This is a genomic window from Komagataeibacter oboediens (assembly GCF_003207815.1).
Classification (GTDB): domain Bacteria; phylum Pseudomonadota; class Alphaproteobacteria; order Acetobacterales; family Acetobacteraceae; genus Komagataeibacter; species Komagataeibacter oboediens.
The window spans coordinates 1-40,383 of the sequence record NZ_NKTX01000024.1 but is presented as its reverse complement, the minus strand read 5'-3'; the positions used below and the strand labels follow the sequence as shown (position 1 = coordinate 40,383).

Annotated in this window: 36 protein-coding genes and 1 pseudogene; 11 read left to right on the top strand and 26 right to left on the bottom strand. The window is 61.1% G+C overall.

All coding sequences use genetic code 11. The features are described 5' to 3' along the window. The 3 genes and pseudogenes from CFR80_RS19840 to CFR80_RS10680 all read left to right on the top strand — a co-directional run. A pseudogene (locus CFR80_RS19840) lies at positions 1-121 on the top strand (IS110 family transposase); the annotation flags it as partial. Positions 122-552: 431 nt separating this feature from the next. Then, positions 553-1,584 (top strand): tetratricopeptide repeat protein, encoded by a 1,032-nt coding sequence (locus tag CFR80_RS10685; RefSeq protein ID WP_110507329.1) that lies wholly within the window; start codon positions 553-555, stop codon positions 1,582-1,584. A gap of 72 nt (positions 1,585-1,656) precedes the next feature. Continuing rightward, positions 1,657-1,848 (top strand): hypothetical protein, encoded by a 192-nt coding sequence (locus tag CFR80_RS10680; RefSeq protein ID WP_010513355.1) that lies wholly within the window; start codon positions 1,657-1,659, stop codon positions 1,846-1,848. A 20-nt stretch (positions 1,849-1,868) separates the two neighbouring features. Here CFR80_RS10680 and CFR80_RS10675 read toward each other — a convergent pair whose 3' ends face one another. After that, positions 1,869-3,209, bottom strand: a complete 1,341-nt coding sequence (locus CFR80_RS10675; RefSeq protein WP_029329284.1) for a hemolysin family protein — start codon at positions 3,207-3,209, stop codon at positions 1,869-1,871. Positions 3,210-3,470: 261 nt separating this feature from the next. Then, positions 3,471-4,517 carry an aldo/keto reductase gene (locus CFR80_RS10670; protein ID WP_029329285.1) on the bottom strand — a complete coding sequence of 349 codons (1,047 nt, stop codon included), beginning with the start codon at positions 4,515-4,517 and terminating at the stop codon, positions 3,471-3,473. Between the two features lie 261 nt (positions 4,518-4,778). On the opposite strand from CFR80_RS10670, the gene CFR80_RS10665 reads away from it, so the two are divergent. From CFR80_RS10665 to CFR80_RS10655, 3 genes are all read left to right on the top strand, one after another. Continuing rightward, positions 4,779-5,930, top strand: coding sequence for an acyl-CoA dehydrogenase family protein (locus tag CFR80_RS10665; protein ID WP_010513359.1), 1,152 nt, complete (start codon positions 4,779-4,781; stop codon positions 5,928-5,930). Positions 5,931-6,467: 537 nt separating this feature from the next. Then, a complete protein-coding gene (locus CFR80_RS10660) occupies positions 6,468-7,850 on the top strand; it encodes an Nramp family divalent metal transporter (RefSeq protein WP_010513360.1) in 1,383 nt (460 codons plus the stop codon). A gap of 267 nt (positions 7,851-8,117) precedes the next feature. Further along, positions 8,118-8,729, top strand: a complete 612-nt coding sequence (locus CFR80_RS10655; protein ID WP_010513361.1) for a hypothetical protein — start codon at positions 8,118-8,120, stop codon at positions 8,727-8,729. A 17-nt stretch (positions 8,730-8,746) separates the two neighbouring features. Here the strand turns inward: CFR80_RS10655 and CFR80_RS10650 are convergent, their stop codons facing one another. The 4 genes from CFR80_RS10650 to CFR80_RS10635 form a co-directional block, all read right to left on the bottom strand. Beyond that, a complete protein-coding gene (locus tag CFR80_RS10650) occupies positions 8,747-11,095 on the bottom strand; it encodes a mechanosensitive ion channel family protein (protein ID WP_110507330.1) in 2,349 nt (782 codons plus the stop codon). Between the two features lie 430 nt (positions 11,096-11,525). Further along, positions 11,526-11,993, bottom strand: a complete 468-nt coding sequence (locus tag CFR80_RS10645; protein WP_010513363.1) for a hypothetical protein — start codon at positions 11,991-11,993, stop codon at positions 11,526-11,528. Positions 11,994-12,087: 94 nt separating this feature from the next. Beyond that, positions 12,088-12,396: a hypothetical protein gene (locus tag CFR80_RS10640; RefSeq protein ID WP_010513364.1), complete on the bottom strand. Its 309-nt coding sequence runs from the start codon at positions 12,394-12,396 to the stop codon at positions 12,088-12,090. Between the two features lie 139 nt (positions 12,397-12,535). Continuing rightward, entirely contained in the window at positions 12,536-13,111 is a 576-nt protein-coding gene (locus CFR80_RS10635; protein ID WP_258367771.1) for a hypothetical protein, read from the bottom strand. Positions 13,112-13,787: 676 nt separating this feature from the next. On the opposite strand from CFR80_RS10635, the gene CFR80_RS10630 reads away from it, so the two are divergent. Then, entirely contained in the window at positions 13,788-14,084 is a 297-nt protein-coding gene (locus tag CFR80_RS10630) for a hypothetical protein (protein WP_010513368.1), read from the top strand. Between the two features lie 88 nt (positions 14,085-14,172). Here the strand turns inward: CFR80_RS10630 and CFR80_RS10625 are convergent, their stop codons facing one another. The 8 genes from CFR80_RS10625 to glgP form a co-directional block, all read right to left on the bottom strand. Next, positions 14,173-14,403, bottom strand: coding sequence for a hypothetical protein (locus CFR80_RS10625; protein WP_232275569.1), 231 nt, complete (start codon positions 14,401-14,403; stop codon positions 14,173-14,175). Positions 14,404-14,599: 196 nt separating this feature from the next. Beyond that, positions 14,600-17,341, bottom strand: coding sequence for a malto-oligosyltrehalose synthase (gene treY / locus CFR80_RS10620; RefSeq protein WP_110507328.1), 2,742 nt, complete (start codon positions 17,339-17,341; stop codon positions 14,600-14,602). Next, on the bottom strand, positions 17,338-19,410 hold the full coding sequence (gene malQ, locus CFR80_RS10615) for a 4-alpha-glucanotransferase (protein ID WP_029329288.1): 2,073 nt from the start codon (positions 19,408-19,410) through the stop codon (positions 17,338-17,340). The genes treY and malQ overlap by 4 nt, the downstream gene beginning before the upstream one ends. Continuing rightward, on the bottom strand, positions 19,403-21,181 hold the full coding sequence (gene treZ / locus CFR80_RS10610) for a malto-oligosyltrehalose trehalohydrolase (protein ID WP_110507327.1): 1,779 nt from the start codon (positions 21,179-21,181) through the stop codon (positions 19,403-19,405). The genes malQ and treZ overlap by 8 nt, the downstream gene beginning before the upstream one ends. Continuing rightward, positions 21,178-23,316, bottom strand: coding sequence for a glycogen debranching protein GlgX (gene glgX, locus CFR80_RS10605; protein ID WP_010513373.1), 2,139 nt, complete (start codon positions 23,314-23,316; stop codon positions 21,178-21,180). Before glgX ends, treZ begins: the two co-directional genes overlap by 4 nt. Further along, complete coding sequence (gene glgB / locus CFR80_RS10600; RefSeq protein ID WP_010513374.1) at positions 23,313-25,532, bottom strand: 1,4-alpha-glucan branching protein GlgB; 2,220 nt, start codon at positions 25,530-25,532, stop codon at positions 23,313-23,315. Before glgB ends, glgX begins: the two co-directional genes overlap by 4 nt. Positions 25,533-25,587: 55 nt before the next feature. Next, positions 25,588-27,213, bottom strand: a complete 1,626-nt coding sequence (gene glgA / locus CFR80_RS10595) for a glycogen synthase GlgA (RefSeq protein WP_010513375.1) — start codon at positions 27,211-27,213, stop codon at positions 25,588-25,590. A 229-nt stretch (positions 27,214-27,442) separates the two neighbouring features. Next, complete coding sequence (gene glgP, locus CFR80_RS10590) at positions 27,443-29,950, bottom strand: alpha-glucan family phosphorylase (protein WP_110507326.1); 2,508 nt, start codon at positions 29,948-29,950, stop codon at positions 27,443-27,445. 221 nt (positions 29,951-30,171) lie between these two features. On the opposite strand from glgP, the gene mgrA reads away from it, so the two are divergent. Further along, positions 30,172-31,197, top strand: coding sequence for an L-glyceraldehyde 3-phosphate reductase (mgrA, locus tag CFR80_RS10585; RefSeq protein ID WP_010513377.1), 1,026 nt, complete (start codon positions 30,172-30,174; stop codon positions 31,195-31,197). A 120-nt stretch (positions 31,198-31,317) separates the two neighbouring features. Here the strand turns inward: mgrA and CFR80_RS19835 are convergent, their stop codons facing one another. The 5 genes from CFR80_RS19835 to CFR80_RS19315 all read right to left on the bottom strand — a co-directional run bounded on the left by CFR80_RS19835 (position 31,318) and on the right by CFR80_RS19315 (position 33,576). After that, positions 31,318-31,803 carry an urease accessory protein UreD gene (locus CFR80_RS19835; protein ID WP_157132895.1) on the bottom strand — a complete coding sequence of 162 codons (486 nt, stop codon included), beginning with the start codon at positions 31,801-31,803 and terminating at the stop codon, positions 31,318-31,320. Continuing rightward, positions 31,784-31,915 (bottom strand): urease accessory protein UreD, encoded by a 132-nt coding sequence (locus tag CFR80_RS19830; RefSeq protein ID WP_157132896.1) that lies wholly within the window; start codon positions 31,913-31,915, stop codon positions 31,784-31,786. Before CFR80_RS19830 ends, CFR80_RS19835 begins: the two co-directional genes overlap by 20 nt. Positions 31,916-32,360: 445 nt before the next feature. Then, positions 32,361-32,549, bottom strand: a complete 189-nt coding sequence (locus tag CFR80_RS19320) for a hypothetical protein (RefSeq protein ID WP_010513379.1) — start codon at positions 32,547-32,549, stop codon at positions 32,361-32,363. Positions 32,550-32,647: 98 nt separating this feature from the next. Next, the gene (locus tag CFR80_RS10570) at positions 32,648-33,181 is read right to left on the bottom strand and encodes a DUF4142 domain-containing protein (protein ID WP_048855968.1); all 534 of its coding nucleotides are present in this window, start codon (positions 33,179-33,181) and stop codon (positions 32,648-32,650) included. Positions 33,182-33,405: 224 nt separating this feature from the next. Next, entirely contained in the window at positions 33,406-33,576 is a 171-nt protein-coding gene (locus tag CFR80_RS19315; protein ID WP_010513381.1) for a hypothetical protein, read from the bottom strand. Between the two features lie 361 nt (positions 33,577-33,937). On the opposite strand from CFR80_RS19315, the gene CFR80_RS10565 reads away from it, so the two are divergent. Next, positions 33,938-34,165, top strand: coding sequence for a hypothetical protein (locus CFR80_RS10565; RefSeq protein WP_010513382.1), 228 nt, complete (start codon positions 33,938-33,940; stop codon positions 34,163-34,165). 449 nt (positions 34,166-34,614) lie between these two features. Here the strand turns inward: CFR80_RS10565 and CFR80_RS10560 are convergent, their stop codons facing one another. Genes CFR80_RS10560 through CFR80_RS18910 form a run of 6 tightly spaced genes read right to left on the bottom strand, consistent with a single transcriptional unit; the run spans position 34,615 to position 37,735 of the window. Further along, entirely contained in the window at positions 34,615-35,238 is a 624-nt protein-coding gene (locus CFR80_RS10560) for a hypothetical protein (protein ID WP_110507324.1), read from the bottom strand. After that, positions 35,235-36,038 carry a hypothetical protein gene (locus tag CFR80_RS10555; protein ID WP_110507323.1) on the bottom strand — a complete coding sequence of 268 codons (804 nt, stop codon included), beginning with the start codon at positions 36,036-36,038 and terminating at the stop codon, positions 35,235-35,237. Before CFR80_RS10555 ends, CFR80_RS10560 begins: the two co-directional genes overlap by 4 nt. Before the next feature lie 44 nt (positions 36,039-36,082). Further along, on the bottom strand, positions 36,083-36,295 hold the full coding sequence (locus CFR80_RS10550) for a hypothetical protein (protein WP_258367770.1): 213 nt from the start codon (positions 36,293-36,295) through the stop codon (positions 36,083-36,085). Between the two features lie 59 nt (positions 36,296-36,354). After that, positions 36,355-37,239 carry an ORF6N domain-containing protein gene (locus tag CFR80_RS10545; protein ID WP_110507322.1) on the bottom strand — a complete coding sequence of 295 codons (885 nt, stop codon included), beginning with the start codon at positions 37,237-37,239 and terminating at the stop codon, positions 36,355-36,357. Further along, entirely contained in the window at positions 37,236-37,535 is a 300-nt protein-coding gene (locus tag CFR80_RS10540) for a hypothetical protein (protein WP_110507321.1), read from the bottom strand. The genes CFR80_RS10545 and CFR80_RS10540 overlap by 4 nt, the downstream gene beginning before the upstream one ends. An 11-nt stretch (positions 37,536-37,546) precedes the next feature. Then, positions 37,547-37,735: a hypothetical protein gene (locus tag CFR80_RS18910; protein ID WP_146221635.1), complete on the bottom strand. Its 189-nt coding sequence runs from the start codon at positions 37,733-37,735 to the stop codon at positions 37,547-37,549. Between the two features lie 85 nt (positions 37,736-37,820). Here CFR80_RS18910 and CFR80_RS10535 point away from each other — a divergent pair, with 85 nt between their 5' ends. After that, positions 37,821-38,120, top strand: coding sequence for an Arc family DNA-binding protein (locus CFR80_RS10535; RefSeq protein WP_181418198.1), 300 nt, complete (start codon positions 37,821-37,823; stop codon positions 38,118-38,120). Between the two features lie 400 nt (positions 38,121-38,520). Further along, positions 38,521-38,970: a hypothetical protein gene (locus CFR80_RS18905; protein ID WP_146221634.1), complete on the top strand. Its 450-nt coding sequence runs from the start codon at positions 38,521-38,523 to the stop codon at positions 38,968-38,970. 177 nt (positions 38,971-39,147) lie between these two features. On the opposite strand, the gene CFR80_RS20145 is transcribed toward CFR80_RS18905, so the two are convergent. Continuing rightward, positions 39,148-39,471 (bottom strand): DNA methyltransferase, encoded by a 324-nt coding sequence (locus CFR80_RS20145; protein ID WP_373636474.1) that lies wholly within the window; start codon positions 39,469-39,471, stop codon positions 39,148-39,150. Between the last annotated feature and the right edge of the window lie 912 nt (positions 39,472-40,383).

The window sequence follows — 40,383 nt, the reverse complement described above, 5'->3', positions numbered from 1 at the left end:
GCGTCGCCCAACACGTCTTGCAACCGTCGCACTTGCCAACAAACTGGCCCGGATCGTCTGGGCTCTCCTGTCGCGCAAAGAGATCTATCGTCCGGCCGGTCGCAATGTCGCTGTAATCTGACATGCGCTGCCAAGACGATGGATGCCGGGGTTCGCCCCGGTAGATCCGGCAGAATGCACTGACCAGCGTGATGGGAAGACTGTAATTCAGGAACAGTTCAGGCGATACCGTTGGATGACATGTGCCATCGAGCACGTTTTCAAGATTGGTGCCTGACACGCAAGCGCACACCCATAATGGCCAGCGAAAAACGTCGCACAAACAGGCCGGACATAAGGGCGCACCTGACCGGATCCCCGCATCCTGCGAGCAGCGATGCATTCCACCGAGAAAACAAGATTTAGAGAAACGCAGAGAGATAACAAATGTGATCCATTGCATCGAACCGGCCGTCCACATAGGTCATCCAGCACGCCATATCCATCCACCACGGCCGTCTGGACCAGCAGATCATTGATGACAGCGCCCGCCACGCCGCACTGGCGCGAAGCATGGACATACTGGCCCATATCTACAGGACCCTTGGCCGGTATGATGACATGCGGCGCATCGTCGAAGCCATGCTCGCCATCCATGAACAGCTGGTTGAAAGGGGGGAGCCGCACTCTGGCTGGGAACTGGCCAGGAAACACAGCATGCTTGCCGTGTGCCAGATGCAGCTGGGGCAGGCCGACAGCGCGCTGGCTTCCACCGATCGTGCCGTGACCCTGCTGCGCGCGCTGATCGAAAACGCTACGCCCGACTTGCTGCCCGGCATGGAGGCGCACGAACCCGCGCTGGCGGCAGACCTGACCCGTGCGGCAGCCCTGCATGAAACACTGGGCCAGCATAAGGCCGCGCTACAGGCGGCCGAGGACGCCATGGCCGTATTTCACAGGATTGCCGGACATGACCCGGATGATGTGGAGCCGTTCGCCCTTGCCCAGTGCCTGCAGGCCCTGCCCCGGCTGCGGCAGCTGGTAACGGGCCGCGATGATTTTCTGACCTGCATGCACGACGCCGTGGCGCTGTACCGCGGGCTGGATGCGGCACGGCCCGAACGGTTCCGGCCCGATCTGGCCCGCTTCCTTGTCCTGCTGTGCACATATCAGTGGCAGGGCCAGCTGGCGGATGCACTGCAATCCGCGCAGGACGCGGCGTCCATCTACGCCGGGCTGTATGATGCCGATCCGGCCCGGTACCGCGCCGGTTACGCGGACAGCCTGTACAAGGTCTTTCTATGCCATAACGGGCTGGAACAGCTGGACCCTGCGCTGGCTGCGCTGAAGCAGACACTTTCCCTGTATCGCACCCTTGCCACGGACCACCCGCAGGAATTCCGCCCGCAGCTTGCGCAGTGCCTGCTTGACCTTGCGCAGTACCTGATGACCTACAAGGAATATGATGGGGCGCTGCATACGGTGCATGAAACCACATCGCTGCTGACCGACCTTGCACAGACAGATCGCGCCACGTTCCAGCCCATTCTGAAGAAAGTCCGCGCCATGCATACCCGGATCGTCCGGAAACGCAGCAGCCGTTAGGCGGAATGGCGGGCCGTTTCGCCCAAACCTTCGCGCCGCCGTGACGTTGTCATGCGATTACAGGAGGCAAACATGACACGTATCACCAAACTGCTCTGCGCCCTGGCCATCGGCCTGTCCGTTGCGGCCTGCCACGATGGCGGTCGCTATCACCACCATCACCGTGGCCCACATGATGACGGCTATGGCCGCGGGGGATATGGCACCGGGTACGGCGGCCCGGGACGGGGCCCCTATATGGGCGGCGGCATGCGCGGGCCGTAATCCTGCGGCCCGTGGCGTGGTTACGCCCCGGTCAGCCGGGTAACCAGAAGCTGGTTGATGCGGAAGCCCTCCACATCAACCACTTCAAACCGGAAGCCAAGCGTATCCACGCGGTCGGCCTTGCGCGCCATACGGCGCAGGCGGTGCATGACAAACCCGCCGATGGTATCAAAGGGGCCGCCTTCATCCAGATCGGCGGCCTCCAGTTCGCGTCGCACGTCACCGATGGAAGCGGCACCGTCAATCAGCCATGAATTGGCGTCCCGGCGCACGATCAGCTGTTCCTCGAACGGGTTGGCCAGCCCGCCCATCAGCGCACCCATGATGTCCTTGAAGGTAATCAGCCCCACGACCAGCCCGTATTCGTTCACCACCAGCGCAAACCCCACGCCATGCGTGTCAAACTGCGCCAGCGTATCCCACAGGTTGATCGTCTCGGGCACGGACAGGACATCCCGGCGCACCCGGAAAATTGCATTGCCGCTGGACAGCGCGCCCTGCGGTCCCGGCGGGGAAACTTCCGCCGGGTCCCGGTCCACCACGGCCGCCAGTACGTCCTCGGCGCGGATGGAACCGACGACATTATCCAGCCCGCCATTGCACAGGGGATAGCGTGAATAGGGCTTGGCCCGGACCTTGGTTTTCTGTTCCTCGATGGTTTCCTGCAGGTCGAGGAAGACGATTTCATCGCGCGGGGTCATGGCGGATGTGATCGAACGGTCCTGCAGGCCCAGCACGTTCTGGATCATCTGGTGTTCCTGTTCCAGCAGGACACCGGACGCCGTGCCTGCGGCAAGGATGGCGCGCAGGTCCTCTGGCGTGACAGGTTCAACAGCCGAGGCCGCCGGGATCTTCAGCGCCCGCAGGATGGCGTCGGACAGCTTGGAAAACACCCAGACAATGGGATAGAGCAGCCTCAGCGCCAGCGCCGGGAACCAGCCGACAGCCAGCGCAATCTTGTCCGGCGCGTTCATGGCCACGCGTTTCGGCAGCAGGTCGGCAAACAGCACGAACAGGCCCGTCACCAGCACAAAACCGAACAGGGTGGCCAGCGTTTCCGCCGTGGAACGGGGCAGCCCCCACCCCATCAGCCCATGGGTAAGGGAGGGCGCGATCATTTCCGAACTGATCATGCCGCCCAGCACACCCACACCGTTAAGGCATATCTGCAGGACGGTCATGACCTGCCCGCTGTTGCGCCGCAGCTTCAGGAACGCGGTGGCGCGTTCATCGCCCGCCTCGGCGCGGGACCGCAGCCGCGCATCGCGCGCCGCCGCAAATGATATTTCGGAAAGTGAAATGAAAATATTCAGCGCGACCAGAAGAACAAGCGCAATCAGGCCAGAAAAAAACAAAATCACCGGAACACCCATGAAATGACCGGCGGACAATATAGCATGTCATTTTATAAGTCTGTACAGATATGTTTAATCAGACAGGATCATCCCTGTCATTTATACTTTGTCCCGGGATGCTGATAAAAAAGGCATGATCCCGCCATGGGACGACACTCACGGCGGCAGATCATTCCCGCCATCGGGATGAAATTTTCTGACGAAGACTTTTTTCAGACGGCATCGGGTGACGCCGCCTTTGGATTAAAAGGCGGTGCCGGAAAAGGATCAGGGCGCAGGGTTGGAATGGACCTGATGGATCGCATTGATCCTGTCTTCAAGTTCGGGGGTAATGGTCACGTTTTCCGCCCCCAGAATGGTCTCAAGCTGCGCCACGCTGGTCGCGCCGATAATGTTGGATGTCACGAACGGTCGCGATGTGACAAAGGCGATGGCAAGCTGGACCGGGTCGATGTCATGTTCGCGCGCCAGTGCGACATAGGCACGGATGGCATCATCCACCCCCGGTTTTTCATATCGCTGCCCGCGATTGAACAGGGTCGTGCGCGCACCGGCGGGCCGGGCACCATCAAGGTATTTTCCGGTCAGATAACCCTGCGCCAGCGGGGAATAGGCCAGCAGGCCCACGCCCTCACGCAGCGACATTTCCGCCAGCCCGATTTCGAACGTGCGGTTCAGCAGGTTATAGGCGTTCTGGATGGACACGACGCGCGGTGCGCCATTGCGGGCTTCGGCCAGATATTGCGACAGGCCCCACGCAGTTTCGTTCGACAGGCCGACATGGCGGATCTTGCCTTCCTTCACCAGATCGGCCAGCGCGCCCAGTGTTTCGGCAATCGGCACCTCATCCGCATCGGACGGCGTGGTGAACGTATTGCCCCCTGCCCCGAACAGGCCAACTTTCCGGTCGGGCCAGTGCAACTGGTAAAGGTCGATATAATCCGTACCCAGTCGCTGCAGCGATCCGTCCAGCGCGTGGCGGATCTGCTGCGGTGTCAGGCGCGTTTCTTCCCCACCGGGACGAAACCATGGCATGGTTCCGCGTCCGACCACCTTGCTGGCGATGATCAGGCGCTCACGTCCCCCACGTGCCCTGAGCCAGCTTCCGACAATCCGCTCCGTCGCGCCATAGGTCTCGGCACGCGGGGGAATGGAATAAAGTTCGGCCGTATCAATGAAATTGATGCCATGCGCCAGGGCCATATCAAGCTGGGCATGCCCCTCGGCTTCCGTGTTCTGCTGGCCAAAGGTCATCGTGCCAAGGCAGATTTCACTGACCCTGATACCGGTACGCCCGAGTTCACGTTGCTTCATGTCAAAAAACCTGCGGTTTGAAAAAAGGAGGCGGCGCGTGCATGGCCCGCACCGCCGCATGACGGGCCGCCATACTTGCAACCCCCTCCGCATGACGCAACCGCACGGACGCGCTTTCCTGTCCGCATGCCAGATAATCGCCGGACTGTCGGGCCGGGGGCCGATCACGATAGACGACATGCCTTGCGCCTGCCGTTTCATGATGATGAAGTCCACATACCCTGATCCGCCACGGATAACCGCTGCAAGGACATCTGAACTATGGGTTCACCACTTCCCCCGTCCCCCGCCGTGACACAGCAGGCGCTGGACGCGCTGGCGGCACGTTTCGCCCCCCGCGCGGGCGCGTATGACCGGTCTGGCGAAATTGCCATGGACAACCTTGATGACTGTCGCGCCGCAGGCCTGACTGGCCTGACCATAGTACGTGCGGACGGTGGACAGGGCGGCGGAATCAGGCAGATCGTGAATGTGACGGGCACACTGGCCACGGGCGATCCATCTACGGCGCTGATACTGGCCATGCATTTCCTGCAGCATGCCCTGATCGCACGCGCCACCAGCTGGCCCGAAACCACGCGGCGGCAGGTCATTGAAACCGCCCTGCGTGATGGTGCACTGATCAATGCATTGCGGGTCGAGCCGGACCTTGGCACCCCGTCGCGCGGCGGCCTGCCTGCGACACGCATTTCGCTGGCATCAGGCAGGCCGGTGCTGAACGGGCGAAAAATCTATTCCACCGGGTCAACCGCGCTCCGCTGGGGAATGGTATGGGTCGCGACAGATGAGGCACAGCCACGGGTCGGGCAGGTACTGGTTGACCTGCATGCGCCGGGCATACGTATTGAACGAAGCTGGCACCAGATGGGCATGCGCGCCACAGGCAGCCATACTTTCGTATTTGAAGATGTCGAACTGCCCGAAACGGCACTGGTTGACCTACGGGCGCCGGATCAGTGGCACAGTAACGATGGCACGCTGGTTATCGGCCACGCGCTGGCCATTGCAGCCCTGTATGATGGCGTTGCCCGCGCCGCCCGCGACTGGCTGATCTCCTTCCTGCATGCCCGCGTGCCGACCGCACTGGGCCGACCGCTGGCCACGTTACCGCGGTTTCATACCCTGCTGGGGCAGATTGACGCGCTGCTAATGACCAACCGCAGCATACTGGCTGGTGCGCTCGACCGAACCGAAAGCGGTGATTATCCCGGCACGGAGGCCAATCTGGCCAAATACGTCATGACGGAAAACGCCATCAGGGCCGTGGAACTGGGGGTTGCGGCGATTGGCAATCCGGCACTCAGTCAGGACAATCCGCTAGAACGTCATTTTCGCAATGTACTGTGCGCACGTATCCATACGCCACAGGCGGACGTGGCGCTGGCAGCGGCTGGCAAGGTGGCCCTAGCGTGAGGAGGGGCAGCGACTGCGTTCCTTTTCGCCAAAAGGGACGCACGCGGTTCCCCTGATCCGCACCATAGATAGTGGCATATCAAGGACATCCGGACAGAATATTCCGGCTATATAGGCATTATGTGCGATATTTACATTGGGCATGACGTGATGCACCGAAGCCTGCAGGATGCAGGATGCCTTCCGCTTTTCGGACAGGATTGACGCCCTTCCTTCGGTCGTCGGTCCTGCATGACAGCATGGATCGGAGCGTTTTGAAAAAAAGCCATACCAGAACCTCTGCCTCATCGTCTCAAGTTCATAAAATACTCTATTTACACGACACAAGTAAAACATAAAATGTTGTTTGGTAATTTATATTATTTAATGGGAAATGCAAAATATTTCCATTGTATTTTTGAAATTAACCATGATTTTTAGAAACTCCCATATCTTTCTTTGACACTCCGCAATCGCCTGACCATGGCACCGGCTGATAAGATTTCCCTGTGCAATGTCATATAGCATATTGCATATTCAGGGCGGATACGATTGAGTATGACCATGACGCCACCAACACCCCCGACCTCCCCTTCCTCTTCATCCACGGGATGGCGTTTTGCCAGGGCGGGGGAACCTGACACCAACAGCCTGCCCGAAGCGTTCGCCAGCGTGCGCGTGCCAGACGCCAGCGCATCATGGCTGCGCCGGTTCATGGCGTTCGTGGGGCCGGGATACATGGTGTCCGTCGGGTATATGGACCCCGGCAACTGGGCCACCGACCTGCAGGGCGGCGCGCAATTCGGTTATACGCTGCTGTCGGTCATCATGCTGTCCAACCTTATGGCGATCGTGCTGCAGTCCCTGTCGGCGCGGCTTGGCATCGCCACCGGCCGCGATCTGGCGCAGGCATGCCGCGATCATTTCCCGCCGGTCGTGAACATTATCCTGTGGCTGGCCTGTGAACTGGCGATCATTGCCTGTGATCTGGCGGAAGTCATTGGCACGGCGGTGGCGCTGCAACTGCTGTTTGGCATTCCCCTACTGGCAGGTGCCCTGATTTCCGTGCTGGACGCTTTTCTTGTCCTGTTCCTGATGAACCGGGGCTTCCGGTACCTTGAGGCATTCATTATCGGGCTGCTCAGCATCATCGCCCTGTGTTTTGCAGTGCAGGTCGTAGCCGCAAGTCCACCCATCGCTGCCCTGCTGAAAGGGTTCGTGCCCTCCACCCGGATCGTGACCAACAGCAAAATGCTGTATATCGCCATTGGCATTATCGGGGCGACGGTCATGCCGCATAACCTGTACCTGCATTCCTCCATCGTGCAGACGCGCGCCTTTCCCCGCACCATACCGGGACGACAGGACGCCATACGCTGGGCCACATGGGACAGCACGCTTGCGCTCATGCTGGCGCTGTTCATCAATGCCGCGATCCTGATCGTGGCGGCCGCTGCCTTCCATACTACCGGCCATCAGGATGTCGCGGAACTGGAAGATGCTTACCGCCTGCTGTCGCCCGTGCTGGGCATGGGCATTGCCTCCACCCTGTTTGCGGTTGCGCTGCTGGCGGCAGGTACCAATTCCACCATTACCGGCACACTTGCGGGCCAGATCATAATGGAAGGGTTCCTTCGGCTGCGCATTCCCCACTGGGCGCGCAGGCTGCTGACACGTGGGCTGGCCATCGTGCCGGTTGTCATTGTCACGGCCGTTTATGGCGACAGGGGCGTGGGTGACCTGCTGCTGGCCAGTCAGGTGATCCTGTCCCTGCAGTTACCTTTTGCGGTGATTCCGCTGGTCATGTTTGTATCCGACCGGCAGAAAATGGGGACATTCGTCATTTCCCGCCCCCTTGCCATGGTATCGTGGCTGATCGCGGCCATTATCGTGGTCCTGAACTCCAAACTGCTGTTCGATACGGTTTTTCCATCGCCCTGATCCTGTGGATACGGCATGTCCATCTGTGTCATGGTATTCGCAGCCGACCGGATATATCCCCACAGACAGCATGTACCGCAGGCAAACTGTCGGAATTCCTAATGACCTGACGATTACACCTCCTCACAGCCGGGATAACAAAGACGGAAACATTTTACTGTCAGCATTATGGTCATTCTGGTTGTTCCCGCCCTGCTGGATCTGTATGGCTGAACAGATACGGGCATCAGGATTCAATCCATGATAAAGCTGTCAGTTCATACAATAATGACCGTCATACTGGCCATTGCAGGCTCGGCCTCTGCCGCTGTTGCTGCCCCCGTTTCCGGGCTACCTGCCGACCTTGCGCCCATCACGCTCCATGACGGTACAAATGTACTGGCCCTTCCGCCGGAGGTACTGCCAAAGGACCAGCCGGACATTCCGGCGGGAACAAAAATATCCATATTTCGGGCATGGCGCGATAATGGCAATGCATGGGGCTACCACGTCTTTCTTGTCACGGCCGTGACACCGGACGGACGACAGAGCGTTATCGGGGCCGATCCGCTGCCCGAAAGCAGGGACAGCAGCCTGCGCGACCATCTGACCGATACACCGCACACAGGTGACGACGCCCTTGCCGCGCTGTCGTTCGCGACCGCCCGGATTGACAATACGCCGACGTTATTGCTGATCGAGGCCGTGCGTTCCCCTGCCGGGGCGGTGCCGACCCCTGCGCCAGCAACGCTCCATATATACCGGCTGGTTGCCTCGGACGGCATACCCGGATGGACCCCGCTTTATTTCAGATCCATTAGCAACATTCCGCTGAAGGGCCTGTTCGTCAATGCCGGCACGGCCCTGTCATCGGCAACGGGGCTGGCCGCGGGCCCGTAACCCCGCCCCCGTAATACTCACGCCTGCGGCGCGTGCGGTCCGGGCGCGGGCGATACGGCGGCTGATACCTTCAGACCATCCGGCCCCGGGCCATTGCCCAACAGGTTCAGGAAACTGGGCACCGGGAATTTGATGCCCTCATTATTCATACGCACGGCCAGACGGCTGTAATATTCCCGATAGACCGTCCATTTGGCGCCCGGCATGGTCCGCACCGAACCAAGGAAGCGGGCGCCATTTCCATCCGCCTGCTCGATCCCCAGAAAGGAGAACCCGGACATGATGAGGTGCCCGTAACGCGGGGTCTTGCGCATCAGTTCCAGTTCTTCATGCAATATGGCGCAAAGCTGTTTCGTGTCCTGACTGAGGTCGATCATGAAATCAACCACCACCAGATTGTAGTCACGCGATGTATTGGCTATGGACGACACTTCCGAAAACGGGATGATATGCAGGTCACCATTTACCGAACGTAGCCGCAGGGTACGGATCGACAGGTGTTCGACCGTGCCGGACACGCCACCCGCCGTAACCCAGTCGCCCACCTGAATGGCATTTTCCACCAGCATGAAGAAGCCTGTGATGAAGTCTTTCACCAGGCTCTGCGCGCCAAAGGCGATGGCAGCACCCATGATCCCTGCACCCGTCAGCAGTGGCGCCACATTGATCCCGATCTGTGATAGCGTGGTAACGGCCACGATGATGATGATCAACGCCAGCAGAACGGTCTTGATAATCGGCAGGACCGTGCGCAGCCGGCTGGCGCGCCCCGTCTGTGATGACTGTTCAAACCGGGTAATCTGTCCCTGCAGGGCCGCATTGGCGGCCTCCCACGTGATGATCGCAACCGTATAGGCGACGAGGACGGACAGCATCGCGCCAATGATCTTCGGCCCCAGCCTGCCATGAAACAGGAAATGGATGGCGGGCAGCCCCAGCGCCTGCAGGAAGAGCGTGCCGGATGCAAAAAACATCAGGAATGACAGGATCTTGCGTGACGTGGGATAATAATAGTTCACCCGCGCCTGCAGGCCGGGATAACGCGCCTCCATCGCGGGGGAGACATGGAACAGCCGGTTCTGCAGGTTATAGATCACGACCGACAGCAGACGTGACACGATCACGACGGTTGTGGTCAGGATGACCGTGCGGATGATCCACGCATATCCGCCCTGAATATGCGTGGCCCAGATCAGCCACAGGGCAAAGTTGAAGAACATGGCCGGCACCCACCACAGATAGACCAGACGCCCAAGGAACATCCAGAAAGGCTGCGCAAGCAACCGCGCCGGTGGCTGTAGCGCCAGTGCGACATGCCTGCGGACACGCCAGGTGAAAATGGCGACCAGTACATGTTCGATCAGCACGACGGAGCGGATGATTGCCTCCGTCCCGCGCGCGGGCATGTCAAACACCCCGCCCAGCGTGGACAGGCACACCACCACCGATGGCGCGGCGACCAGAAAATTGAGCCAGTGCGTGACCATGAAGGCGGTCTGGTCGCTGGCGCTGCACAGGCGGATGGCGGGCGAATGGGGCACGAACAGCGTTTCCATCAACAGATAGACCACGCGCGCGACCACATAGGCATTGGTCAGCGTAAGCGTGACCAGCATCGCCTGATGCGTTGTGGTCAGCAGGTAGGCAAAACTGGTGCCCAGCGCAAAGAACAGCCCCACCGGCAACAGCTTGATCAGCAGATGCATGAGCGAATAGGGCACGCGCGCCAGCAGGCGAAGCGTCGCGTGCTGCGCCTGCATGTCGACCTGCCGGGTCTGTGCCTCGTTGTCCTGCGGCGCGGCAGCGGCCGCCGGGGCTACTGGCGCAGGCAGCTCGGTCCGGGTATCGGGCAGGTTCAGGCGGCGTTCGGTCGCAATCGCCCGTTCGGTCACCTTGAGCAATGGCTTGCGCAACAGCAGGGAAAAGCCATGTTCCGCCGCCAGCGCCAGCAGCAGGATAAGGGTCGCCCGCCCGACAGCGTCAAACAGGATGACCCGCGATTGCGGATCGGCAAAAATGGTATGGGTCCAGTGCACCACGAATACCAGATCACCAAACAGGGCCACGAAATGCTGGGCCTGTACGATCAGCCGAGCGCGCAGGGTTGCCATGTCCTGCACCAGGTCGCTGCCCAGCGTATCGGGTTCAACCGCCAAAGCATCTGCAGAAGCCTTGGGCGCGGGGGCGGCTGCAGGCGCAACCGGGGCAGACGGAAGCTGGGACGCGATGGCCGATAGCGTACTGGCGAATTCAGCGCGTTTTTCCGGATCATTCATGACGGCCAGCACCTGCCGGGCCTGATCACGGGTCATGCCCTGCGCCGCATCGGCATCGGCGGCATGGCCATGCGCTGGCGCGACCACCATGCACAGGGCAAACAGTCCCGCAACGGCAACCTGCCACAGCGCCAGCAACGAATGTCCCTTGCTCCTACGCTGACAGATCCTGGTAAAGTGCCGCATCTTTCCCCTTCCATCCCGGCTGCCTGACCGGCACGGGCAGCCATGTAAACATGGCGCCATCACTGGCCATTTCAGACAGATATCGTGCGTTATCGCAGAGATGACAGTAAAAGCGCAGATACGGGGGAGCCGACCTGATATGCAATAAATAATCTACCCTTTTGCAACTTACATGCGGCAGGGGAGTTTTATTTACTATGTTATGTTTTTATTGAAATAAGACTTATGTATTAAATTTATATGCATTTTTTCTTATATTTAGTTTCAGAATGAATATCACCATACGGGCATGTGAATTCAGTCCCCTGCCCCGGCATGCAGGGGCAGCAGCCTGTCACCGGCTTCCTTTAAGGGCCGTATGTTTTTTCAGTAGCGGTATCGTATCCGCGCCCCGCGCCACCGCGCGTTCCATCAGTTCCTGTCCAAAGGCCTTCAGCGCCAGCGGGTGCATGTCGTCCAGCGACTGCGCCAGGTCGTGCCGTTCCGTATCCGACAGCGTGGGATCCCCCGCGATGCGCTGGTGCAGGGTCTTTACGGTCGCAGGGCCATCCAGCACCATATGCACGTCATTCGGCCGGTCCAGATAGGCCAGGCCCGCATTGGTCAGGGTGCTGTCGCCGGTAATGCGCAACCCCCTGTCGGTAATGGTGACACCGCCCTTGGTCAGCCCCTGCAGTTCCAGATCAAGCAGGTTCCTGGCGTAGCGCTCCGCATCCGCGTCGTCTTCCGGCGCCAGATCGGCCGAACCGCCATTGGCCGCCATGTGATGGAGCATCATCCCCTGCAGAACACGATCAATCACGCCCAGTCCTCTTTTCCATCATGATTACAATGCTAAAATGGGGTCGCCCTCCATAATAGACAATCAGTGACATGGAAAAGATGCTTATGCACGATCAGTCACAATCGGGTATGTCCCGGCACCACAGCGGCACACGCAGGGGTGGCGTACGGTCCGCCGCCTGATCCATTGCCTGCCCCACCACATGCAGGGCATGGTCCTGCGCCGCACGGGTATTGACGCGGCTGGGTGTATTCTTGCCGTGGGCTATCGTCTGGCGCAGGCGGCGCAGCCGGGCCAGCAGCCTACCGCGCTGCACGTCATCCAGGTCAAGCAGTGCGGCACAGAAGGCATTCTGCCAGATCTGCACGCCCAGCTGCGCCTGTTCCGCAGGGGACAGGATATCATCGTGCGATGGGGGCATGGTCGGTCCTTCGTAACATGGCGGGCACCGTCGCTGCATGGGTGCCCTTATGCGAACCGCCATAAAGGGAAATCAGGAAGACGGCCAGTATTGATGCACAGCCGACCATTTCCTGTCACATGATGTACATACGACCATTTTATACCATGATATCGCAATTCAGGAAGTTATGGTCAATCCGGCGCAGTATTTCCGTACTACGGAACAGCTCCTGCCGGTCAGGCTGCAGTGATTTGCGTGCCAGGAACGCGCGGGCTTCGGTCATGGCCTCCCGCACGGAATAATCATTGCCTGCGGGCTTGAGGTGTTCAATGGCCGTATAATCGACAATACCGACGTTATGATTGCGCTTGTGCGCTTCATGACAGAACAGGATATCGGTCGCCCATGCCCAGCGCAGTTCGGGAAACGGAAACAGATAGGCCATGGCATCACGATGGAACGCCGTGACCGGGCCATCTTCCACATATCGCGTTACACGCGCGATACTGTTCCATTTCCTGTAATTGAACGTAAAGGATGTATAGGAGTGGTAGCGGTGCGCGGGCTGCGATATTTTCAGCTTCATGATTTCACATAACGGAATGAACATGTCCAGAAATCGCGGTGGCAGGTCCACATCATCATCCGTTACGATAACCCAGTCATAATCCGGCAGGTTGACCTGTGACAGGGCCGTATTGATATTACTGAACTTTCCTTTCCCCTGCATCATGCGGGCGGTAGCGAAATCAACACTGTGCCGTGTTTTTCGAAACCGGTTGAACACCGTGCGCAGCTTTCTGTCCCGCCGGGGAACCTGAACCGAGGTGACAAGTATTTTTCGGACCGGGTGCCTTGTCGCAACATGACTGACCTGCCTGGCGAATTTCCTGTTATGAAGATCAAATACCATGTCAGACAGTACAGAAACCTTCCGCTTTTGCCAGAAATTCTTATGCTGACAGAACTCCGAATCAAAGAAGTCCTTTTTTTGGGATAGTCTGTTCGGCATGTTCGTCCTCCCATCATTACATGCGTCGTAACCGCACCAATATGGTGAAAGCGTTTCCCCCCCGGATCTGATGCATCATTTCGGCTTTACCTGGAACTGTTGCGTATCCCGCATTCACCACGAATGACGCCGGGCATGAACGTGTCGGTTTTCACAAAAGTTTCAAATTGTATCTTTATAAAAATAATTATAAATTTAAACTGGAATGATGTACCGCCCACTTCATGTACGGCAGTAATTCCCTCCATATTACAATAAAGATATTCATCGGGCCGAAACTGTTCGTAGCGCCGCGCGATATGGACAGGGGGTGCATGAAACGCCGCAACCGAACCGCCGGACGGGCCGACCGTTGCCCCCTGCATCCCATCCAGCCATCTTCAGAGGATACGACGTGATGCGATACTTTCATGCGCCTGTCGTGCTGTGCGTGCTGCTGGTCATATCCCCCGCCGCCATGGCGCAGCATCATCCACATGATGAAAGCGTAAGCCAGCCGGGGTCCAATTCGCCTTCCACCATAGAACGCACCCAGCCGTATTCACGCAAGACGGAACCCCTGCCGGAACAGGCCGCACCTGCACCGCGGCAGTCGGGCCATCCGCTGACACGGCAGCCAGCCGGGAATACGCCCGACAGTCCGGGCATGTCTTCCAATCACCAGACCCTGCGCAGCCCTTCCGCCCTGCACTGAACATACATGATGGGGCGGACACGTGACCGTACCCGCCCCATTCATTCACATGTAAAACCGGGGCAACAGGACCCCCGCCGTCCCCGTGTCACCCGCGGCTTTCACCTTGCGAAAGACCCATGCCATGCGAAGCAAGAAACCGGAACTGCGCCTGTTCTTCAGGAAAGGCCGGAATCCCCTGCAGCGCATGCGTTGTCCTGCGATAACGATGAAGGTTGCTTAACCGCCGCCACGGCCGGTCGGGATGCTGTTTGTTCCACAGGTTTATGGCCCGCAGTTCAAGTTCCTGATTGTTCACGGTGTGATCTGACGTCGTCATGTCCATCTCCCTGCATCTGCATGGTGGGTACTGGAACTGTCACGAGGTTTGTGAAGGGTGCGGTGGCAGCCCGCCACATGCACTCAACGCCAGATGTTAACAGAAGTTCGGGCCGATGGCATTTTTCTCCGCACGATGTGATCCGCAATGAACGAACCAGCCGGAACGAAAACCAGTACGGGCGGTTTCCCTGTCACTATGCCCCGTCATGGTGGACAAGGCAGGTCAGGGGCACCTGCCCGCGTGTGAAGGGATGCGTCACCCACCGGGGCACATCACCCAGCAGGCTGTGCCATTTCCCGGTCATGTCTGGCAGGACAAGCGAAAGATCCACATCCCTCCCCATGGCCAGCGTCCCGGCATGGATCGCCAGTCCCGATGCCAGACGCGGGGCCACAACCAGCAGGCTGATCCCCCCATGCCGCCGCATGAAGGCAATGCCGTGGGACCGGTCATCCCCCCCGATGTCCACGGGTTCATAGGTTCCATCCGCAAACAGGTCCGGATAATTCTGCCGGAATGCAAGGATGCGCCGGATCATGTCCTGCTTGACCCGCCCCGTGCGCCATGTCGCGGCGGCAGCGGCAAAACTGGTGGACTGTTCCAGCAGCATCGCGCGGTAATCGAAATTGACCGGTACCCGGTTATCGGGATCAACAAGGCTAAAATCCCACAATTCACAGCCCTGATACAGGTCCGGCACCCCCGGCGTGGTCAGCCGCAGCAGGGTCTGCGCAAGGCCGTTCACCGCGCCCGCCGGGGCGATACGGTCTACAAATCCGGCCATCTGCCGCAGGAAAGGGGCTGAGACAACGGGATCAAGCAGGCGGTCCACAAACCCGGCGCAGGCGTCCTCATATGCCGTATCGGGGCTGATCCACCCGGTATGGCGCTTGGCTTCACGCAGGGCCTTGGTCTGCCACTGCTGGATGCGCCTGCGGAAATGCAGCCGCTCCGCATCATTTGCAAACGGCTCCAGCGGCCACGCCCCCACCAGCGTCTGGTACAGCATCAGCTCGTCAATACGGTCCGGCCCGCCGCGACCCGCCGCGTGATTGTGGGCAAACCAGTCATGCACCTGCCGTTCCCATTCGGCGGGCATCGTGCTCAGGACCGCAAGGCGGGCACGGGCATCCTCCCCCCGCTTGTGGTCATGGGTTGCGGTCGCCAGCAACGCATGGGGAAAATGTGCCTGCCGCAACACGCAACTGGCATGGAAGGTCGAAACCGGCAGACCCATTACGGCCGGGTCCGACCCCACTTCGTTACGCGACAGCAGGCGGCCATAACGGTAGAAGGTCGTATCCTCCAGCGATTTGGCGGCCAGTGGCGCGGTCAGGTGTTCAAATGCCTGCTGCGCCCGACGCACCAAAGGGGGCGGCGCCCATTCGGGACAGGCGGACAGCAGGCGCGCGATGTCCCCCACCACCATGGCCTGTTCGCCCGTGGCAATCCGGCGGGCCGCCAGTTTCGCCCTGTCCAGCGCCATGGCGTCCCCCCCATGGTCCTGAATCGCCTCATCCCCGAAATAGGCGCGGTACGGACCGAACCACAGCAGCAGGTTTTCCAGCGCGGGCCGTATGTCCTGCGCCGCCCATGACCCGCCTTCATCAGGCAGGCACTGGCGCAGCAGGACTGCCAGATGGCCGAATTCCGCGCAAAAGACCTGATCCAGCAGATAGGCGCGCGCCGCCCGGGCAATCGGGGCCGGCATACCGGCGTCCGGCCCGCACCCGGCCCATAGCCGGTCCAGCACGCCAGCCCCGTCAGAATCGTGCAACGCGGCCGATACCTGATCCATGAAGTCATAGCCCGTGGTGCCGTCAACCGGCCATGCGGCGGGAAGCGTTTCCCCTTCGGCCAGGATCTTTTCGACATACACCGCCCCGCCCGGCAACGCGTCCTCCGGGCGGTCGGGCGTCAGGGCATCCAGCCGGGCGCGCAGGCGCTGGCAATAGACTGCGGGCGCGCTCAATCCATCGATATGGTCCACGCGCAACCCGTCAACCAGTCCACGTCGGTACAGGGACAGGACATAGGCATGCACCGCGTCGAACACCTCTTCACGTTCGACACACAGGCTGACAAGGCCGGTAATATCAAAAAACCGCCGCCAGTTCAGGCGCAACACCCCCTCGCGCCACCACGCCAGATGCCATGCCTGCTCCGCCAGCACATCCGTCAGCCGCGCCCGACCCGACAGGTTGGTGCCGTCATGGATCATCGCGATCCGGGCCATGGCCACCCTGCCCGCGCCGGTCGCTGCCCATTGCCGCAGCATATCCACCGCCGCATCCGCTTCCTGCCCCGGGCGTGCGCGCATTGCCACGGTGGTAAAGGCCGCCAGCAGGTGTCCCGGTGCATCCACCGCGGCCAGCAGACCGGCATACCCCATGGGGCACAGCGGAAAGCGCTGGTCATGGTGATGGATGAAAAACAGCCCGCTTTCCCCATCATGACGCAGCACCAGCAGCCCCGCCGCCAGCACGTCATCAAACGGGCGATCAAGAACGGGCAGCATGACACGCCCATGCAGATCGGGGTCCGGCACATCCCAGTCAATGTCAAACCAGTTGGCGTGGACCGATGCCTGTCCCCATGTCAGCACATCCCTCCACCACGGATTATGCCCGTCCGCCGCCATGTGGTTGGGCACGATATCCATGATCAGCCCCATGCCATGGGCATGCAGCCGCGCGGCCAGGCGCGCTAGCGCCGCTTCATCCCCCAGCACGGGATCGATCCGGTCATAACGGATTGTGTCATAGCCATGCGTGGAACCGGGACACGCGGCCAGCAGCGGCGAGGCATAGAGATGGCTTACACCCAGTCGCGCAAGCTGTGGCACAAGCGCTGTCGCACCGTCCAGCGTCATCCCGCCACGGAACTGCAGACGATACGTCGCCCGCACCGATGGCGCGCCATGGCGGCTGTTCATGACGACCTGCCCGCCCGCAGGCGCCCCAAACGCCGGCGCGCATCCACACCGGACAGCACGGTAGCGGTCATGCCCGGATACCGCCTGCACCAGTTGGGGTGGCCGCTGGTGGTACCAGGCAGGTTGGGCTGTTCATCCAGACCCAGCAGGTCCTCCAGTGGAATGACCGCCAGCGGGCATACCGCACGGGCGACGAAGCCAATGGCTTCATCCACCACCCGCGCCGCCCCCGCGGCGGTAGCGGGCGGTTTTTCAGCACCTGGTTTCCTACGGGCGGCAGGACCGGCCGATGGGGTCGTCATGGCCGCCCAAAGTGCGGTGCGGTCGTTTTCACGCTCGTCCTTCAGGGTGACACCATCCACCCCCGGCGCCATCTGCCCCAGTTTCACGCGCCAGTCGATGTCGGTTCCCTGCCACCATCCCGCCACGGTGGGCAGGTCATGCGTCGTGGTCATGGCGGTGGCGTTGGCCGACCACGTTACCGGTGGCCTGAACGCGCCCTGTGGCGTGCGTTCGAAAAACAGCACGTTCATGCCCATGATCCCGTGTTTGTGCGCCATTGTCCGGAAGGCGGACGTGACCGTGCCCAGATCCTCGCCAATCACGATGGCGTTGGCGCGCGCGGCTTCCAGCGCCACAAGCCGCATGAGGTCACGCACGGGAAAGGACAGGTACGCCCCCTCGGCCGATGTCCCGCCCTGCGGTATGACCCATAATCGCTCCAGCGCCATGACATGGTCGATGCGTATTCCCCCGGCATGCGCCAGCCCCGCGCGCACCGTTTCGATAAAGGCACGGTAGCCGCCCGCCCGCAGGCCCGCAGGGGAAAAGGTGGTCAGCCCCCAGTCCTGCCCCACGGGACTGAGGGCATCGGGCGGCGCGCCGATGGACGCACCGACAAGGAATTCCTGCTGCCGCGACCAGCATTCGCTGCCCGTCGGGTCAACGCCCACCGCCATGTCGGCCACCAGCCCGATCCGCATGCCCACGGCACGCGCCGCGCCACATGCCTGTTCCATGCTTCTGGCGGCCAGCCACTGCACGAACACATGAAAATTCACGTCACTGGCGAATTCATAGGCGAACCGCGCGACTTCCGGGCTGTCGGGGCGACGCATCGCAACCGGCCACTGCCGCCAGTCGCCACCACGCCCGCCACGGGTGGAAAAATAGGCATGCAGGGTTTCGAACACCGCGTGCTGTTCCAGCGCCACGCCACGCATCTTGCGGAATTCCGCCAGTTCGGCAGGAGGGTGCGGCACGATCCGTTCTTCATACAGTCGCCGCAGCAGTTCATAACGCCGGGCCGCCGCCTGCGCCCAGTCGATCAGGGGCGCATCTTCCAGCATCCTGACCGTATCGACATAGGCCCGACCATTGCGCAGGGCCGCCGCCTGCACGGTTGCCGTATCGAACACCGCCAGCGGATCGGCCAGCAGGACATTGAGGAACAGCCGCGAGGACGGTGAATAGGGACTGTACTGGTCCGGCCGCGCGGCAAACATGGCATGGACCGGGCTTATGGCCAGCGCGTCCGCCCCCCGCGCCGCGGCAAGACGCGACAGGGTCGCCACCGCACCCAGATGGCCGATCCCCCCGTCACCGGGCGTACGCAGGCCATAGACCTGTGCCCCCACGCCCCATGGCCGCATGCCCCCTGCCCCATCCATCCGTGCGTCAATGGTGGGACAGGCGGGCGGCGCCACCGCAAGGGTGGTGGCATGCGGCCCGATCGACAGGTGGTGATACCCGCACGACCGGAACGGCGGCAGGGCCGGCCGGCCACGTATGCGGCGCAACGGGCCTTCCACCACCTCCCCCGTTTCCGTCTCCAGCCGGAAATCGGTAGCCTGCGTGCCGTCAGGTAGGCTCAGCGGGGTCAGCTGTCCCATTACTGTCACGATCATGGGCGGCAGCCCGGCGGCAACGGGGGCGCCATGCCCCTCCAGCACGGCCAGCAGGCGGCGCACGCTTTCGTTGGAGACACGGTGGATCTGCCCCGCCGCATCGCGCCAGCGCATGCTCAGCCCGGCATGGCGGGCACGATCGACAAGGTCGCGGTTATTCATCATGCACCTCGGTCAGGCGGACCATGACGCAATGGGGTGGCAGGCTGCCTGCAGTCATGTCGGCAGCCTGCGGCAGCGCGTACAGGCACCGTCCTTCCGGCGCATCGGCCATGGGCACGGGGGCCTCATCCAGGTTGAGCGCAATACCCAGAACCGCCCCATCGCCCATGCGCCACCGTGCCACCACCGCCTTCGGCCCGATCACCTGCGCGCCCATGGCGTGTGCACCGGACAGGCGGGGCATGATCCAGCGATGGCGGATGACCAGAAGGTCATGGATGAAGGCGGTCCACGCCACATGGTCGGGTGCGGTGCGTTCCGCCTCGCACGGACGGGACGCCGTAAAGGTTTCCGGCGCGTTGGGATTGGGGATGGTGTCGCGTGTTTCGGGGGAGGCGAAGTGCGAAAACCCGGCGAATTCCCGACGCCGCCCGTCCCGCACGATGCGGCCCAGTTCGGGCGTATGGCTGGTGAAGAACAGGAAGGGACGACGTGATCCCCAGTCCTCCCCCATGAACAGCAGGGGGATCTGCGGGCACAGCAGCACAAGCCCGTAGGCCGCACGCAACGCCTGTTGCGGGGCCAGCACACCCAGCCGTTCACCCATCGCCCGGTTGCCGATCTGGTCATGGTTCTGCAGGAAGATAATGAACCGGTCGGGCGGCAGGTCCGCGCTGGCGCTGCCGCGTGGCAGGTGTGTAACGGGCGATGTCTCGCCCTGAAAGGCAAACCCTTCCGCCAGCACGCGTGCAAGGGCGGTCGCGGGCGCGTGGGAAAAATTGCCGTAATACCCTTCATCCTCCCCCGTCAGCAGGACATGCAGGGCGTTATGGGCGTCATCGTTCCACTGGGCACGATACCCCGCGCGCAGCAGGCCCGCGTCATTGTTCTCGTTTTCCACGATCAGGTGTACGTGCCGTCCCGGTTCGGTCCGCGCCCGGACGCGCGCGGGCAGTTCACGCAGCCAGTCACGTTCGGTAATGGCCTGCACCGCATCCAGCCGCAGCCCGTCAAAACGGAACTCCATCAGCCAGTACAGCGCATTATCTTCAAAAAATATCCGTACCGCCGCCTGCCGGAAATCAATGGCCGCCCCCCAAGGCGTGGGCTGGTCGGCACGAAAGAACGGGGCGGCATAGGCGGCCAGGTAATTCCCGTCCGGCCCGAAATGGTTGTACACCACATCCAGGAACACCATAAGCCCAAGCCCGTGCGCCGCATCGACCAGCGCCTTGAGATCATCAGGATGACCATAAGAGGATTCGGGGGCATACGGCAGCACGCCATCATATCCCCAGTTCCGCCCGCCCGGTATCTCCGACAGGGGCATGAGTTCGATGGCGGTAACCCCAAGGGCCGCAATGCGCGGCAGGTCGCGCGCAACCCCTGCGTACCCACCCATCGCCCCGACATGGAGTTCGTATATCACGACATCATGCCACGGCCGCCCGGCCCAGCGGGGATACTGCCAGTCATATGCCCCTGAATCGATCACCATGCTTGCCCCATGCACGTCATCGGGCTGGTAACACGACGCCGGGTCGGGCACCGCAAGGTCAGGGGCGACGCGGTAGCGGTACCGCGCGCCGGGACCGCAGGGAAAGACACATTCGTACCATCCCCCCTTGCGCCGCGCCATGGGAGCAGGTGCGTGTTCTTCCACCTCAAGCATGACGGTATCGCATGACGGCGCCCACAGGCGGAAGCGCGTGTGCCCACCATCCACCACCGTCGCCCCGGCATGGCGCGGATGCTGGAAATACCGGTTCATGGTGCGTCACCACCAAGCGATGCATCAGGTTCGGCATCGGGGGCAAGCGACAGCAGCAGCAGACCATGCGCGGGCACGACAACATCCTTCGTGCCTTCGTCCAGCACCGTTTCAGGCTTTTCGGGACTGGTGGTGTCCAGCAGCATCGTCCATCGACCCTCCGGCCCTGGCAGCATGGCCCTGATGTCATCGCCACCGGGGTTGAGCAGCATGTAGGTTACGTCCATCCCGTCATGCGTATCCGTGCTGGCGCGCCGAACACCCAGCAGGTGAAAGGCTTCCTCGCCCCACTGTTCCTGCCCCATGGGCGAGCCGTCACGGCGGAACCAGCCAATATCGGCCAATCCGGGCAGCGGGTGGTGCCGTCCATGCATGTAACGCGCGGCCCGCAGCGAAGGATGCGCCCGGCGCAGCGCCGAAAGCCGCGCCACGAACCCGATCATGACCTGCCCCTCGGGCGATGCGGCGCGATCCCAGTCCAGCCAGCTTATGGGATTGTCCTGACAGTAGGCGTTGTTGTTGCCGTTCTGGGTCTGGCCGAATTCATCGCCCGCCAGAAGCATCGGCGTGCCGTGCGACAGCATGAGGGTGGCCATCATCGCGCGCTGCACCCGGCCACGCAGGTTTACGATGGCGGGATCATCGCTGGGCCCTTCCACGCCCCAGTTGGCGCTGTAGTTTTCGGCGTGTCCGTCCTGCCCGTTTTCCTTGTTGGCGTCATTATGCCGCCCGGCGTAGCTGACCACATCCTCCAGCGTGAACCCGTCATGCGTGGTCAGGATGTTGACCGAACTCCACGGCCTGCGCCCGCGCTTGTCCAGCAGGTCGCCCGAGCCGGCAATACGGGCCGCCATTTCGCCCTGCTGCATTGCGTCCCCACGCCAGAACCGGCGCGTGGTATCACGGAAACGGTCGTTCCATTCGGCAAAGCCGGGCGGGAAATTGCCAAACTGGTAGCCGCCGGGCCCCGGGTCCCATGGTTCGGCAATCAGCTTGCGTTCGGACAGGACGGGATCCTGTATGATCGCATCGAAAAAACCCGATCCCGGGTCGAAGCCATACGGCTCGCGCCCCAGAACGGGGGCCAGGTCGAAGCGGAATCCATCAACATGGAATTCACTCGCCCAGTACCGCAGGGAGTCCAGCACCATCTGCAACACGCGCGGGTGCGACAGGTTGAGCGTATTGCCACACCCGGTATCGTTGATCAGGTGCCGCTCGTTCCCCGGCACAAGACGGTAATAGATGGCGTTGTCCAGCCCCCGGTAACACAGGGTGGGGCCAAGTTCGCTGCCTTCGCAGGTATGGTTGTAGACCACGTCCATCACCACCTCGATCCCCGCCTTGTGCAACCGTCGGATGGCCGCACGCAGTTCGTGCGGTGAACCGTTGGCCAGATAGCCTGCATACGGCACGAAAAACGCCAGCGTGTTGTACCCCCAGTAATTGGTCAGCCCGCGTTCAAGCAGATAGCGTTCAGGGGCAAAGCACTGAATGGGCAGCAGTTCCAGCGTGGTGACGCCCAGCCGGTGCAGGTGGGCGATCATTTCAGGCGCCCCCAGCGCCTGGAACGTGCCGGGCTGGGGGTTGCGCTCCATTTCACGGCGCATGGTCAGCCCCTTCACATGGGCTTCCATGATGACGGTGCGGTCCCACGGCACGCGCGGCAGGACATCGTCCTCCCATTCGTACGCGTCATTCACCACCACGCAGCGCGGCATGTAGGGCGCGCTGTCGCGCCGGTCGAACGACAGGTCGGCACGCGGCGAATGCAGGCGGTAGCCAAACTGCATGTCCGACCATGAAATCGGGCCGGTCAGCCGGCGGGCATAGGGATCGATCAGCAGCTTGTGCGGATTGAAACGATGGCCATTGACCGGGTCATACGGCCCGAAGGCGCGAAAGCCGTACAGCAGCCCCGGTTCCGCATCCGGCAGGTAGCCGTGCCAGACTTCATCCGTGTATTCAGGCAGGTGGAAACGTGCGATCTCGCGCCGGTCGCGCGGGTCGAACAGGCACAGGTCGATCTGCTGCGCATTGGCGGAAAACACCGCGAAATTGACGCCCATGCCATCCCAGTGGGCCCCAAGCCGCGTGGGTGTTCCGGGCAGGAGCGATGACGGAAAACGCATCATGCCACCACCCCTGCCGGATGCAGGTACAGCGCGGCCAGTGGCGGCAGCGTCAGCGCGCACGAACACGGGTGCCCATGGGCTGCATGATCCGTCGCCATGACGTATCCCCCGTTCCCCACCCCGCTGCCACCGTAATCGGTGGCGTCGGAATTGAGACACTCGCGCCACTGCCCGCCGACCGGCACCCCAACGCGGTAGTCGTGGCGGACAACCGGTGTCATGTTGAGCACGACAAGGACCGGCACATGGCCGGGGGCGAAGCGCAGCCACGCAATGACCGTATTGACCGTATCATCGCCAATGACCCATGCAAAACCCGCCGGGTCGCAGTCGCGCGCATGAAGCGCGGGCAACGCGCGGTACGTGTGGTTCAGGTCGGTCACCAGCTGTCGCATGCCGGACTTGAACGGGTCGGACAGGATATGCCATTCCGGCTGACCGTCATGCGACCACTCGCTTTCCTGCGCGAATTCAATGCCCATGAAAATAAGCTTCTTGCCCGGATGCGCCCACATGAAGGCAAGGAACAGCCGCATGCTGGCGTGACGCTGCCAGTTGTCACCGGGCATGCGCGCCAGCAGTGATCCCTTGCCGTGCGTGACCTCGTCATGCGACAGGCACAGGATGAACCGTTCGCTGAAGGCATAGTGCAGCCCAAACAGGATTTCAGACAGGTGATAGCTCCGCCATAGCGGATCACGGGCAAAAAACCGCAGGCTGTCATGCATCCAGCCCATGTTCCATTTATAGGAAAAGCCCAGCCCCCCCTGTTCCACCGGCCGCGTGACGCCGGGCCAGGCGGTTGATTCCTCCGCCACCGTAATGGCGTCGGGAATGGTGTCGCGCACCGTCTGGTTCAGCTGCCGCAGGAAGGCCACGGCCTCCAGGTTTTCACGGCCGCCATGTATGTTGGGTATCCATTCCCCGTCCCTGCGGCTGTAGTCCCGGTACAGCATGGACGCCACCGCATCGACCCGCAGGCCGTCGATATGGAAGCGTTCCAGCCACATCAGCGCACTGGCGATCAGGAAGCCACGCACTTCGTGCCGGCCAAGGTTATAGATATGGGTGTTCCAGTCCCGGTGCACGCCTTCACGCGGGTCCTGGTGTTCATACAGCGCACAGCCGTCAAAACTGACCAGACCGTGGGCATCATTGGGAAAATGGGCCGGCACCCAGTCCAGTATCACGCCAATGCCCGCACGGTGGCATTCATCGACAAAAGCCGCGAAATCCGCCGGTGTCCCGTGTCGCGCGGATGGCGCGAACAGGCCCAGCGGCTGGTACCCCCATGACCCGCCAAAGGGGTATTCCGTAACAGGCATGAGTTCCACATGCGTAAACCCCGTCGCCAGCACGTACGGGATCAGTTCCGCCGCCAGTTCCCGCCATGTCACGATACGGTCGGGGTCGCCCTGCGGCCTGCGCCATGAGGGGACATGCAGTTCATATATGGACACCGGCGCATCTTCCCCCTGCCGTGCCGCGCGCTTTTCCATCCATTCATGGTCCTGCCATGCAAATGCCGCTGCCGATGCGATGACGGACGCGGTTGCCGGGGGGCGTTCGGCGAAACGGGCGAAGGGATCGGCCTTCTGCGGCAGGATATGCCCCTCACGCGTCATGATCTCGAATTTGTACCGCTCCCCGGAGCCAAGTCCGGGAATGAACAGTTCCCATACCCCCGCCCCATGGCGCAGGCGCATGAGATGGCGCCTGCCATCCCAGAAATTGAAGTCACCAATGACCGATACCCGCCGCGCATTGGGCGCCCATACGGCAAAGCGCACGCCCGGCGTCCCGTCCACCACCATGGGCTGCGCACCCATGACACGGTCGAGATGCGGGTGCCGCCCTTCGGAAAACAGCCGCAGGTCCGCTTCATCCAACAGCAGGCCGAAGGCGTAAGGGTCAGCCGTTTCCTCCACCGCGTCGGCCCATACGATCTTCAGGTGATAACGCGCACCGGCGGGGATCGTGCCGATATGCAGCCCGGTATCGCCCATGCGCCGCATGGGCCGTTCCGTAGCACCCGAACGCGGGCGCTCCACCACCAGTCTTACGCGCGCCGCGTCATGGTACAGGACGCGAACAACATCGACCTTGCCCATATTATGTCGGCCAAGGATGGAAAACGGGTCACTACTGCGTCCATGCACCAGGTCATCAACGCCTTCTGGAAGGGAATAATGGGCTGCATCGTGCCTGATCCTCATGCCGGGGCCTTTATCATCATGTCCATGTCGTGACGCGGTTGGGTGGCGCGCGCCATCAGTACGGCGCAGCCAGCGGGCGGGACAGGCGCGGTGGCCTGCGGGCGATCGTGCGCCTGCGGCCTTCGCGCAGGCGCACGCCCATATCCGCCCCGCCGGGCAGGCAGATCACGTTGGATGCCGCAGGCGACGACATATCCATGCCCAGGGCTTCGGCAAACAGCATGACGTAATGCGCCGCCTTGTCATTCCACGACACATCGTATCCCGCGCCATTCAGCTGAAGCTGCCGCCAGGCCGGGCGGTTGCGCCGGTACAGCGTGCGGGCACGCGCGACACCGGCGACCAGCGTCTCCCCATCCACCGGCGTGAACAGGAAGCCCGTCGCCCCACCACGCGCCAGGGCAGCAGGATTGGCATCCACAATGGTATCGGCCAGGCCCCCCACGCGTGATGCAATCGGCACGGCCCCGTAATGCAGCGCACCAAGCTGGGTCAGCCCGCAGGGTTCAAACCGCGAGGGGATAAGCAGGGCATCCACGCCAGCGGGCACGCGGTGGCCCAGCACCTCGCTATACCCGATATGGCAGGCAAACCGCCCGGAATACTGCCGATGCAGGGCGGCAAGGCCGCGCTCGATTTCCCGATCCCCTTCCCCCACCACAATGATCTGGGTATTGCCCGCCAGCAGCCGCGGCATGACATCAGCCAGCAGGTCGATGCCCTTCTGCGCGGTCAGGCGACTGACAATGCCGATCACGAATGCATTCGGGTCCGCCCACAGGCCGAATTCCGCCTGCAGGTCACGCTTGTTGGGCGCGCGCCCGATCATGTCCCCCACGACGTAGGGAAAATGGACCGCGGGATCACTGGCCGGATTCCACGTATCGGTGCTGATGCCGTTCAGGATGCCCTCCAGCCGGTCGCTGCGGTGGCGCAGCAGGCCGTCCAGCCCCATGCCGCCTTCGGGTGTCTGGATTTCCTGCGCGTAGCTGGGGGAAACGGTGGTGATCCGGTCGGCATGGTACAGCCCGGCCTTGAGAAAGCTGATCGCGCCATAGCACTCGCACCCTTCGACCGAAAACGCCCCGGGCGGCAGGCCGAATTCCGCCAGGCAGGACGCGGGGAAGCGCCCCTGGAAGGCAAGGTTGTGAATGGTCTGGACAACGGGCGGGCGCGGCGTGCCCAGCGCGATGCCGTCATGATACAGGTAGGCCGCCACAAGGCCGGCCTGCCAGTCATGCGCCTGCACGATGTCGGGTCGGTACTGGTCGATCCGGCCCTGCGCGATATCGGCGGCCATGCGCGACAGGACCGCGAAACGGATGCCGTTATCGGGCCAGTCCTGCCCATCGGGGCACATATACGGGTTGCCCGGACGGTCAAACAGGGCGGGCGCGTCAAGGATCAGCAGGTCCAGCCCGTCCACTGTGGCGGACCAAAGCGTGGCGGCATGTCCCAGCAGGCTGTCCATATGGGCAACCGCCCGCCGTTCGCGCGCCGCCGCCATGACGGCGGGATAACCGGGCAGCAGCGTCGTAACCATGACACCATAGGGCGCAAGCGCCATGGGCAGCGACCCCGTTACGTCACCAAGCCCCCCTGTCTTGACGAAGGGAAACATCTCTGCCGTGACGGACAGCAGCCGGATCGGGGAAAAGAAAGGGGTAACCGCACGGACCATCGGCCTGTTTCCTTGCAGGGGGAAAAACCGGTCATATTTTCTGGTTCTGTGACAGTTAACGGGTCATTACCGGCATGGTCTCACCTACACGGTTATGTGATCATGCGGCCGCTACGTTATTACTTTGAAATATTCAAAAATATGCCCGAAGATAATAAAACGGCAATTATGTGGCGACATGACCAAATACAGGTCCGAAATTATTATTTTACGCCGGTGACCATCATGTCTATTTCTGCCATGCGATGAAGGACGCTTCCAGCGGAATGGACACATCGGGATGAAAACCCGTGACCCGTGGCGTGTAATCCGTTGCAGGCCGACTGGCGTCCACCTCCGCGTCATAGGACACAGACCCGTCCCGTCCGCCAGCCCCCGGTGTCATGGGCACGACGATGGGGGCGCCGGCGGGGACAACAGCATAAAGCTGGACCCGCACCATATCGGGCGTAATCGAGCCCAGATGAAGGTCAACATGGATACGCCAGCGATCCGCCACGCGCGTCACCTGCAACGTGCCAAAGCGTATGTCCGCCCATCCTGCCGCCATTGCCTGCCGCCAGTGCCCGATATCGGCTGCTTTCGCCCCACCATCAGCCAGCCGCGCGCGATAGGCGGCGGCGGCAGGCAGATAGAACCCGTGCGTATAGTCCCGCACCGCCCTGTTGGCTGAAAAACGCGGGGTCAGCCGCGCCATGCTTTCACGCATGATCGCAACCCAGTCCCGTGGCACCCCTTCCCCGTCGCGCTGGTAAAACAGGGGGACGATTTCGTGTTCCAGCAGGGTGTACAGGCTGTCCGCATCATGGGCGTCGCGCGACGGGCCCTCGCCATGGTCCATGCCGTCGCCAATGACCCAGCCTACATCCGGTGCGCCCGCTTCCGCCCACCACCCGTCGGGTTCGGACACGTTCAGGCCGCCATTGACAAGAACCTTCATGCCGCTGGTGCCACAGGCTTCCCACGGGCGCAGGGGGGTATTGATCCACAGATCCACCCCTTCCACCAGCCGTCGCGCAATGGACATGTCATAATCCACCAGAAAGGTCGCATGTCCCTGCACGTCGGGGCGGCGGATAAACTCCATCCACCGGGCAATCAGCGCCTGTCCCGCCATGTCGCGCGGATGCGCCTTGCCCGCGATCACCAGCTGCACGGGCCGGTCCGCGCGGATCAGGATACGGGCCAGCCTGTCGGGGTCATGCAGCAGCAGGTCCGGACGCTTGTAGGTGGCGAAACGCCGCGCGAACCCGATGGTCAGGACATCCGGGCCAAATGCTGGCGGTGGCATGCCGCATTCATGCCGCCCGCCCATGAAGCAGGCCCGCGCGCTGTGCTGGCCCACCATGAACCCCACCAGTGCCGCGCGGGCCTGCATGCGGCTGTGCCACAGATCATGGTCGGGAATGGCGCGGACGCCGTGCTCCACTTCCTCCAACGTGCCAAGCCAGCGGTCCTTGCCCGTGGCGCTGGTCCACAGGGCATCGGCGGCGGCGCTGTCCCACGTGGGCACATGCACCCCGTTGGTGACATGGGAAACCGGTACCTCGCCCTGCGGCCAGCGGGGAAACTGCGGGTTGAACAGGGCGCGGCTGACCTGTTCATGCAGGCGGCTGACGGCATTGACCGCGCCACTGACGCGCAGCGCCAGCCAGGCCATGTTGAAGGGCGCATCAGGGGCCGCGCCTTCCCCCTGTCCGAGCGCAAGAATTTCGGCAATGTCCGTACGCAGGTCATGACAGGCGTAAAAGTCCAGATGCCGCCGGACCAGTTCGGGGGCAAAGCGGTCAAATCCGGCAGGCACGGCAGTATGGGTGGTGAAGACCGTACCTGCGCGGGCGATGGTCAGGGCATGGACAAAGGGGATGCCAAGATCCTCCATCAGCCCGCAGGCGCGTTCAAGGGCAGCGAAGGCGGCATGGCCTTCATTAAGGTGGCAGACATCCGGCCGCAGGCCCAGCACGCGCAGCAGGCGCCACCCCCCTATGCCCAGCACCATTTCCTGGCGCAGGCGCAGGGTGTCGTCGCCACCATAAAGCTGGGTGGTAATGCAGCGGATGGCGGGCGGATTGTCGGGGTCATTGGTGTCCAGCAGGTAAAGGACCGTCCTGCCCACCCGCGCACGCCATGCGCGCAGCCAGATCTGCCCCGTGGCAATACGGAAGGGCACGCGCAGCCGGTCGCCATTGCCATCACATACGGGGGTAATCGGCAACTGGGCGGGATCGTTGATGGGATACAGGGCTTCCTGCTGTCCCGTTTCGGAAAAGCCCTGCCGGAAGTACCCCTGCGCATACAGCAGCCCCACCGCCACGACCGGCACGCCAAGGTCGCTGGCGGCCTTCAGCTGGTCACCCGCCACGTTCCCCAGCCCACCGGAATAGATGGGCAGGGCCTCGTCCAGCATGTATTCCATGCTGAAATAGGCAATGGTGGGCGGCGGCGCCATGGTGCAGGCCTGCATGAACCATGCCGGTTTTTCCCGGCTTTCGGCATGGGCGCGCACCAGCTGGTCAAGCATGTCACGAAAATCGGGCGTGGCCAGCAGGGCGCGCAGGCGGCTGCGTGGCGTATTGAGCAGCACGGCCCATGCATTGCGCGTATGATCCCATATATCGGGCGCAAGCTGCCGCCACAGCCGGTCGGTGGCGTGATTCCATGTCCAGTGCAGGTCCAGCGCCAGATCGGTCACCGCCTGTTCCCCACTGGTATTGCATGGTGCCGTCATATCGCTCATGGCGCTGCATTCGTGCTGGAGGCGAACATCCCGGTGGTGGATCCCTGCCCATTACGGGGCGAACGCGCACGGTCCGGGGCGGTTGCACGCGGCCCGTTGCCATGGCTGGTCTGCGGTCACGCGCGATCGATTCCTGTCCCTACCCTCTGGACAGGGGCCGGGTCATGCGGGATCAATCAGTTCCCTTTTTATATCCCCACCTGACAGAAGGAGGACCGACCGTGACATGGGTTCCTGATACACAGCGATATGCACATGCCCAGTTCCGCCGCTGCGGCCATTCCGGGATAAGCCTGCCGCCCATATCGCTGGGGCTGTGGCACAATTTTGGTGGGGAGGACGTGTTCGAAACCGGGCGCGCGGTGATCCGCCGGGCATTTGACCGGGGAGTGACGCATTTTGACCTGGCGAACAATTATGGTCCCCCTTACGGATCGGCCGAGGAAAATTTCGGCAAGATCCTGAAACACGACCTTGCGGCACACCGCGATGAACTGATCATTTCATCCAAGGCGGGATGGGACATGTGGCCCGGCCCGTATGGGGAAGGTGGATCGCGCAAGCATATCCTTGCCTCCGCCGAGCAGAGCCTGAAGCGGATGGAACTGGATTATGTGGATATTTTCTATTCACACCGCCCCACCCCCGATGTCCCGCTGGAGGAAACGGTCGGTGCGCTTGTGCAGCTGGTCCGTCAGGGCAAGGCGCTGTATGTCGGCATTTCGTCCTACAGCCCCGAACGCACGCGCGAAGCCGCCGAACTGCTGCGCGCGGAAGGCGTGCCACTGCTGATCCACCAGCCGTCCTATTCCCTGCTGAACCGCTGGATCGAGGTCTCCCTGCTGGATACACTGGCTGAACTGGGGGTGGGGTGCATTGCGTTTTCGCCACTGGCGCAGGGGCTGCTGACCAATAAGTACCTCCATGGCGTACCGGAAGGATCACGTGCGACGGCCGGTTCCTCCTTCAGCCGCGACATGTTGAGCGAGGACAACCTGTCCCATGTCCGCGCACTGAACGATATTGCCGCAAAACGTGGGCAGAGCCTGGCGCAGATGGCCATTGCGTGGGTACTGCGCGACCCGCGCGTGACATCCGCCCTGATCGGCGCGCGCAATGTCGCGCAACTGGACAATTCGCTGGATGCGCTGGCGAACCAGTCCTTCAGCACGGATGAACTCGCCCTGATCGACCGGTACGCGCGGGACGGGAAAATCGACCTGTGGCGCACGGTCAGCACGCTGTAAAACAGACCACGCACCGGCAGGACGGCGGAAGATTATGGGCGCGCCTGCCATATCCGCACCCTTCTGGCGGTCCTGCCGGATCAGATCGTGATGTGGGAGCGGACATCCTCCGCCACGAGATCACACGCCTGCCCTGCCAGCACGACCTTGCCACGGTCCTGCACGGGCAGGATATGCGGCACCGCAACCTCCAACGGCCGCCCGCCGCGGCCCAGCCCCCTTGCCACCAGCATGCCATTCCATGCGAATGCGGCAAACCCCGCGCATTCGAGGGCAGTCAGCCGCAGCCGTAGCACGGGCCAGCACGTCCATGGCCTGCGGGCTGACCAGCACCAGCGTCGCGACAGCCCCCTGTCCGCCCATGACGGCGGGTTGCGCCAGCAGGGCCGAAACATCCATGCTGTCCAGCCGCAGCATGTCTTCGAGCAGCAGTTCATTATCGCGCCGGATGGACAGGCGGTCACGCACGCCCAGCCGCGACAGATGCTCACCCGAGCCCTGGCGGCCGAATATCCGGTTTCCCAGGAAAAGGGAGGAGGCGGAGCCTGCCATGTCCACCGCCATGTGACGGTGAAAGCGGCTGCCATCAAAGGAAGATCGTGCCATGCGGAAGCCATTCCAGCCGCGCATTGGCGGCAACATGGCACGAGACCGCGATTTCAGCAGGCGCGTCATCAGGATGGGCGCGATAGATCCGCTCCGCCGCCTGCGATGTCACCAGCAGGTTCGTCGCCTCGCCACAGGCAAGATGACCCTAGATACGGTCGCCTGCGGCAACGCCACCGGATATGTTGATGATCGCGGCCCCCGTCCCCTGTCTCGCAATACGCGAAAAAAAGCAGGCGGCAGCACCCCGCCTGCTCCAGGTGGGCCATGCGCGTACGCGAACCCTCGGCCCTGACGTCCCGCCCGAACCGCCCTCCTGCACGCTGGAGAGGCGTAATCACAAACTCCACTTCCATCCAGATCCGACCACGGTAACCTTACAGACCCTGCATGACAGGTCCGTTGCGTAAAATTGCACAGGACACGCCGCACGGGGCGTCCGGTCGGGTCGATGATATCGGGATGGATCAGGTAGATGCAGCAGGAACTGAACGGATGCCGACCCTGTATCTGGCCGGCACTCGTATCATGCATGACGTCATGTTCATGTCAGTGTATCAAAATCTGGGTAGCGGGATCTGTGGAAAGAACCAGCATACCATGGCGATCAGCGTGACAAAGAAGACGACCATGCACCCAACAATAAAACCATGCCGTTTCTGTTCACGCGTCGTGAATGGCGGCGCGTTGGTGGGATTGACAGGCGCACGCCCGTCGCGCGGATTTCCGTCGGATGAATACTTCATTGGAACCATCCTTTGCCCGATATCCGGGTTCAGCATCATGCATTGCGGAAAGGTGTAGCCAACGGGGCAGCATGGCCACGAAAACGATATCCCGTCATCTATTGCGGAAGGGACTTTGCCGCCCGCAGGTGATTTTCAAGCATGGGCAATGTATTGCTCGCCCATGTTTTCAGGGATGCGTTTTCACCATGTTCAGCATAGCGACGGAACAGGGAGACGGCATCCTCGTGCCCCGAAATCTGGTCCGTTCTGTACTGTAGCGCGAAGTCCCGCCCATGCAGGCCCTTGAGCTTGTCAAGTTCGTCCTGGTGGCTTTCATCAAGCGCGGTCGGTGGCTGTACCTGCACATTACCGCTGCGCAGAAGATCCTGCAGGGCGGCGGATGTCTTTTTATGGTCCTCGACCATTCGCGTGGCAAATGACGACAGGGCCGGGCTGTTGCCCTGCAGCGCCAGTTCGCTGGACTGGATTTCAAACATGTCGCTGATTGTGGCAAGCTTGATGAAATCCTCGGTCCGCGGGGCAATGCCCATAAGGGAATTGACCCCCGTCTTTTCGGGTATGGACTGCGCCACGGCGGGAGCGGACATGCATATCGCCAACCCCAGCATTGCCATCATGCTTTTCTTCATTGGGATTCCTCCAGATGGTTGAAAACGGACATGATCGCGCGCAACGGCCCCGCCATCGCGGCAGGTCGGCACAGGGACCATGCTGCCCGGCAGGTTCGTAAGTATCCGGGCCAGACAGATCAGGTATGGAAAACGGGGGGCACCGTCGGCTGCATCGGACCATACGGGCGGGCTGCCGGTTCCCCCAAAAAAAGCGGACCCCGTAAAGGGACCGCCCGTTCTGTTCAGGATTTTTCGCGGCCGTGGCCCGCATCATACCGGCAGTCGGCCATTGCCATATGCCGGGGGGCATCGACGCAGTTGCCCGGCATGTGCGCAGCCGCGCCGCCATCACGGTCGGCAAAGGTCATTGCTGTCAGACTGGTGCGTTCGCGCTGGTTGATGCGATAAACCATGATCGTTCACCTTTTTACAGCGCGGTTGCCTTAATAAGATCCTTGTTTTTCCCCGGCCCCATTCGGGGCCGTGATCGGGAAGCAATCCTGCATACCTACGCTGTGAACAGATCAACGGAACAGGACATGGACGGTTCCGGCACCATCCATCAAAATAAAAAAATAATATTACATCATTGGTTTATGAATTGGATATCGGGTTCATAATATAAAAACCGGGACGTCCCCCATCCCTCCCTTGAAACCGTTGCGGGCGGGAAGCATGTGAAAAGACAGGATATGACTGTCAGCGCAGCGACGGACGCACCCGGCCCGAAGAGATACCTGCGCAACCCGCCCACAGGAATAACGGAACCACTCAATGCAACATCTGTCACGCTTCGCCTTTGCCTGCGCAAGTGTCATGCTCATGCTGCTGGCGCTCCTGCTGCTGACATTCGGCATGGTCAACCTGCTGTCCGCGCTGGGCCATTCATGGCATGCGGGCCGGAACGCCATATTGCAGGCCATAAGCTATGTCGTGATTGCAGTCGCGGTATTTGACGTGGCGAAATATTTCGTCGAAGAAAATATTAGCGCATTGTTTTAATTCATTAATTTTCCAATCAGGTTTCAGTTTTGCGCAAACGTATGGCGAACGTGATCGGAAACCATTCTTGTACTTTCATGCATCTTCCCCTATAATCACCCAGCTGCGGCACCCATCCGGTTGGTGCAGGTCACGATGCCGCAGCACCGCATTTCTAGAGACCCTCGGGTCGCAGTGGGTGGAAGCCCCGCACCAGTTTCAGGTTCCAGATGCTGCGGCAGTGTGGATGGACATGCCGTGCCCCTAATGAGGTCAACCCGATGCGCTTGGGAAACATGACATTTAGGATGCGGAAGCAGGCACGAATATCGGGTGAGCCCGACGCCGTAGCCGGTATCAAGCCCGGCCCGCAGCAATCTGGCACAGAGCGGCAGGGCCTTCGGGTTCCTGCCGTTTCTATTTCCTGCACCCTCTCCGCAAACAGAACAGCCGGCGCAGCCAGCGCCAGATCATCGCCGGACGCCAACGAACGGCGCGACCGGCGCGCGCCCGGCGCATTCATCAGCGGTCCAGGTATCAATAATCGCCTGCACCCTCCCTCGCAGTTCCTCCCGATCGGCAATCAGTCGGGCTGCCTCAGCGTGCCGGGCATCATCATTCTGCGCGAACATGGACGCCTCATAGCCAAGCTGACGGCCCATCTCCACATCCGGCATGGATGATAGTGGCGCGTAGGACACTGGCAGGCTAACCTGCTGCCCGCGCACTCGGTTTGCATCGGCCTGCACGCCGAACGTGGGCGCGGTCGTGATTGCCTCCACGCTGAACTGTCCGCCCTGCGTGAACTGACCAGACAGTTGCAGAGTCACGTCCCCCGCAATCGTTCCCACCACTGGATCGGACCGTCCCTGACTGCACTGTGCCGACCGGACGGCGCGAATGAACAGGGCGTCCTGATCCTCGGTCCAATCGCCCGCGTGCGATACCGATACCACCCCTGCCTGCGCCAGACTGGTCTGAATGCCTGCCATGGCCTGTGGGATGGTGGTTGCTACGCGGGCCGGGTGGACAGCGCACCCCGACAGGCCGACCATGCAGGCGAACAGGAAGGCTGCGCGGTCAGACCGGTTCACGATACACCCCGCAGATATGCCGCATTGGCCTCAACCAGCGCAGCCCAGTCATCGCCAGCCGGATACAGACCACCGGGCGCGTGCAACTGACCCCATGCCAGCCCATGCACTTCCATGATGCGGGAACGGACCCAGCGCCATGTGGCTTTCTGCTTGCTGCCCCATGTCAGGAGCGTCACAAGGTCGGTGCCAGCCGTGCCCGCGTAATCCCACAGCAGCAGGCAGTGGCCGCCCGCGCTGCCCGGCGTCGGATCGCCATGGTCAGCCGGACTGTCCGTATCCCATACTGGCGGCAGGTTGCCGTCCTGATCCTCCCACATATCTGCCGTGGCCAGTTGCACACCCAGATAGGCGGCAGACAGACCGGCAGTGATGTTGCGGATACCGTTCAGGTCGCCCGGATCGGCGCTGCCCCAGCATGGATACAGGGTCTGGTCTGTCAGGGCGCATCCGTCGCGAGAAGCCGATGTCAGCACATCAACCTCCACGCCACCGTTGTCCGTGTTCGGGTTGCCTGGCACGTAGCCGGTGGACTGGCTGTAGAACCGGATTGCCGCGTCTGTGGTGATGCCTGCCACGTCAAAGCCGGATAGGGCTGCCGTGGCGTGCATGTGGTTGAAGATACCTGCCGATGTGCAATCCCCCAGCGCGTCATTGCCGAGCATGGCGGGGTGCGGGTCGATATGGTCACGGATCAGCCGCGCCGGAGCCTGCCGGGAGCAGAACCCGCGCATTACGGACAGATGCGGCTGGCCGGGCCGGTGTTCAGCCGGGCGGCAGCCGAGGAAGCGTTTTGTCATGGTGTTTCCAATAAAAAAGGCGGCTCCGAAGAACCGCCTTGTGGTTATGCAATTTGCCTGTGTGGCACGGGCCGAAGTTCTATCGGCTCCACGCCAATCCCACGCTTACGCAGGAACGCGCACCGGGCCTGTTCAACCACAGCCTTGATGCCCAGACGGCAGCGGATGTGCCGGATCAGGTCATTCCGCCGCCACTTCGCGTTGGCATCGTTCGGTCGGCCCTTGAGATGCGTTTCCCACGCCTCGCAGTTCGCCATCCAGATCAGCAGTTCTTCGTCCTCTGGATAGTGCCCGCTGATCGGGTTTTCCTTGAGGGCTACACTGTTGCGGTTTCCGGTTTCTTGGCGAAAGGGGCGCGAGTATCCTGTTCAACCAACTTTCCAGCCAAAGCAAGCTCGGCCGCCTTATTCACATCCATGTATCGCTTGATCTGCTCGGCAATGTCGGGTGACCACTTGAGAACCTGCTGCGCGCCCTTGCCGCGCTTGCGGGTCTCGTCATACATCCGGCCATATGGCTTCCCACGTTCAAGCATCTCATAATTGCTTGATGTGCTGGATGCGCCCTCTACCTTCACCTGGTAAGACATGGCGATCAGCGCCTTGTTGACAGCCTGCCCGCTCATACCGATCATCTTTCCGATCTCGGTAACGGTCTTATGGTTGGTCTGGTCCGGCGCCTCCATCGACGTGATGCCGAGCGTTTCGCATGGGTTCTCACCGCACTTCTCGTAAGTAGCGCGACCTGCTGCAATCCAGCACTGGTTGGGGTCCGCATTAGGGCGAAGGGAAGCGATGCGGTGATAGCGAGCAAATACAGTGTCGATTGCAGGGGCGCGTTTACGCTTGGCGTCCCCCTTCGCCCGGAAATAGACGTTCACCAGTTCGCGCTGGACGTTCCATGCCAGGTCATCCGTGAAGGGCTTCACCAGCATTAGGTAGCCGCTTTCGGTCAGGAGTATTCCCTTGGGCGTGCGAGGTGGGAAAACGTCTGTCAGCGACTGACGACGAATTTCGTCGGCAGTGAGTTCGACGTAATCTTCCCCTAAAGAAAAATGCTTTTTGTTGCTACGGAAGTTACGGCTTGCCGTTCCCTCAGGGCGTTGGTGCAGATCGTCGATCATGGCAAACGACACGACGCGCCGGCCCTTGAGATCGACCGGAGAGACTGACTTGCCGTTGATGGTTATTTCTTTGGTCATGCCGCGTCTCCCTTGTCTTCTTCCGCTTCCTCAAATGCACGCACGGCATTGACTGCCATTACTGTCGCGATCTCCATAGCGTCTTCTGTTTTTATCCCAGAAATATTCGCCATTTCAGCTATGGCTGTCGCCGCGCCCTCAACCGGACCTTTAAGGTCAATCTGCTGCTTACCCTGTTCATGATATGATTTTCCGATACGCCATCCGATCCGGGCATACGTATCTATGGTCAGAACGCTGTCGCGCAGGTTCTGAATGACTGGACTATAGTTTTTTGAAGTGCTACGTTTCTGCATAGCTGTATTCCTTATTCAGCGTGAGAGGCATCGGGGATAGCTGCCAGGCGACCCGGTGCCTTTTCTTTTTCCATTTCCTGCCGAAGCAAGAAGGTGATGTGCGCGCCCATCGTGCGCTCCTGCTGCTTTGCGCGGGAAGATAGGAAATCTTTAACTTCTGGCGCTAATCGAATGTGGATCATGGGATCTGTTCGGCTCATGGCTCCTGTATCCATTGGTTATATTATCTGTATAACCAATGGTTAGTATTGCAGTCAATATCCAATGGATATATTTTTTTTGTCCATGACAAAACGAGACCCCATGATCCACGTCCGCGTGCCGGACGAACTGAAGGCTACGCTTGAGAAATCAGCGAAAGCGAACGGGCGCTCTATGAATGCCGAAATCGTGTATCGACTGGAAGAGAGCGTTAATCCTTCGACAAAAATGGATTTGACCCTGAGTGGAATGGATGCTCCGGCACCTCAAAAACCATTCCGCGACAAGCAAGGTAATATCACCGTTGGCCTGAAAGTTATTGACCACCCCACAAAGGGTCATCAGATTCGAGTGACTCACTTAAATGATGTAGACCCAGACTAAAGCGGCAGATGATTTCCGACAGACAGAAGCCATCCGCCGCCTGATCGCGAAGGGCCTTGAGGTGGAGAAGGGCTGAATAATTGTAACAATGGAAGCCGCACCGTCTGAGTAGACGGGGCGGCATCTAAAATGGGCCTGCGCCATTTATGAGAGATGTGGCAATCTGCCTCCCATCCATGTTATGCATTCATTCACGATGCATATAAGGCTCTCATCGGGGAGAAAATCAGTATGGCTAATCATGCGCGGCGCTTGATAGCGAGCACCATTGCCGGGTTTGCGGGCCTGCTCACTTTCGCAAGCCCGGCTGAATATCACCCTGTCCCAACGGCAAACGAGATCAGTGCGCGCTCATGGAGCCGAGTGGGTTCGTCCTTGCGTAGAGCAATGAAAGACGCGGATGCCCGAACACCATCCATTGCAAAATCCCTCACCCCAGACGCCTGATAAGGTTACCGCGAACGTCGGACCGATAGCCGGTCATCCCCTTTTGGGTGTCGCAGGCGCAACGGCAGTTTTCCAACAGCACAGCGGTCCCCTGCCTACCGCAAGTGAGCTTGCGGCATATGGCGCAGTTCAGTCGGATATGCCTGAACGCATCCTGCGTATGGCAGAACAGAACGCCGCCGATGAGCGAGTCAGGCTGCAACGGGAACAGACCCAGCGCTTCTGGATGGATATGACTGGCCGCCTGCTCGGCTTTATATTCGCGATGGGTGCGCTCATATCGGGGGTGATTCTATGCCTGAATGGCCATGATGCGGCAGGCGGGAGCATTGGGGCTGCAGCCGTTGGAGGGACGGTTCTGGCCTTGATTACCGGGAAATCCGTTCAGAACCTCAAGAAGTGAGGATGATGTTCATGGATATTATCGCCTTCGTCGTCATGCCTATCGTTCTGGCAGCTGGCGGAACCATTCTCGCCAAAATGCCCATCAGAAATTGAGGAACATGAAAAAGCGTAGGTTTATCCCCGTCCCTTAAATGGGTCGGGGTTTCTTTATTTGGACTGGGGCTGACGGGACCAGCTAAGGCGCAGGCGGCCCAAGCGTGTCTTGCGCGTGCTTTATTCGTCGGCAGGCGGCCTCAAAATACTGCGGCTCACATTCTACTCCAATAAACGGGTGCCCGGAGCGGACAGCCGAAATCCCCGTGGAGCCGCCACCCATGTATGGATCGAGTATCAGGCCGCCCTTCGGTACGCGGGCCTGCTCGATGCACCACGTCATCAAGTCTACTGGTTTTTGTGTTGGGTGGACGCGAGATACCGCAGCCTGACCGCTACGTTCACATTGGGTTTCGTAGCCTCTTGATATACACAATCCATCCCAAAGATGGCGGAAAATACGCATAGGTTTGCCGGTCGTATTAATCCAAGCACATTCGCCGTCACCTTGACTGCGTATTTTCCCAGTGGGCATTTTGTCCCAACACAGCCATGATCCTTGTGGGAGATGGTCAGCGAACTTGTGCGCACCCCAAAGTAAAACAATTTCAGACATTGAGATGAGATGTTTGGGGTCAAACGGCTTATCGTCACCGTAGATACCGCTTGGATAGAGGCGTGCACGATCTTTGATTGCTCCTCCCCCCGTTTTCGGTATCCGAACGTCTCCCCTGCGGACATTTGTGTTTACTGTCTGCCCATAAGGGGGGTCAGAAATGACCGCAGCGGGACGTGGCAGATCGGTAATGTCCTGCCATTTACCGAGATACAGGGTAGCAAGCCCTATGTGTTCAACGTGAATATTGTTCATCGTAAATAATCGCTGGAAACCCCGGCGTTCAGGCTGGGGAGGAAATCTGATTTTCTGTTCACAGTATGACCCCTCTGTGTTATTCTTTGCATGTCCCGCGATAACCAAGCGGAGCATGTTGAAATGATTTCGATGTTTAAACAGGGGGAACACTCCTGTCGTGGAGCCAGCCACAAGGCTGACGTTGAAGCGAGAACTATCCGGGAAACCGGAAATCCTCGTCCTTTAGGACGGGGGAGATGTTAATTATTTGGGTCCGATGGATCAGGCTCAGGCGGCCCAAGTGTGTCGTCAATCTGTCGCCTGCGCTGATGTTCCCGCCATGCAGCGATGCCGAACGCCAACACCTGCGAGAACGCCGCGCCGGTCAGGAACAGGCCTAGACCGGCGAGTGCGTGGGTGGTCATGGCGCGTTACTGTCTTCATCGCGCGCGACCGAAAGGCGGCGCAGGCCGTCGCGCAGGATGCGGTTATCGCTGGCGAGGAATGGCAGCCCGTGACGGTCGT

Excerpts from the sequence above, each read along its gene's own strand:
- CFR80_RS10685 (WP_110507329.1), top strand. The coding sequence starts at position 553 with ATGGACATACTGGCCCATATCTACAGGACCCTTGGCCGGTATGATGAC.
- CFR80_RS10680 (WP_010513355.1), top strand. The coding sequence starts at position 1,657 with ATGACACGTATCACCAAACTGCTCTGCGCCCTGGCCATCGGCCTGTCC.
- CFR80_RS10670 (WP_029329285.1), bottom strand. The coding sequence starts at position 4,517 with ATGAAGCAACGTGAACTCGGGCGTACCGGTATCAGGGTCAGTGAAATC.
- CFR80_RS10665 (WP_010513359.1), top strand. The coding sequence starts at position 4,779 with ATGGGTTCACCACTTCCCCCGTCCCCCGCCGTGACACAGCAGGCGCTG.
- CFR80_RS10660 (WP_010513360.1), top strand. The coding sequence starts at position 6,468 with ATGACCATGACGCCACCAACACCCCCGACCTCCCCTTCCTCTTCATCC.
- CFR80_RS10655 (WP_010513361.1), top strand. The coding sequence starts at position 8,118 with ATGACCGTCATACTGGCCATTGCAGGCTCGGCCTCTGCCGCTGTTGCT.
- CFR80_RS10650 (WP_110507330.1), bottom strand. The coding sequence starts at position 11,095 with ATGGTGGTCGCGCCAGCGCATGGCCATGCCGCCGATGCCGATGCGGCG.
- CFR80_RS10640 (WP_010513364.1), bottom strand. The coding sequence starts at position 12,396 with ATGCCCCCATCGCACGATGATATCCTGTCCCCTGCGGAACAGGCGCAG.
- CFR80_RS10635 (WP_258367771.1), bottom strand. The coding sequence starts at position 13,111 with ATGATGCAGGGGAAAGGAAAGTTCAGTAATATCAATACGGCCCTGTCA.
- CFR80_RS10630 (WP_010513368.1), top strand. The coding sequence starts at position 13,788 with ATGCGATACTTTCATGCGCCTGTCGTGCTGTGCGTGCTGCTGGTCATA.
- CFR80_RS10625 (WP_232275569.1), bottom strand. The coding sequence starts at position 14,403 with ATGACGACGTCAGATCACACCGTGAACAATCAGGAACTTGAACTGCGG.
- treY (WP_110507328.1), bottom strand. The coding sequence starts at position 17,341 with ATGAACAGCCGCCATGGCGCGCCATCGGTGCGGGCGACGTATCGTCTG.
- malQ (WP_029329288.1), bottom strand. The coding sequence starts at position 19,410 with ATGAATAACCGCGACCTTGTCGATCGTGCCCGCCATGCCGGGCTGAGC.
- treZ (WP_110507327.1), bottom strand. The coding sequence starts at position 21,181 with ATGAACCGGTATTTCCAGCATCCGCGCCATGCCGGGGCGACGGTGGTG.
- glgX (WP_010513373.1), bottom strand. The coding sequence starts at position 23,316 with ATGATGCGTTTTCCGTCATCGCTCCTGCCCGGAACACCCACGCGGCTT.
- glgB (WP_010513374.1), bottom strand. The coding sequence starts at position 25,532 with ATGAGGATCAGGCACGATGCAGCCCATTATTCCCTTCCAGAAGGCGTT.
- glgA (WP_010513375.1), bottom strand. The coding sequence starts at position 27,213 with ATGGTCCGTGCGGTTACCCCTTTCTTTTCCCCGATCCGGCTGCTGTCC.
- glgP (WP_110507326.1), bottom strand. The coding sequence starts at position 29,950 with ATGAGCGATATGACGGCACCATGCAATACCAGTGGGGAACAGGCGGTG.
- CFR80_RS19835 (WP_157132895.1), bottom strand. The coding sequence starts at position 31,803 with ATGGCACGATCTTCCTTTGATGGCAGCCGCTTTCACCGTCACATGGCG.
- CFR80_RS19320 (WP_010513379.1), bottom strand. The coding sequence starts at position 32,549 with ATGAAGTATTCATCCGACGGAAATCCGCGCGACGGGCGTGCGCCTGTC.
- CFR80_RS10570 (WP_048855968.1), bottom strand. The coding sequence starts at position 33,181 with ATGAAGAAAAGCATGATGGCAATGCTGGGGTTGGCGATATGCATGTCC.
- CFR80_RS19315 (WP_010513381.1), bottom strand. The coding sequence starts at position 33,576 with ATGGTTTATCGCATCAACCAGCGCGAACGCACCAGTCTGACAGCAATG.
- CFR80_RS10565 (WP_010513382.1), top strand. The coding sequence starts at position 33,938 with ATGCAACATCTGTCACGCTTCGCCTTTGCCTGCGCAAGTGTCATGCTC.
- CFR80_RS10555 (WP_110507323.1), bottom strand. The coding sequence starts at position 36,038 with ATGACAAAACGCTTCCTCGGCTGCCGCCCGGCTGAACACCGGCCCGGC.
- CFR80_RS10550 (WP_258367770.1), bottom strand. The coding sequence starts at position 36,295 with ATGGCGAACTGCGAGGCGTGGGAAACGCATCTCAAGGGCCGACCGAAC.
- CFR80_RS10545 (WP_110507322.1), bottom strand. The coding sequence starts at position 37,239 with ATGACCAAAGAAATAACCATCAACGGCAAGTCAGTCTCTCCGGTCGAT.
- CFR80_RS10540 (WP_110507321.1), bottom strand. The coding sequence starts at position 37,535 with ATGCAGAAACGTAGCACTTCAAAAAACTATAGTCCAGTCATTCAGAAC.
- CFR80_RS18910 (WP_146221635.1), bottom strand. The coding sequence starts at position 37,735 with ATGAGCCGAACAGATCCCATGATCCACATTCGATTAGCGCCAGAAGTT.
- CFR80_RS10535 (WP_181418198.1), top strand. The coding sequence starts at position 37,821 with ATGACAAAACGAGACCCCATGATCCACGTCCGCGTGCCGGACGAACTG.
- CFR80_RS18905 (WP_146221634.1), top strand. The coding sequence starts at position 38,521 with ATGCCCGAACACCATCCATTGCAAAATCCCTCACCCCAGACGCCTGAT.
- CFR80_RS20145 (WP_373636474.1), bottom strand. The coding sequence starts at position 39,471 with ATGCGTATTTTCCGCCATCTTTGGGATGGATTGTGTATATCAAGAGGC.